Annotated in this window: 59 protein-coding genes and 1 tRNA gene (2 of these 60 running past the window's edge); 48 read left to right on the plus strand and 12 right to left on the minus strand. The window is 48.8% G+C overall.

The window, feature by feature from the left end; all coding sequences use genetic code 11:
* Both CAFE_RS11225 and CAFE_RS11230 read right to left on the minus strand, forming a co-directional pair.
* On the minus strand, positions 1-685 hold the 5' portion of the coding sequence (locus tag CAFE_RS11225) for a galactose ABC transporter substrate-binding protein (RefSeq protein ID WP_156990702.1). 419 nt of this gene lie to the left of the window's left edge; 685 of the gene's 1104 nt are visible here — the first part of the coding sequence; the start codon lies at positions 683-685; its stop codon lies beyond the left edge, outside the window.
* A gap of 477 nt (positions 686-1162) precedes the next feature.
* Entirely contained in the window at positions 1163-2155 is a 993-nt protein-coding gene (locus tag CAFE_RS11230) for a LacI family DNA-binding transcriptional regulator (RefSeq protein WP_066643831.1), read from the minus strand.
* 477 nt (positions 2156-2632) lie between these two features.
* Between CAFE_RS11230 and CAFE_RS11235 the strand changes: the two genes are divergently transcribed.
* The 6 genes from CAFE_RS11235 (at position 2633) to rpiB (ending at position 8549) form a co-directional block, all read left to right on the plus strand.
* Positions 2633-4153, plus strand: a complete 1521-nt coding sequence (locus CAFE_RS11235; protein WP_066643832.1) for a sugar ABC transporter ATP-binding protein — start codon at positions 2633-2635, stop codon at positions 4151-4153.
* Between the two features lie 14 nt (positions 4154-4167).
* Complete coding sequence (gene alsC, locus CAFE_RS11240) at positions 4168-5148, plus strand: D-allose ABC transporter permease (RefSeq protein ID WP_156990703.1); 981 nt, start codon at positions 4168-4170, stop codon at positions 5146-5148.
* 30 nt (positions 5149-5178) lie between these two features.
* On the plus strand, positions 5179-5886 hold the full coding sequence (alsE, locus tag CAFE_RS11245) for a D-allulose 6-phosphate 3-epimerase (protein WP_066643833.1): 708 nt from the start codon (positions 5179-5181) through the stop codon (positions 5884-5886).
* Positions 5879-6799 carry an allose kinase gene (gene alsK / locus CAFE_RS11250; RefSeq protein WP_066643834.1) on the plus strand — a complete coding sequence of 307 codons (921 nt, stop codon included), beginning with the start codon at positions 5879-5881 and terminating at the stop codon, positions 6797-6799. The genes alsE and alsK overlap by 8 nt, the downstream gene beginning before the upstream one ends.
* A 155-nt stretch (positions 6800-6954) precedes the next feature.
* Complete coding sequence (locus CAFE_RS11255) at positions 6955-7959, plus strand: substrate-binding domain-containing protein (RefSeq protein WP_330593947.1); 1005 nt, start codon at positions 6955-6957, stop codon at positions 7957-7959.
* Positions 7960-8069: 110 nt separating this feature from the next.
* Positions 8070-8549 (plus strand): ribose 5-phosphate isomerase B, encoded by a 480-nt coding sequence (gene rpiB, locus CAFE_RS11260; protein WP_066643836.1) that lies wholly within the window; start codon positions 8070-8072, stop codon positions 8547-8549.
* Positions 8550-9373: 824 nt separating this feature from the next.
* Here rpiB and CAFE_RS11265 read toward each other — a convergent pair.
* Positions 9374-9517, minus strand: coding sequence for a hypothetical protein (locus tag CAFE_RS11265; RefSeq protein WP_156990704.1), 144 nt, complete (start codon positions 9515-9517; stop codon positions 9374-9376).
* 364 nt (positions 9518-9881) lie between these two features.
* Here CAFE_RS11265 and CAFE_RS11270 point away from each other — a divergent pair, with 364 nt between their 5' ends.
* The 5 genes from CAFE_RS11270 (at position 9882) to CAFE_RS11290 (ending at position 14913) form a co-directional block, all read left to right on the plus strand.
* Entirely contained in the window at positions 9882-10661 is a 780-nt protein-coding gene (locus tag CAFE_RS11270) for a DeoR/GlpR family DNA-binding transcription regulator (RefSeq protein ID WP_066643837.1), read from the plus strand.
* A 3-nt stretch (positions 10662-10664) separates the two neighbouring features.
* The gene (locus CAFE_RS11275) at positions 10665-11972 is read left to right on the plus strand and encodes a four-carbon acid sugar kinase family protein (protein ID WP_066643838.1); all 1308 of its coding nucleotides are present in this window, start codon (positions 10665-10667) and stop codon (positions 11970-11972) included.
* A 23-nt stretch (positions 11973-11995) separates the two neighbouring features.
* Complete coding sequence (gene pdxA, locus CAFE_RS11280) at positions 11996-13000, plus strand: 4-hydroxythreonine-4-phosphate dehydrogenase PdxA (RefSeq protein ID WP_066643839.1); 1005 nt, start codon at positions 11996-11998, stop codon at positions 12998-13000.
* Between the two features lie 28 nt (positions 13001-13028).
* Complete coding sequence (locus CAFE_RS11285) at positions 13029-14405, plus strand: GntP family permease (RefSeq protein WP_066643840.1); 1377 nt, start codon at positions 13029-13031, stop codon at positions 14403-14405.
* Positions 14406-14733: 328 nt separating this feature from the next.
* Entirely contained in the window at positions 14734-14913 is a 180-nt protein-coding gene (locus CAFE_RS11290) for a hypothetical protein (RefSeq protein WP_156990705.1), read from the plus strand.
* 1 nt (position 14914) lies between these two features.
* On the opposite strand, the gene CAFE_RS11295 is transcribed toward CAFE_RS11290, so the two are convergent.
* Positions 14915-14990, minus strand: a tRNA-Trp gene (locus CAFE_RS11295).
* Between the two features lie 453 nt (positions 14991-15443).
* Here CAFE_RS11295 and rpsU point away from each other — a divergent pair.
* The 11 genes from rpsU (at position 15444) to CAFE_RS11350 (ending at position 24071) form a co-directional block, all read left to right on the plus strand.
* Positions 15444-15620 (plus strand): 30S ribosomal protein S21, encoded by a 177-nt coding sequence (gene rpsU, locus CAFE_RS11300; protein ID WP_066643841.1) that lies wholly within the window; start codon positions 15444-15446, stop codon positions 15618-15620.
* A 91-nt stretch (positions 15621-15711) separates the two neighbouring features.
* Positions 15712-16227 (plus strand): YqeG family HAD IIIA-type phosphatase, encoded by a 516-nt coding sequence (locus tag CAFE_RS11305; protein ID WP_066643842.1) that lies wholly within the window; start codon positions 15712-15714, stop codon positions 16225-16227.
* Positions 16228-16240: 13 nt separating this feature from the next.
* Complete coding sequence (aroQ, locus tag CAFE_RS11310) at positions 16241-16678, plus strand: type II 3-dehydroquinate dehydratase (RefSeq protein ID WP_156990706.1); 438 nt, start codon at positions 16241-16243, stop codon at positions 16676-16678.
* Positions 16679-16787: 109 nt separating this feature from the next.
* On the plus strand, positions 16788-17345 hold the full coding sequence (gene efp / locus CAFE_RS11315) for an elongation factor P (RefSeq protein ID WP_066643843.1): 558 nt from the start codon (positions 16788-16790) through the stop codon (positions 17343-17345).
* Positions 17346-17394: 49 nt separating this feature from the next.
* Entirely contained in the window at positions 17395-17865 is a 471-nt protein-coding gene (locus tag CAFE_RS11320) for a CD1247 N-terminal domain-containing protein (RefSeq protein WP_066643844.1), read from the plus strand.
* Positions 17866-18018: 153 nt separating this feature from the next.
* The gene (locus CAFE_RS11325) at positions 18019-18705 is read left to right on the plus strand and encodes a Crp/Fnr family transcriptional regulator (protein ID WP_066643845.1); all 687 of its coding nucleotides are present in this window, start codon (positions 18019-18021) and stop codon (positions 18703-18705) included.
* A gap of 34 nt (positions 18706-18739) precedes the next feature.
* The gene (locus CAFE_RS11330) at positions 18740-19786 is read left to right on the plus strand and encodes an ABC transporter substrate-binding protein (protein ID WP_156990707.1); all 1047 of its coding nucleotides are present in this window, start codon (positions 18740-18742) and stop codon (positions 19784-19786) included.
* On the plus strand, positions 19764-20564 hold the full coding sequence (locus tag CAFE_RS11335) for an ABC transporter permease (RefSeq protein ID WP_156990708.1): 801 nt from the start codon (positions 19764-19766) through the stop codon (positions 20562-20564). The genes CAFE_RS11330 and CAFE_RS11335 overlap by 23 nt, the downstream gene beginning before the upstream one ends.
* Positions 20554-21183 carry an ABC transporter ATP-binding protein gene (locus CAFE_RS11340; protein WP_066643848.1) on the plus strand — a complete coding sequence of 210 codons (630 nt, stop codon included), beginning with the start codon at positions 20554-20556 and terminating at the stop codon, positions 21181-21183. The genes CAFE_RS11335 and CAFE_RS11340 overlap by 11 nt, the downstream gene beginning before the upstream one ends.
* Before the next feature lie 102 nt (positions 21184-21285).
* Positions 21286-23196, plus strand: a complete 1911-nt coding sequence (locus CAFE_RS11345; RefSeq protein WP_066643849.1) for a nucleoside-diphosphate sugar epimerase/dehydratase — start codon at positions 21286-21288, stop codon at positions 23194-23196.
* A 110-nt stretch (positions 23197-23306) separates the two neighbouring features.
* A complete protein-coding gene (locus CAFE_RS11350; RefSeq protein WP_066643850.1) occupies positions 23307-24071 on the plus strand; it encodes an NYN domain-containing protein in 765 nt (254 codons plus the stop codon).
* Positions 24072-24134: 63 nt separating this feature from the next.
* Here CAFE_RS11350 and CAFE_RS11355 read toward each other — a convergent pair whose 3' ends face one another.
* The 4 genes from CAFE_RS11355 to CAFE_RS11370 are packed head-to-tail and all read right to left on the minus strand — an operon-like array spanning position 24135 to position 28467.
* Entirely contained in the window at positions 24135-25178 is a 1044-nt protein-coding gene (locus CAFE_RS11355; RefSeq protein ID WP_156990709.1) for a glycosyltransferase, read from the minus strand.
* The gene (locus tag CAFE_RS11360) at positions 25175-26338 is read right to left on the minus strand and encodes a glycosyltransferase family 4 protein (protein WP_066643852.1); all 1164 of its coding nucleotides are present in this window, start codon (positions 26336-26338) and stop codon (positions 25175-25177) included. The genes CAFE_RS11355 and CAFE_RS11360 overlap by 4 nt, the downstream gene beginning before the upstream one ends.
* A gap of 32 nt (positions 26339-26370) precedes the next feature.
* Positions 26371-27411 (minus strand): nucleotidyltransferase family protein, encoded by a 1041-nt coding sequence (locus CAFE_RS11365; RefSeq protein ID WP_066643853.1) that lies wholly within the window; start codon positions 27409-27411, stop codon positions 26371-26373.
* A 48-nt stretch (positions 27412-27459) separates the two neighbouring features.
* Entirely contained in the window at positions 27460-28467 is a 1008-nt protein-coding gene (locus tag CAFE_RS11370) for a glycoside hydrolase family 130 protein (protein WP_066643854.1), read from the minus strand.
* A gap of 717 nt (positions 28468-29184) precedes the next feature.
* On the opposite strand from CAFE_RS11370, the gene CAFE_RS11375 reads away from it, so the two are divergent.
* The 5 genes from CAFE_RS11375 to CAFE_RS11395 all read left to right on the plus strand — a co-directional run bounded on the left by CAFE_RS11375 (position 29185) and on the right by CAFE_RS11395 (position 34876).
* Entirely contained in the window at positions 29185-30774 is a 1590-nt protein-coding gene (locus CAFE_RS11375; RefSeq protein ID WP_156990720.1) for an ABC transporter substrate-binding protein, read from the plus strand.
* A 166-nt stretch (positions 30775-30940) separates the two neighbouring features.
* Positions 30941-31957, plus strand: a complete 1017-nt coding sequence (locus tag CAFE_RS11380; protein WP_156990721.1) for an ABC transporter permease — start codon at positions 30941-30943, stop codon at positions 31955-31957.
* Positions 31958-31962: 5 nt separating this feature from the next.
* On the plus strand, positions 31963-32886 hold the full coding sequence (locus tag CAFE_RS11385; RefSeq protein WP_066643856.1) for an ABC transporter permease: 924 nt from the start codon (positions 31963-31965) through the stop codon (positions 32884-32886).
* Positions 32887-32900: 14 nt separating this feature from the next.
* A complete protein-coding gene (locus tag CAFE_RS11390; protein WP_066643857.1) occupies positions 32901-33887 on the plus strand; it encodes an ABC transporter ATP-binding protein in 987 nt (328 codons plus the stop codon).
* On the plus strand, positions 33884-34876 hold the full coding sequence (locus tag CAFE_RS11395; protein ID WP_330593951.1) for an ABC transporter ATP-binding protein: 993 nt from the start codon (positions 33884-33886) through the stop codon (positions 34874-34876). The genes CAFE_RS11390 and CAFE_RS11395 overlap by 4 nt, the downstream gene beginning before the upstream one ends.
* A 99-nt stretch (positions 34877-34975) precedes the next feature.
* Here the strand turns inward: CAFE_RS11395 and CAFE_RS11400 are convergent, their stop codons facing one another.
* Entirely contained in the window at positions 34976-36352 is a 1377-nt protein-coding gene (locus tag CAFE_RS11400) for an MDR family MFS transporter (RefSeq protein ID WP_156990710.1), read from the minus strand.
* A 56-nt stretch (positions 36353-36408) separates the two neighbouring features.
* Entirely contained in the window at positions 36409-36936 is a 528-nt protein-coding gene (locus tag CAFE_RS11405; RefSeq protein WP_066643860.1) for a PadR family transcriptional regulator, read from the minus strand.
* A 225-nt stretch (positions 36937-37161) separates the two neighbouring features.
* Between CAFE_RS11405 and pstB the strand changes: the two genes are divergently transcribed.
* Genes pstB through CAFE_RS11425 form a run of 4 tightly spaced genes read left to right on the plus strand, consistent with a single transcriptional unit; the run spans position 37162 to position 41107 of the window.
* Entirely contained in the window at positions 37162-37917 is a 756-nt protein-coding gene (pstB, locus tag CAFE_RS11410) for a phosphate ABC transporter ATP-binding protein PstB (protein WP_156990711.1), read from the plus strand.
* A gap of 45 nt (positions 37918-37962) precedes the next feature.
* Entirely contained in the window at positions 37963-38628 is a 666-nt protein-coding gene (gene phoU, locus CAFE_RS11415; RefSeq protein WP_066643862.1) for a phosphate signaling complex protein PhoU, read from the plus strand.
* A gap of 13 nt (positions 38629-38641) precedes the next feature.
* Positions 38642-39334: a response regulator transcription factor gene (locus CAFE_RS11420; RefSeq protein WP_066643863.1), complete on the plus strand. Its 693-nt coding sequence runs from the start codon at positions 38642-38644 to the stop codon at positions 39332-39334.
* An 18-nt stretch (positions 39335-39352) separates the two neighbouring features.
* The gene (locus CAFE_RS11425) at positions 39353-41107 is read left to right on the plus strand and encodes a HAMP domain-containing sensor histidine kinase (RefSeq protein ID WP_066643864.1); all 1755 of its coding nucleotides are present in this window, start codon (positions 39353-39355) and stop codon (positions 41105-41107) included.
* A 55-nt stretch (positions 41108-41162) separates the two neighbouring features.
* Here the strand turns inward: CAFE_RS11425 and CAFE_RS11430 are convergent, their stop codons facing one another.
* Entirely contained in the window at positions 41163-43103 is a 1941-nt protein-coding gene (locus CAFE_RS11430) for a fructose-1,6-bisphosphatase (protein WP_156990712.1), read from the minus strand.
* Between the two features lie 138 nt (positions 43104-43241).
* Here CAFE_RS11430 and CAFE_RS11435 point away from each other — a divergent pair, with 138 nt between their 5' ends.
* The 14 genes from CAFE_RS11435 to CAFE_RS11500 all read left to right on the plus strand — a co-directional run bounded on the left by CAFE_RS11435 (position 43242) and on the right by CAFE_RS11500 (position 54775).
* Positions 43242-43829: a hydrolase gene (locus CAFE_RS11435; protein ID WP_066643866.1), complete on the plus strand. Its 588-nt coding sequence runs from the start codon at positions 43242-43244 to the stop codon at positions 43827-43829.
* Positions 43830-44000: 171 nt separating this feature from the next.
* Positions 44001-44924: an ABC transporter ATP-binding protein gene (locus CAFE_RS11440; protein ID WP_066643867.1), complete on the plus strand. Its 924-nt coding sequence runs from the start codon at positions 44001-44003 to the stop codon at positions 44922-44924.
* Positions 44917-45642, plus strand: a complete 726-nt coding sequence (locus CAFE_RS11445) for an ABC transporter permease (protein ID WP_066643868.1) — start codon at positions 44917-44919, stop codon at positions 45640-45642. Before CAFE_RS11440 ends, CAFE_RS11445 begins: the two co-directional genes overlap by 8 nt.
* Positions 45643-45730: 88 nt before the next feature.
* Positions 45731-46108 carry a GntR family transcriptional regulator gene (locus CAFE_RS11450; protein ID WP_066643869.1) on the plus strand — a complete coding sequence of 126 codons (378 nt, stop codon included), beginning with the start codon at positions 45731-45733 and terminating at the stop codon, positions 46106-46108.
* On the plus strand, positions 46101-46799 hold the full coding sequence (locus CAFE_RS11455) for an ABC transporter ATP-binding protein (protein WP_066643870.1): 699 nt from the start codon (positions 46101-46103) through the stop codon (positions 46797-46799). The genes CAFE_RS11450 and CAFE_RS11455 overlap by 8 nt, the downstream gene beginning before the upstream one ends.
* Entirely contained in the window at positions 46793-47593 is an 801-nt protein-coding gene (locus CAFE_RS11460) for a hypothetical protein (RefSeq protein WP_066643871.1), read from the plus strand. The genes CAFE_RS11455 and CAFE_RS11460 overlap by 7 nt, the downstream gene beginning before the upstream one ends.
* Positions 47594-47895: 302 nt before the next feature.
* On the plus strand, positions 47896-49338 hold the full coding sequence (locus CAFE_RS11465) for a 4Fe-4S dicluster domain-containing protein (protein ID WP_066643872.1): 1443 nt from the start codon (positions 47896-47898) through the stop codon (positions 49336-49338).
* A 40-nt stretch (positions 49339-49378) separates the two neighbouring features.
* Complete coding sequence (locus CAFE_RS11470) at positions 49379-50296, plus strand: ABC transporter ATP-binding protein (protein WP_066643873.1); 918 nt, start codon at positions 49379-49381, stop codon at positions 50294-50296.
* Positions 50293-51090, plus strand: coding sequence for an ABC transporter permease subunit (locus CAFE_RS11475; protein ID WP_330593953.1), 798 nt, complete (start codon positions 50293-50295; stop codon positions 51088-51090). Before CAFE_RS11470 ends, CAFE_RS11475 begins: the two co-directional genes overlap by 4 nt.
* 68 nt (positions 51091-51158) lie before the next feature.
* The gene (locus tag CAFE_RS11480; RefSeq protein WP_066643875.1) at positions 51159-51992 is read left to right on the plus strand and encodes a PHP domain-containing protein; all 834 of its coding nucleotides are present in this window, start codon (positions 51159-51161) and stop codon (positions 51990-51992) included.
* A gap of 25 nt (positions 51993-52017) precedes the next feature.
* Entirely contained in the window at positions 52018-52278 is a 261-nt protein-coding gene (locus tag CAFE_RS11485; RefSeq protein ID WP_066643876.1) for a TIGR03905 family TSCPD domain-containing protein, read from the plus strand.
* Positions 52279-52587: 309 nt separating this feature from the next.
* Positions 52588-53082, plus strand: a complete 495-nt coding sequence (locus CAFE_RS11490) for a UvrB/UvrC motif-containing protein (RefSeq protein WP_066643877.1) — start codon at positions 52588-52590, stop codon at positions 53080-53082.
* Positions 53079-54116: a hypothetical protein gene (locus CAFE_RS11495; RefSeq protein WP_066643878.1), complete on the plus strand. Its 1038-nt coding sequence runs from the start codon at positions 53079-53081 to the stop codon at positions 54114-54116. The genes CAFE_RS11490 and CAFE_RS11495 overlap by 4 nt, the downstream gene beginning before the upstream one ends.
* Positions 54116-54775, plus strand: coding sequence for a hypothetical protein (locus CAFE_RS11500; protein WP_066643879.1), 660 nt, complete (start codon positions 54116-54118; stop codon positions 54773-54775). The genes CAFE_RS11495 and CAFE_RS11500 overlap by 1 nt, the downstream gene beginning before the upstream one ends.
* A gap of 47 nt (positions 54776-54822) precedes the next feature.
* On the opposite strand, the gene CAFE_RS11505 is transcribed toward CAFE_RS11500, so the two are convergent.
* Entirely contained in the window at positions 54823-55758 is a 936-nt protein-coding gene (locus CAFE_RS11505; RefSeq protein WP_066643880.1) for a S1 RNA-binding domain-containing protein, read from the minus strand.
* A gap of 164 nt (positions 55759-55922) precedes the next feature.
* Here CAFE_RS11505 and CAFE_RS11510 point away from each other — a divergent pair, with 164 nt between their 5' ends.
* The 3 genes from CAFE_RS11510 to CAFE_RS11520 form a co-directional block, all read left to right on the plus strand.
* Positions 55923-56726 (plus strand): peptidylprolyl isomerase, encoded by an 804-nt coding sequence (locus CAFE_RS11510; protein ID WP_066643881.1) that lies wholly within the window; start codon positions 55923-55925, stop codon positions 56724-56726.
* An 11-nt stretch (positions 56727-56737) separates the two neighbouring features.
* The gene (locus CAFE_RS11515; RefSeq protein WP_066643882.1) at positions 56738-57286 is read left to right on the plus strand and encodes a hypothetical protein; all 549 of its coding nucleotides are present in this window, start codon (positions 56738-56740) and stop codon (positions 57284-57286) included.
* A gap of 109 nt (positions 57287-57395) precedes the next feature.
* Positions 57396-57671 carry the start of a CTP synthase gene (locus CAFE_RS11520; RefSeq protein WP_066643883.1) on the plus strand. It continues 1356 nt past the right edge of the window, so 276 of the gene's 1632 nt are visible here — the first part of the coding sequence; the start codon lies at positions 57396-57398; the stop codon falls past the right edge of the window.

Raw genomic sequence — 57671 nt, forward strand, 5'->3', positions numbered from 1 at the left:
CGGCGGCCAGTTTTTCTGTTTCAAAGCCGCCGTCGTTGATCGCCTGAATCGAATACTTTGTGCGCAGAGTGGCATCCTGATGGCCCGGCTCGCCCTGAAGCATTACATACTGGATCTTTCCGTCACCGTTTTTATCTGCATCTTTGTTTTTCTTGAAGTAGTCTACGATCAGCTGGCCGGAAAGCGTACCGGATTGCTCCGCTTTTGCTCCGACGTACCATGTTTTATCATAGCTTTTCAGAATGTCGGCCTCCGGTTCGCGGTTCAGGAAGATAATCGGTATGTTCTTGTCCTTTGCCTTTTTCACAAGGGACTCGGCGGCGGTGCGGTCGACGGGGTTGACGCACAGTGCCGAAACGCCCTTTGTAATAAATGTATCCACCTGTTCGTTCTGAGTGGCCTGTTTGTTCTGCGAATCAACGATATTCAGAGTGACGCCGAACTTCTGGGCCTCTTTCGTCATCTGATCGCGAACGCCCGTCATAAAGGTATCGTCAAATTTGTAGATGCAGACGCCGATCGTCACATCGGACGGGTCAACTGCGGCGGTTTCGCTGGATGTGGGCTCCGTGCTGGCTGCCGACGATGCCCCTCCGGCCGATGAAGCCGGTGTCGAACTGGAACACCCAACTGTTACGGCGCCCATCATCAGAGCAGCCATAACCATTGCCAAGGTCTTTTTCATATAACTTCCTCCTTAGAATTAATTCGGACCGGAAAGCAAACCATTTGTGCGTGTTGACCAATTTGACGCTCGCAAGCCGGCCTTTCTTATTAATTAAATATAAGTATACGGTTCCGATAAGGAAAAATCTATATAAAATTCTTCTATCTTATATTAAAATTCTTAACTGATTGACATGATTTTGTCTATAATTGTGCAAGCGGATGTCCACGTGTCATTGATTGCGGGAGGACATCAACCGTGGAATTTGAACGGAATTATGGGTATTCCTATCTAAATTGGGAAGAGGCTTTTGAAATATTCCCCGGCAAGGAAGGGGACATGGCCTGAAAAAGCAAGCCCGGGCAGCGTAATCGCCGCCCGGGCTTTGTCCCGGATGACCGTCGAAGAACCCATCCGAAGCGCTGAGCGAGAAGGGTTCTTTTCGATGATCTGACCACGCATTCGCTGCGCAGTATTTGTAAATTCAGCCCCTGTTTAAGTGGTACCGCGTTCTATGACGGATACCGGCAGCACAATATGCTCGGAGCCGCCGCTTGCAGCGTCTTCAATCCGATTCATCAAAATTTCCACCGCCTTTTTTGCCATCTGGTTGCAGTCCTGATGGACGGTAGTCAGTGCCGGATAGCAGCGCTGACTGACCGCGCTGTCATCATAGCCGATGATTTTTACCTTCCCCGGTACGTCGATGCCGTTTTGCTGCAGCGCCTGCAGCGCGCCGTAAGCGCGCAGATCATTGGTAGCGAAAACGCCGTCGAAATTCAGACTTTTATTCGCTAGGTAGGAAACGAGATGCCTCGCTCCCTCGTAATGGTCGCTTTCGTCGCTCAGTTCCACCATAAGCTCTTTGTCAACGGCGATATTGTGGTCCTTTAAAGCATCGAGGTAGCCCTGCTGCCGTTCCAGATTTACGGAAAGCGGCCGTTCCCAGCCGAGAAGCATGATTCGCTTGCAGCCCTTGTGGATCAGCAGTTCGGTTGCCATATATCCGCCCAGATAATTGTCGGATTCCAAACAGATAAACTGTTCCGTATCAATCGGGACCCGGTCGATGAAAACAACGGGAAAATTTGCGCCGGCGGCGAGGGTTCCGAGCGCTTTGCTTCCTACAAAGCAGATCATGGCAGCAACCTTGCAATTGTTAAATTCCATAAAATAAAAATTTTCCCTCTTGCTGTCCTCGTTCGCATTACAAATAAACGCGGAATAGCCGTATTCGAACAGATATTTTTCCAATGCAACACAAAGTTGTGCGAACCACTCATTCGACAAATCCGGCACCAGAATGCCGATCCGTTTGCTGGTATTTGAGCCGGTGCTATAGCCGGTCTTCTGAATCGCTTCATGAACGGCTTTCTTTGTCGCTTCGGAATAACCTCCTTGGTTATTGATCACACGCGAAACAGTCGCGGTAGAATATCCGGCCTTTTTTGCAATATCCCGGATGGATAGCGGTTTCTTTTTTTTCATAACAGCTCTCACTCGATTTCCTTTTTTTAAAAAGGTTCCGTCGCCTGGGACAACAGAACGTCTGGTTTTCTTTACGCTGAAATAACGTAACGTTCCGTTCGCAGGTCCGCGAGACGGAAGCCTGTTTTAAATCAGCTCTTTGTCGGATTCCATTCCTCTTTTTATCTACTATATTACAGGTTCGCTCTTCTGTTGTAAAGTGAAAATAGAAATTTCGTCCGGGATTTTAAAAACTGCGTTACTCAATTTTAACGTAACATTAACACGATCACAAGTGAATATTAACAAATTTAATAAAATGCATTGACTACTCAAATCATATTTGCTACACTATAAACACTTTAATGAAATGTTACTTTAAATTATTTAGAAATGTTACTAGATTCAGGCTTTAATATGGCTTTAATGATCTGTTTCTAAAAAAGGATTTTTATCCCCAAGAGCGATCGAAAAGCATGTTTCAGAAAGAAGGATTTTATGGAACCTTTGATAAAGATGGTCGGCATAACGAAGGTTTTTCCCGGCGTAAAAGCATTGAATAACATTTCGCTAGACATTATGCCGGGCGAAGTCCACATATTGCTGGGAGAAAACGGCGCGGGCAAATCCACCCTGATGAAAATACTCAGCGGGGTCTATCAGCCAACCTTAGGCAAAATCATCATAGGCGGCAAAGAGTATAAAAGCCTGACCACAAAAGATTCCTATGATGAGGGCGTTGCAATTATTTATCAGGAACTGAGCGTCATCAATGAACTTTCCATCCTTGAGAATCTCTTCGTCGGTAAGCTACCCACCGTAAAGAAGTGCGGCATTTCCGTTGTGGATTACAAGACCATGGAAGAAAAAGCCGCCGCGATGCTTCAGAAGGTCGGCGTTCACCGCCCGCTGAAAACCTTTGTGGAGGATCTGACCATGCCGGAAAAGCAACAGGTCGAGATCGCTAAGGCATTGGTCTCCGACGCTAAGATCATCATCATGGATGAACCGACTACATCGCTGACCACTGCGGAAACCGACAATCTTTTCGCTTTAATCCGCAAGCTGAAAAGCGAAAACAAAGGCATCGTCTACATCTCGCACAAAATGGATGAGATCAAGAAAATAGGAGACCGTGTTACGGTGCTAAAGGACGGCACGTACGTAGGTACCCGACGTGTGGATGAGGTCACGGTTGACGAATTGGTCACCATGATGGTTGGGCGAGAAATCAAAGGAACCTATTTTGGCAACCCGGACGTCGATCTTACAAAACAGCCCATTCTATTTGAAGCGAAAAACATCACACGCTCCGACGGCAGATGCAGAAACATATCCTTTCAGCTTCATAAGGGCGAAATACTGGGATTTGCCGGTCTGGTGGGAGCGGGACGCACAGAAACGATGGAAGCTATCTTCGGCGCGCATCCGAAAATCAAGGGGCAGGTTTTTTTGAACGGGCGGGAGCTGCATATCACCAGCCCCTATTCCGCCATTAAGCAGGGCCTCGGCATGGTGACCGAGAACCGCCGTGAAACGGGTATCATCGACAATTTTAATGTCAAGCAGAACATCTCGATGGTCCCGTATCTTAAGCAGTCAAGCGCTGGCGGGATCGGAGGCTTTCTCGACGGAAGACAGGAGGTTCGGTGGGCTGAAGAGCAGAAGGCGAATCTGCACATCAAATGCACCGGTATCAATCAAATGGTCGTCGATCTTTCCGGAGGCAACCAGCAAAAAGTTATACTCGGAAAATGGCTGGCGGCGAATACCGAGGTTATTATTTTTGACGAACCGACAAAGGGCATTGATATAGGAAGCAAAAGCGAAATTTATCAGCTGATGCGAAAGCTTGCCAACGAAGGCAAGGGCGTTTTAATGATTTCTTCGGAACTGACCGAACTTCTGAGCGTCTGCGACCGAATCGCGGTGTTTCGCGAGGGAGAAATCCGCATGATTTTTAACAGCGCGGAGGCCAGTGAAGAGAAGATCGTCAAGACCAGCACCGGTGAATATTGAGGAGGAAACGAATCATGAGCGAGACAGGCATAAAGAAAAATTCACAAAATTTTGGAATATTATGGCAGAGATACGGTACCTTCGGCATTTTGTTTCTTCTGCTGGTGGTGCTGGCCATTGCCCAGCCGGGCGCAATCTTTAATTCCTCGGCCGTTCCTCAGATGCTCAAGCAGTCCGCCGTTAATATCCTACTGGCGTGTGGCGAATTCTTTGCCATTCTGATCGCGGGCATCGACCTGAGCGTCGGCGCGGTCTGCGGCCTTTCCGGCATGGTGGCCGCCGAACTGATGGTTTCCGCGCATATGCCATGGGTCCCGGCCTGTATCATTGGCGTTCTGTGCGGCACGTTTTTCGGGTTTCTAAACGGTCTGTTGGTTAACAGGACGGGCCTTCACCCCTTTATCATCACCTTGGGTACCCAGTCTATTTTTTTCGGCGTCATGCTGGTTGTTTCTCATTCCGCGAACATCTACGGTTTTCCCGCATCGTTCTCCAGCATGATAAATGCCAGTTTATTCGACTTCTTTCCAATCTCCGCGATTATTGCGTTGCTTGTCGCCGTCGTACTGTGGTTCTTCACCACGAAGACCAAGGCGGGCCGCAACACGTATGCTTTGGGCGGGAATAAAGAGGCTGCATGGTACTCCGGAATCAATGTTCCCTTACATACGCTGATCGTCTTTATCATTTCCGGCACCTGCGCGGGCATTGCCGGGATCGTACTGATGGGCCGTTTGAATTGTGCGGACCCCGTTGCGGGTACCGGATATGATACCTATGCGATCGCGGCCGCCATCATCGGTGGCACCAGCTTCATGGGTGGCAAAGGTAAAATCCCGGGCGTCGTCATCGGCGGCTTTATCATCGGCATTATCAATTACGGCATGACAGCACTCATGATTGACAGCTCGTACCAGAAAATCATGATGGGTGCCCTGATCATCATATCTGTCGCTATCGACCACTTTGTCTCGGTATCCACCAACGAAAAATAATTCTATCTATCCAAAGCGAGGTTATTCCAAATGAAACCACTTTTTAACCCCTCCCTGATGTGCATGAACTTTCTTGACATTAAAAAGCAGATCGAAACGTTGAACACACGCGCCGATATGCTCCATTTTGATTTGATGGACGGGCATTTCGTTAAGAATATCACCCTGTCCCCCGATCTTGCCAAAACGATTGCGCCGCTCTGTGCCATTCCGATGGATTTTCATCTGATGTGTACTGATCCCGCCGATTATCTTTCTCCTCTCGCGGAGGCGGTAGCGTCGATGAACAAAAAAGGGATTCAAAGCTATTTCAGCCCCCATGCCGAAGTGATCAACGGTCGGGGCTTCCGGCTGATGGAAGCAATCCGCGCCGCCGGATTTAAGACCGGCATCGCCGTCAATCCGGAGACGCCCCTTTCGATGATTCAGTCCTATCTGCACAAGCTGGACAAAATCACCTTCATGAGCGTAGACCCCGGTTTCGCGGGGCAGCCCTTTATTCCGGAAGTGCTGGATAAAATCCGCGAGGCAAAAAGGATCAAGGAGTCCGACGCTCAAAAATACCATTATATTCTTGAAATCGACGGGTCCTGCAATAAAAACACCTTTAAAACGCTGGCCGACGCAGGCGTCGAATCTTTTATCGTCGGTTCTTCGGGACTTTTTCGGAACGATCCGGACTTAACAAAAGCCTGGGACATCCTGACTGAGCAGTTTGATGGTGCCGTCAATGGATGAATATGTATTGGGAATCGATATCGGGGGAACCAATCTCCGAATGGGTACCGTCACAAAGAACGGCGTCCTGTCCAACTTTGAGCGCAAGTCCAGCGCATCTTTGCTGAAAGGAAATGCGTCCGGAAATCTTATGAAAGAAATTAACGCCTACATAGACCGCTACCGTCTGCGCGAGCAAGTGATCGGAATTTGCATCGGCGTTCCAGCAACCGTTAATAAGGATAAAAGCTTTATCTTTTCTGCCCCCAACCTCCACGGTCTTCAAAATATCGATCTGGGGCGCCTGATCAAGGAATCGACCGGGATTCCGACCATAGTTGACCGCGATGTGTATTATCTTCTGATGTACGATATTATGACCATGAATCTGGATCCGAATCACGACAAAACCATACTGGGGATTTATATCGGAACGGGGATCGGTAACGCAATTTATATCAACGGCAAGGTATATGTCGGCAAAAACGGCGTCGCCGGAGAGTTGGGGCATATTCCCATGTATCATAACAGCGAGGCCTGCATGTGCGGCAACCGCGGATGCGCGGAGGTGGTGTGTTCGGGGCTGAAGCTGGAAAAGCTGGCGAAGGAAAAATTTCCCGACTGCCGTGTCCGAGATATTTTTTTGAAGCATGGGGACAGCCCTGAAATAAAGGAGTTCATCGATACGCTTTCGCTGCCGGCCGCGACTGAAATCACTTTACTGGACCCCGATTTTGTGATTATTGGCGGTGGAGTGACTATGATGAAGGATTTTCCGTTCGACGATTTTCTGGATGCGATCCGCGCACATACGCGCCACCCGATGCCAGCGGAGAGCATCTGCTTCCTGAAGTCGAAGAAATCCCAAACCAACGGCGTGATCGGCGGATCCTATGCAACGTTCGACACTTTGAAACGGTATTATAATAGCTGAATAACAGCTTATTATAAAAAAAGAACCGGTTTTCATCAGGGAGAAGAAGGGCGTGGAACTTTTATGCCGGACACATCAAATACGGTGTAAAATGTACCGTATCAGTGATCTTTAATCTAATGAGAACGGGATCTAAAGAAAGGTAGTATTGAAAAGTGAAAAAATTGTTGTGTCTGATTCTGTCAATTGCTGCGGCACTGCCGCTGGCAGCCTGTGCTTCCGGCGGCGCCGCTTCCTCCGCCGCAGCGCCCGCCGCAGATTCCGCTAACGCGGATGTCAAAAAATATGCCGTGATCCTGAAAACCAAGAATACGGACTTATGGAGCAAAATGTACACAGGCATCGAAGCCGAGGGCAAAGCAAAAGGATGGCAGGTTGACCTGTACACCGCGAAGTCGGACGACGATACGGAAGGTCAGCTCGCAATTCTGGAATCCTGCCTGACCAAGGACTATGCGGGCATTGCAATCGCTCCTTGCTCTGCGGTGAATATGATAACCGGCGTGAAGGAGGCCAACGGCAAGGGCATCACCATTGTCAACATCGATGAAGAATTTGACCCGAAGCAGATGGAAAGCCAAGGCGCTACCTGTTCCGCCTACATAGCAACCGATAACAAAGCGGTCGGTAAAAAGGGCGCGGAATTTCTTTGCAGTCAGATTGATCCGAACAGTCAGGTCGGCGTTATTGAAGGCAAATCAGGCAACGTTTCCTCCGAAGACCGCGCAGGCGGCGCCAAGGAAGCGTTCAAGGCAAAGGGGATGAAAATCGTAGGCGACCAGTGCGCCGACTGGGATATGCAGAAGGCTCTTGACACCGCAGCTACATGGATTCAGCAGTATCCGGATATAAAGGCGATTTACTGCTGTAACGATACGATGGCAATGGGTGCTATGCAGGCGATTATAAATGCGAATAAAGTTGGGAAAATCAAGATCTGCGGAACCGACGGCGACACGGACGCCATTAAATCGGTTTCCGAAAACAAGCTGACCGCAACCATTGCTCAGGATTCCGCCGCCATCGGATCCATTTCCCTCGACAAGCTGGTTGATGCCGTCGAGAACCCAAGCAAATATAAGGCTTCCTGCGAGCCGGAAAAAACACCGATCAATTCGGTGCTCATTACGGCCGAAAACGCAGCCCAGTACCTGAAATAAAGCTTATCCCTGTTTTTTCCGTTGCTATAGAAAAAAACCCGCGGCCAAAAGTGAAAGGCCAGCTTTGCCCCGGCCCTTCACTTTTGGACTTTTGTTAGGAGTGATCTATGATGAAGCTCGCCATCGGCAACGATCACGTCGCCGTCGAAATGAAAAACCAGATCAAAGAGTACGTGGAATCGAAGGGCATTGAAGTAATCGACGTCGGTACCAACAGCACGGAGCGGTTCAACTATCCGATCAGCGGGTACAAGGTTGGCAAACTGGTGGCTTCCGGCCGGGTGGACGGGGGGATACTGATCTGCGGAACCGGCATTGGGATCAGTCTTGCCGCCAACAAAGTAAAAGGAATCCGCGCTTGTGCCTGCAGCGAACCTTATTCCGCAAAGCTGAGTAAGCAGCACAACAACTCCAATATCATCGCTTTCGGCGCCCGGGTCATCGGTGTCGAGACGGCAAAAATGATTGTGGATGAATGGCTGAATGCTAGCTATGAGGGCGGGCGGCATCAGGTCCGGATCGATATGATTTCTGAAATTGAAAATACGGACAGACTGAGCGCGGCAGACGGGGAGCAGATGGAGTTTTAAGTCTTGCGCGCCCGCAGTTTAAGTATCCCCTTCCGGGGTTATCTTTTGGACGGTTTAGGTCGGAATCTGCTGCGTACAGAGTCTTGTCTTCGACGGGGTTGCGTACGCGTCGGCGACAAGACCGCTTTCGCGGGAAAAGCGTCGTGCTGTTTCCGGGCAGGTGTCCCGCGTTGTGAAAAGAAGAATAAGGATGACTTCTTTCCGGATTGAGACCATGTCGGAAGGAAGTATTTTATTGGTCGGCTCTGGAAGCGGAAATATGCTTTTTCAGCGTCTTAAATATGATTTCGATATGTGGGGTTTTATTTCAAACAGCCCGTGGACAAGTACGATTCGTTCGTAGGGGAAGTTGTTGTACTTTCCGTTTTCGCACCCGCAGGAGAGGAAAGACCGAAAGCAAGTAAAAACAAAAGCATAAAAGAGATTATTTTATTTTCCAGTTTCATCTTCGACTGCCTTTCTAATTTTATTTAATTTGTCCATATAATACTATTGTTTGATGATTTTGCAATAAACAATTTTGCAATTTTGTCATAAGAAGCGCCCGACAGACCGACAGGACTGTGGCACCGGGGTGAAATATGCAACCGTCTCAAAGCCCAAACTCTTACCCGGACTTCGGTTCGCATAGCACCCATTGGAGCGATATTTGGCCGGGCGCCCTTATTTTAGTCACCGGTGAGAATCAACAGAACCAATATCCTTTGCCAACTGCAAAGCTGTGGCTATTGCCACCAAGAGTTCATTGGACGAAATACGTCATCCATATTCATGAATTTTTGTCGACATTTTTGGAACGAAATTTGCCGAAAATAACGCTTCAGTTAACTCAGAATTGCAATTTTCGCTGTAGGTTTTCTTCCTTGTGAAGAATAGGCGCGATACAGTTCCCCATAATCCAGTTCCTCAAGTTGGGCGCTGGCAAGCCGTACCGGATCATCCTGCGGTATTGTAATTTCCATATCCATTGGGAGCGTTACCTGTTGAAATTTCCGATCGAATCTGTTATGCTCTATAGATTTTAAATTTTTTCCATAACATATAAAGCAAAAAGTCGGAACAGCCATCCCCTTTATGGACGGTTGCTCTTATTTTTTCGGGTGTTTTGCAGCAGCCCCTTCTTTTGTCTTACAGCGATGCTACATTAAAATGTTCGATTTTGTTTGATTAACAAGGAATGATTCATGAATATAGATAATTTAGCTTTTTAAAATCTGTGAAAATCAATAAATTTGTACTATATCTATTGACTTGTTTCATATATAAAGTATAATAAAATTACATAAACAAACATTTTCAATCATTATAGAACAATTTGGTGGTGATTTTAAAATGCTTTCTCAAGAACGTGTTGCTCAGATTCTGGAATTCATTAATGAACATGGGTCCGCTCGTGTAGAGGAGCTTGCAAGCACGCTGAACGTCAGTGAAATGACAATCCGGCGCGACCTTGAAAAGTGCCAGAAGAAAGGGCTGATTCAGCGCTGCCATGGCGGGGCTGTTTTAAAAAGGCCAAACGAACGGGAACAGCCTTATGAAGATAAGCAGTGCATTCATCAGGATCAAAAACGAAAAATAGCGGAAATCTGCGCCTCGATGATTCCCGACGGTGCAACCGTATATCTTGACGCCGGGACGACAAATTATCAGATCGCGGAGAGAATTTTCCGCATTCCCGACCTGACCGTTGTTACAAACGACGTAATGATCGCGGCCATGTTGCACCAGCGGGACATACGCCTTCTAGTCGTCGGCGGCGAAGTGCAAAACTCAACGGGAAGCACGCTGGGCCCGTTCGCGGAGCAGATGCTCCGCAGTATCCGAATTGATCTTTCCTTTATGGGAGCCGCGTCTATCGACCCTGACTACAATGTCATGACACCGACGATCGAAAAAGCCTTTTTAAAAAGGCTGGTGACCGAAATATCGAATAAAAGCTACCTGGCCGCCGATGCCTCTAAATTTGACCGGCAGTCTATGGTTTTAATCAACAACCTGAAGGATTACGCCGGAGTCGTCACGGACAGGGCTTTTACGGACGCCGAAGAAAAACAGATTCATGACATGCAGATCAATATCATACCGGCTGGAACTGCCGGGGAGGAGCGATGAGACATGCTTCAATGCGCCGTAATCGCGGATGATTTGACCGGAGCAAACGCCAGCGGTGTTTTGCTGACGAAAATCAATTTAAAAACGTATACGGTTATGAACCGGGAACGGCTGTCCCTTGACAACCTTTCGTCCTGCGACTGTGTGGTTTATCCGACTGACAGCCGGAGCGTGGACAAAAAAATTGCCTATAACCGCGTTTACAATGTTGCCAACCTGTTGAAGAGCCCCCGGATTAAGCTATATTCCAAACGAATCGACAGCACTCTGCGGGGCAACTTGGGAAGTGAGACGGACGCGCTGCTGGACGCTCTGGGCGACTCAAAGCGGGTTGCCATGGTGGTTCCCTGTTACCCCACTTCCGGGCGCGTCCTGGTCGGAGGGTATTTGCTGGTAAACGGGCTTCCGCTCAGCAGAACCGAAGCTGCGGTGGACCCCAAAAACCCAATCGGCACGTCGGAAGCCGCCGCTCTGTTTCGAGAACAGTCCCGATATCCCATCGGCTCCATCCTAATTGCAGATCTTGCAAAAGGCTGGCCGCATGTGACGCAAAAAATTTGCCAGCTGCAGGAGAAAGGAATCCGTATCATTCTATTTGATGCTGTTACGCAGGAAGATATTGAATTGATTTCAGAAGCGGTTTTAAAAAGCGAAGTCCCGTTTATCGCGGTTGACCCGGGGGTTTTCACCGCGACACTCTCCAGAAAAATGATTCAGCCCCAGACCGCCGGAAAAAAGCAGCGGATTCTCGTCGCAATCGGCAGTGTAAACGCGGTTGCCAAAGTCCAGGTGGAACAGTTCCTTCTGTCCCGGAACGTGTACAACTGCTATATTAACACAAAAGAACTGCTGGAAGGAGAAGAACGGCGGGAACGGGAAATTGTACGCGTTACGGAGGATGTTTTATCAAACTGCGAAAGCTATGATGTTTGCAGTATCATCGGTTCCGGGATTCTCCCTGAAAAAAGAGTCTCTTTCGAGCCCTATATGGAGCGTTTGGGGTGCACCGCGAACGAGCTTTCCGCCAAAATCAATCAATCTATCGCGCAAATGACGGAAAACATTTTATGCTCCGACCAGAATTTTAAAGGCCTCTACTCCTGCGGCGGGGATATCACGGTGGCAGTCTGCCGCCGCCTTGAAGCAGTTGGACTGCGCCTGCTCGGCGAAGTCATCCCGCTTGCTGCATACAGCGAGCTGATGGGAAGCCGCTGCGAACATCTGAAGATTATTACAAAAGGCGGCATGGTTGGGGACAAAAACGCCATCGTGACCTGTATACAATATTTAAAGGAAAAATTAATGATTTAATTGCCTGAAAGGGGAAAATCAACATGAAAAAACCAATCATTGCCATACCAATCGGAGACCCTGCTGGAATCGGGCCTGAAATCACCGTCCGTGCCGTTTCGGATCCCGTCGTGAAGAACGCAGCCCGCTGCGTAGTGGTGGGTGACCGAAACGTGGTGGAAAACACCTATCAAATCACCGGAATTCCTTTACACACAAATGTTATCGAAAATCCGGAAGACGGGGATTATTCGGACGGAGTTCTCAATTTGGTCAACGTTGAAAACATCGAACTGCCAAAGCTTGTGATTGGTCAGATCAGTGGCATGTGCGGCAAAGCCGCTTACGAATACATTGCAAAGAGCATCGAGATCGCAAACGCCGGGAAAGCGGACGCAGTTGCCACAACGCCGATCAATAAAGAATCTTTGAAAAAAGGAGGGGTACCCTACATCGGTCATACGGAAATCTTCGGCGCGCTCACGCACACCGAAGACCCGTTGACAATGTTCGAAGTCCGCGGCCTGCGTGTTTTCTTCCTGTCAAGGCATGTGTCTCTTCAAAAAGCGTGTTCCATGGTAACGAAAGAGCGCATTATGGATTACGTAAAACGCTGCACGCAGGCGCTCGCAAAACTCGGCGTTACGGAAGGAACTATGGCGGTTGCGGGCCTGAATCCGCACAGCGGGGAGCACGGCCTGTTCGGAGACGAGGAAGTCCGTGAAGTCATACCGGCCGTTGAGGAATTAAAGCGGCTGGGCTACCGTGTTGAAGGGCCAATCGGCGCCGATTCCGTGTTCCACCTTGCGCTGCTGGGCCGTTACAACAGCGTCCTGTCCCTGTACCACGATCAGGGGCACATCGCTACAAAGACACTGGACTTCGAACGGACCATTTCCATCACGTCAGGCATGCCGATCCTGCGGACTTCAGTGGATCACGGCACCGCTATGGACATTGCGGGGAGCGGTACCGCAAGCTCTGTCAGCATGGTTGAGGCTATCCTGCTGGCTGCAAAGTATTCCCCCGCATTTACAGGCAAAGGGTAAAATGTGATTAGGGAAGGAAGTTGTATTGATGCAAGCTCCTGTATCCGGAACTCAAATGCTGTTTGCTTTATTCATCGGTCTTGTTCTGCTGGTTTTGTTGATTCTAAAAACAAAAGTACATGCGTTTGTTGCTCTGATTATTACCGCTATTACAATTGGACTCATCGGAGGAATGAGCACGCAAGATACGGTCGGCGCAATTTCAGAGGGATTTGGCGGCACTCTCGGCAACATTGGAATCATTATTGGGTTCGGCGTCATGATGGGTGAAATTTTCGAAATGTCCGGCGCCGCCGAAAAAATGGCGAAAACCTTTTTAAAATTATTCGGTAAAAATCATGAGGGAATCGCCCTTGCGTTGACCGGATTTCTGGTTGCCATCCCAATTTACTGCGATTCCGGTTTCGTCATTCTCGCGCCTTTGGCCAAGGCAATCTCCAAAAACACGAAGAAATCCATTGTGGCGCTCGGAGTTCCTCTGGCCGCCGGACTGGTTATCACCCATACGCTGGTTCCACCGACTCCGGGGCCGCTGGGTGTAGCCGGCACGTTTAATGTCGATGTCGGGCAGTTTATTCTCCTCGGAATTGTCATTTCTCTGCCGATGGCGGCCGTTTGCCTGAGCTATGGAAGCTGGCTTGGAAAAAAGATTTATCAGCTTCCCTCCGAAGACGGGGAAAGTTGGGTGCGCCTTCCCTATTCGGGTCCGAATTATGACTTATCCATGGAAAACGACGGCAAAAAGCTTCCCTCCGCCTTTGTGTCGTTCCTGCCGATTCTGTCGCCGATCGTCTTGATTCTGCTTAACACGGTTTCCTCGGCCCTCGGCCTGAAAGGCGGAGTATTCTCCGTTTTGATCTTTCTGGGCACACCGATCATAGCGGTTGCGATCGGGCTTTTGCTTGCCATTTACACCCTTGCCCGTCAGGTGGACAGAAAAACAGTTCTGGACAGGATGGAACAGGGAATCAAATCTGCTGGCATTATTATCCTTGTCACAGGCGGAGGCGGAGCGCTCGGCAAAGTTTTGCAGGTCAGCGGTGTCGGCAATTTCATCGCGGAGCAAATTTCAAAAACATCCATCCCGGTTATCCTGCTTCCTTTCCTGATTGCAACACTTGTCCGCTTCACACAGGGGTCCGGAACCGTGGCGATGATTACCGCGGCAGGAATCACTGCCCCCATCGTGCAGGCTGCCGGCGGAAACATGCTTCTCGGCGCGTTTGCCGCATGTGTCGGCTCCCTGTTTTTCTCCTACTTTAACGATAGCTTCTACTGGGTTACGACCCGGCTGATGGGAATCAATGAAACAAAGGAGCAAGTGCGTGTCTGGTCGGTTACAACAACCATTGCCTGGGCAGTCGGCTTTGCCGAACTTCTGATTCTCAATATCTTTATGCACTGATACCGCTGTAACATAATATCAAGTGGCTGTTGTAAACTGATATGCTTCCTCTATGAAAGACAGTGAAAAGAAAAACTGTCAACGATAGGGGGAGCATTGTTATGAACGAAAGATCTGTCCGGAAGAAAAATATTGAGCAGCGCAAGAAACAATTAGCTATGAGACTGAGATAACGGAATATACAATAAATTTATTATATGAATTATATTATACGAGAAAGTTCTGGTTCGAATCAATGATAATGTAAATATTTGGATTCCTTTGGTCAAATGTATAAATTACATAATAAAGAGTTTTTAGACGTACTAGTTCAAATGGAATTTTCTAAATGAATTTCATTTATAGCTTGAAACTGCTACCAAGAGGAGAGAATGGCTTAGAATATGTAACAAAGAAGCCGCCATCCCGGTTTCCCGGAACAGCGGCTTCTTTCACCGTTTCTTTGGTAGCCAAAAATCAAGAATTAAAACCCCACTGGGACAAATCAACAGGTTATTTTTGGCTGTGAGTGGCAGGGGCAGAAGGATTTGAACCCTCGGCACGTGGTTTTGGAGACCACTGCTCTACCAACTGAGCTATACCCCTATCTGGACGTTTCCTGTGACGCGGATATTATTTTATCATCTTTCAGGTTGTATGTCAAGGGCAGAGGGAGATTTAAGTCATGTATTCAAACATTTATTGCATGTCCAAAGTTAATTTGTACGAAGGAGGAACCTGTAGGATCGCGAGAAAAGCGATCGGCCGGGTGTCAGGCCCCTGTCAAAGGTGATGAACGTTTACTCCACCAATTCAGTCCCATTGCATTTTCACGTTTCAGTAAATGATTTTATGATAAAATATATTACAAAAAATATTATATAATAGATAAAGGATAAAGAAAGAAATCGATTTAGTATTCTAAAGTTGACCGGCTTAATTTATGGTTTCTTTTAACTGCCACATTTGACTTGACAGATTCAGGTAATACCTATATAATTATTCTATGTAATATGACTTACAAAACCCCTGCCTTTCGGCGGATGGGAGGGAAGATAAATGGCTGAAATCCGAGTAAAAGAGAATGAATCTCTGGACAGTGCTCTTAGACGGTTTAAAAAGCAGTGCGCCAGATCTGGAGTGATCGCGGAAGTTCGCAAAAGAGAAGCTTATGAAAAGCCCTCTGTTAGGCGGAAGAAAAAATCTGAAGCGGCACGCAAACGCAAGTTTAAGTAAGTTGCTGCTTGCTGCCAAACGATAGTAAAAAAGCGGGCATTATGCCCGCTTTTTTAAACGAATTTCACGATCGTGTACAGGGGGTGCTTTTTTGTCTTTGTTTCTGCCGACAGTTTCCGTTGGGAAAGCGACGGATATCACTCCGGAATTGATCCGTGCCATGGACGCGAATGCAATTCTGCTTGATGTTGACAATACGCTTGCTCTTCATGGTTCGCAAACGCCTTTTCCGGGTACGGTCGAATGGGCAAAGCATATGCGCAAGGCAGGAATCCGCCTTGTATTGGTCTCAAATAATTTCAAAAAGCGTGTTGAGCCGTTCGCTGCAAAATATGGTCTTCCATTTCTTTCGCTTTCGCTGAAACCTTTTCCGGCGGCGTATCATCGCGCCGTCAGGCGCCTTGGCGTTGAACCGGGGGAGGCCGTGGTGGTCGGCGACCAGATTTTCACGGACGTTTTCGGTGCGAATTGGGCCGGCATCAAATCCATTCTGCTGGTCCCCGCGGGTATGGAGCAATCCCTTTCTTTCAGACTGCGGCGCGCTTTGGAAAAGCCAATCAGAAGAAAAATCAAGGAAAAAGGCTGCGGAAGCCAATTTACAAAATAAAGGATGATGGATTTTGGGCCATAAAAAAATTCTGATCCTTCTCGGACCTAATCTGAATATGGTCGGGGTCCGCGAAAAGGGAGTTTACGGCGATGAAACTGCGGAAAGCATCAACCGTCAGATTGAGGAGCATGCGAAGAGTCTGGGATACGAATGTGAGATTTTTCAATCCAATCATGAGGGGGAACTGATTGACCGGATTCACGCCGCAAGAAACGTTTATGACGGCGTTGTAATAAACGCGGGGGCGCTGACGCATTATAGTTATGCGCTTCGCGACGCAATCGCGTCCGTAAGGATTCCTTTTATCGAGGTGCACATGAGCAACATTTACGCTAGAGAGGAATTCCGCCATAAAAGCGTTATTTCCTGCGTTTGCGCGGGACAAATCGCCGGCTTTGGGAAGAACAGTTACTTTTTGGCGCTTCAGGCTCTTCATGATCTGATTTAAAAGATTCTTTTCGTTGTTTACCGTGCAGATTTGTTAAAATTCGCTTGAAAAAGCGTCTTAAATATTATACACTATCTTTACAGGAAAAAGTAAACGGAGGATTAAACCAATGATATCAGCAGGCGATTTCAGGAATGGCGCAACATTTGAGATGGACGGAAACGTCTATTCTATTATTGAATTTCAGCATGTAAAACCGGGTAAGGGCGCGGCGTTTGTCCGCACGAAAATCCGCAACGTCATTTCCGGGGCGGTCACCGAAAGAACCTTCAACCCTAATGATAAATTTCCAACCGCATTTATTGAGCGCAAGGATATGCAGTATCTTTATAACGACGGTGATCTGTATTACTTTATGGATCCGGAGTCGTTTGAACAGATTCCGATCAGCGCAGGCGTGCTGGGCGACAGTTTTAAATTTGTAAAAGAGAATATGGAGTGCAAAATCCTTTCTTACAAGGGAAACGTCTTCGGCGTTGAGCCGCCTAATTTTGTAGAGCTTGAGATTATCAAGACAGATCCCGGCTTTAAGGGAGACACCGCAACGAACGCAACAAAACCTGCAACGGTGGAAACCGGCGCTGAAATTAGGGTCCCGCTGTTTATCAATGAAGGTGAAAAAATCCGTATTGACACCCGAACCGGTGAATATATGGAACGCGCTTAACTGATACTATTCTTTGGAGATCGGATTGAAATAAAAAGGGGGCACTGTAATGAAAAACACAGAACGAGTATCCTATATCAGGGGTCTGGCGGAAGGCTTGGAGCTTGATGAAAACAAAAAGGAAGTTAAAGTTCTGAATGCGATCATTGATCTTCTGGACGACATGGCTTTGACCATGAAGGAAATGGAAGACAATATGAACGACATGGCTGACCAGCTGGATGCTGTGGACGAGGATCTTGGTTCCCTTGAAGACGACTTTTATGACGACGGGGACGAAGAGGACGGTTTTGGCGACGAAGAAGATGTCGTAGACGATGACGACGACGACGGAATTGATGAAGCTGAATGCTATTATGAGGTCACCTGCCCGAACTGTCATGAAACGGTCTGCCTCTCGGAAGATCTTGTCAAGGACGGGCAGATTGACTGCCCAAACTGTGGGGAAACGCTGGAATTTGATTTGGACGACGCTGAGGATGCGCCCTGCACTTGCGAATCCTGCAAAAGGGACGAGTAGAAACACCTTTTTCCTGCAATTTTCCGGCACCGCTTTTAGCGGTGCCTTTTTTCGTTGTGAGATCGTATCGGCGCTTTCCATTAGTTGACAGATGGATGGCGATCAATTATAATTATCACAAACCTGTATCATATGATACGTTTCGGAGGAGTTATGAAAGAAATCAGAAAAACAAAAAAGTATGGTCAGGTATTATCCAAAATATTTTTATTCCATGGTGTCGGTCCGGAATTGTCTGAATCGGCATATGAGTCTTCTCAGTGCACCTGCGCGGAGTTTGAACAGGGAGAAGATATTTATACCAGAACGGATTTTCAAAGAAGTATCGGCATTGTGTTGTCCGGCGGGCTGAAGGCAATCAAGGGCGGCGGTCAGGGCATTGTTTTGAATACATTTGAAAGCGGCGGCATATTCGGGGTTGCGGGGCTGTTCAACAGCTCCTGCCATTATGTATCCGAAATCGTTGCGACGCGCCGCAGCCGAGTTCTGTTTTTGCCGCAGGCTTTACTCAAAGACCTGATTTACCGCGAACCGCGTGTTGCGGAAAATTATATCACGTTTCTCTCCGGCAGAATTCGCTTTTTAAACATCTGCATTGATCATTTTACAGGCGGTTCTGCGGAAGCGAGGATCGCTCATTTCCTGGTGGCGCTGGGAGAGGGCAAGCACGGTCCCTTTGAGCTGCCTTGCTCGCTGACTCAGCTTTCGGACACGCTCGGAATCGGACGCGCTTCCCTGTATCGGGCGCTGGGTACGCTGGTCGGCAGCGGGCTGATCAAGCGCAGCGGCAGATGGGTGGAAATTTTGGATCCGGAAGGCTTAAAGAACGCAAGGTTCTGAAAGATAAATTGAAACGAAAGAGGTATTTCTTGGAATGAAACGATCGAAACGAATCGGAGCGCTGACTCTGGCGGCAGCACTGCTTTTTACCATCACTGCGTGTTCTTCATCCGGTCAGGAGAGTTCAAAGGGTTTACAAGCAGCTTCCACAATTTCTTCTTCCAATAGCAGCAGTGATTCGGCTAAGACGGTGGTTCGCGTTGCCGGACTGAAGGGGCCCACGGGCCTGAGTATGGTCAAGCTGATGAGTGACAGCAGGAACGGGGACGCGTCGGAAGACGATCAGTTTACGGTGGTATCATCTCCGGATGAAATCGTGGCGAAGATCAGCAGCGGAGAAGTTGACGTTGCAGCTGCTCCGACCAATCTCGCAGCTGCCCTTTACAATAAGACGAACGGCGGGGTCCAGCTGGCGGCGGTTACGACTTTGGGCGTTTTATATGTTCTGACCGCCAACGGCGAAACCATCAAAAGCCTTTCGGACCTGAAAGGGAAAACGGTCTACTCTTCCGGGCAGGGCGCAACCCCGGAATACGCTTTGAATTTTATCCTTCGACAGAATGGACTTGAGCCGGGAAAGGACGTCACTGTGGAGTATGAGGCGGAACACGCGGAGCTTGCCTCCATGATGATCGCGGGAAAGGTGAAAATCGCCGTGCTGCCCGAGCCGTTTGTAACACAGGTTTTGTCAAAAAACAGTACGGCAAAAATCGCGCTGAATCTGACGGACGAGTGGAATAAGGCGGCAAAAAAGCAGAGCGTACTGACCATGGGCTGTCTGATTGTAAGAAAGAAATTTGCACAGGAAAACAAATCCGCGCTGGACTCTTTTTTAGCTGATTATAAGTCGTCAGCGGATTATGTCAATTCCAATCCCGGCAAAGCGGCCGTACTTTCCCAGCAGTTTGGAATGATGGACAGCGCCGTTGCGGAAAAGGCGATACCGAACTGTGCGATTGTTTATATGGACGGAACGGAAATGAAGGAAAAAATCCCTGAATTTTTAAATGTCTTGTATCAGGCAAACCCGAAATCGGTTGGAGGAAAACTGCCGGCAGATGATTTCTATTATCAAAAGTAAGAAGATTCTCCGCCGCTTTTTCGTCGGCTGTATTTCCATCACCTTCTGGATTTGCGTCTGGCAATGGGCTTATTTGGCGGTGGGGGAGGAGATTCTTGTCGTTTCTCCCCTGGAAGTCCTGAATCGGCTTGGTGTTTTGCTCCGCCATTGGAGCTTTTGGATGACTGTGATTCTTTCCATGTTCAGAATTTTGGAAGGATTTCTTCTGGGGATTTTTCTGGGGACCGGCTTCGCGATTCTGACGGAGGTCTCCCGTGTCGGAAGTGCTTTACTGCGCCCGGTCATTGGAATCATGAAGGCTACGCCGGTTGCTTCCTTTATTATCCTTGCCCTTGTATGGATGAAATCGTCCCAGGTTCCGGTGTTTGCCTCCGTTTTGATCGTTCTGCCGATTCTGTGGGCGAATGTATCGGAGGGAATCAGAAAAACGGACCGCAGCCTGCTGCAAATGGCGGAAATGTATCGCTTTGGCAGAGTCGGAACGGTTAAAAAGGTTTATCTGCCTTCCGTCCTTCCGTATTTTACCGCCGCCTGTACAACGGGAATGGGGATGGCGTGGAAAGGCGGAGTTGCCGCTGAGGTCCTGTCTTCTTTACCGCTTTCACTGGGCGGAGAAATCTACCGCTCAAAAATATATCTGGAAACTACGGATCTGTTTGCCTGGACCGCCGTCGTAATTTTGCTCAGCGTATTGCTGGAGCGTGCGATGCTGTGTGCCGTAAAAGCCGCGGGGGTAAGGTTCGGATTTTATTCCGGGGAGGGATACGATGAGCATTGAAATCCGCAGTGCGTCCAAATCGTATCATGGCGCTGCCGTCTTAAACAACTTTTCCCTGTCCCTTCCTTCAACGGGAACAGTGTGCCTGTTTGGCCCTTCCGGCTGCGGCAAAACGACGATTCTGAACTGCATTGCCGGCTTGGAATCCCTTGACTCCGGCCGGATCATCGGAACCGAAAATCTAAAAATATCTTATTTGTTTCAGGAGGATCGGCTTCTTCCCTGGAATACCGCGCTGAAAAATATAGAGGCGGTGCTCCCGCGGAAAAACAGTAGGGCTCTCGCGGCGGAATGGCTGCGCCTTGTGGGACTGGAAGCGGCCGCGGACAAATATCCATGCCAGCTCAGCGGTGGCATGAGAAGGCGCGTCGCAATCGCAAGGGCTCTTGCCTATGGAGGCGATCTGCTTCTTCTGGATGAACCGTTTCAGCGTTTGGACGCGGGCAGCAAAGACAGGATGATGGAGCTAATCGAAAAAAAAACAGAGGGAAAACTGAAAATACTTGTCACACATGACAAGAAAGCAGCGGACCATCTCTCTGATATTATTTATCATTTTGACGGGAAAATGATTAAAATATTGGATAATATAAACAGTGAAAGACAACATTATACCTGAGTAATGAATGATTCACTCCAAAATTAAGAAATTGCTTGTTTATTTTGTCGGGAGTTTGTGCTATACTATTCCGGTTAAAAACTTAAGTATTGGAGTAATTTGATGATAAATAAAAGGGATGGGTTCAAGAAACTGATTCCACAGATCATGATTGACGCGGTATGTATTTTTTTCAGCTATTGGATTGCTTTTGTCCTTCGTTTTGTCGACGAGGGTGGAATTCCGTTCTTCTATGTCGATTCCTTCCGCCTCTGCATTCCGTGGATGACGCTAATCTGTCTTGCGGTTTTCGCGCTTTTTCGCTTTTACAGTACAATGTGGCAATTTGCCAGCTTGGACGAGCTGCTGCAGATTTTCTTCGGAACCACGGCGGCCTGTCTGCTCATTACGATTCTGGGCTATGTCTTGTTTCCTCATCTTATCAAGGATTCCTACGGCTATTCCATTCAGCGCTTTCCGATAACCGTGTATGTGATGGGATGGGTATTGACCCTGTTTTTTATCGGTGCGTCCCGCTTTGGATTCCGGTTGGCGCACAGAAGGAAAAAGAAAGTCCTTCGCGGCGATTCCGGCCTGTTCAGCAGGGTCATGGTGATCGGCGCGGGGGAAATGGGCTCCATGATCATCAAGGATCTGAAATCTTCGCCCCAGTCCCAGGGAACGCCCGTCATCGCGGTTGACGACGATAAAAAGAAGCGCGGTACCCGCATTAACGGCGTCAAAGTCGCCGGTGGAAGAGAGAGCATTCAAAAGCTGGTTGACCGCTACCGGGTCGATCAGATTATTTTGGCAATCGCGACCGCTTCCAACAGGGACAAGCATGAAATTTTGAGAATCTGCGCGGCAACGGGCTGCAAGCTGAAGACGGTGCCCGCGCTTTATGAAATTTTGGAAGGCAACGCGGATCCGCATAAGGTCCGGGACGTGAATATCGTCGATCTTCTGGGCAGGGATGAAATTAACCTGGATGTGGAAAAAATCAGCGGCTATCTGAAAAACAAAACGATTCTCGTTACAGGCGGAGGCGGCTCCATCGGAAGCGAGCTATGCCGTCAGATCGCGATTTTCCATCCAAAGAGACTGATTGTTTTCGATATTTATGAAAATAACGCTTATGAGCTGCAAAACGAGCTGCACCGCCGGTATCCAAAGCTCGATATGGATGTGGTGATCGGTTCGGTGCGTGACAAAAACCGCCTCCGCGGCGTATTCGACGCGTTCCGGCCCGATGTCGTTTTTCACGCGGCGGCCCACAAGCATGTTCCGCTGATGGAACTGAGCCCGGGCGAAGCGGTAAAAAACAATGTGTTCGGAACGCTGAATGTTGCGCAGACCTGTGATGAGTTTCAGGTGAAGCGCATGGTTTTGATTTCAACGGATAAGGCGGTCAACCCGACGAATATCATGGGCGCGACCAAAAGAATCTGTGAACTGATCGTTCAGTATTTCAGCCGTCACAGCAAAACCGGTTTTGTAGCAGTGCGGTTCGGCAACGTTTTGGGCAGCAGCGGCAGCGTGATTCCTCTTTTTATGCGCCAGATTGAGGAAGGCGGGCCCGTTACGGTGACGGATCCTGAGATTGTCCGATTCTTTATGACAATCCCCGAAGCCGCGCGCCTTGTGATTCAAGCGGGCGGTATGGCCAAGGGCGGTGAAATCTTTGTTCTGGACATGGGGCAGCCGGTCAAAATCGCGGATCTGGCGAGGAATCTGATCCGCCTTTCCGGATTAAGACCGGATGAAGACATCAAAATACAGTATACGGGGCTGCGGCCGGGTGAAAAGCTGTACGAAGAGCTTTTGCTTGACTGCGAAGGCGGATGTCAGAAAACATCTCACGAATTGATTTACATTGGGTCACCGATCCCGTTTGACGAAAATACTTTTCTGTCACAGTTGGAAAACCTTCGAAAGGTTGCCGGCGTCAATAACCCCAAAATGCTTGAGCTGGTACATGAGCTGGTTCCAACTTACTCGGGACATGCTGAGAAAACGGACCTTCTTGCAAAGTAGAGAAAGACATTTTTTTAGCGGACTGGACGGTTGTCTTAAATTCTGGTACAATGGAACTGGAAGGAATAGCCTTTCTCCATTGGGGAAGAATTATATATTGAGGTGCGTATATGGCTGATGAAAAACGGTTTGCCGTTCTGATCGACGCTGATAATGTTTCTGAGAAATATGTTAAATTTATACTGGATGAAATATCAAACGATGGAATCGCGACAATTAAGCGGATTTACGGGGACTGGACCAAGCCTACCATGAGCTCCTGGAAAAACGTTTTGCTGGATAATTCCATTACTCCAATTCAGCAGTATGGGTATACGACGGGCAAAAACGCGACGGATTCCGCAATGATTATCGACGCGATGGATATATTATACGCGGGTAACATTGAAGGCTTTTCCATCGTTTCCAGCGACAGCGATTTCACCCGTCTTGCATCCAGGTTAAGAGAGTCCGGGATGTATGTGGTCGGCATGGGTGAAAAGAAGACGCCAAACGCTTTTATTGCCGCATGCAACAAGTTTAAATATCTGGAAATTCTGGCACAGACTCCGATTCTTACGGATGATCAGCCGTCGGAGGCTGCGGTCGAACAGGTCAGCGGTCTGGATCACACGTCGTTGAACGAAGTCCGCAATACCATACGGACGATCGTGGATGAAACATCGGATGACGATGGATGGGCGGCCCTCGGGGATGTGGGGAACATTCTGAATAAGCGTTACCCGGACTTTGATGTACGAAACTACGGATTTAAAAAACTGACTCCGTTTATCAATTCCCTGAAAGTGTTTGAGATACGCTGCAGCCGCAGCAAGGACGGGCATGTTCGTCTGATTTTTGTCCGCGAAAAGGGACGGCGCGGTTCAAAGTCTTAAAAAAAGAACATGCAACGGGAAAGGCCTTTCAAAAGACTTTTCCCGTTGTTTTTTGAAGAATCCTCAGGACGGAATCGCCGTAAGATTTTCATCGGTCAGCTTTTCTCTTTTTGCCGTAAGCGCGGAGATCATCCAGCAGACAATGCTCTCCGCTCCTTCGTTCCGGTTTATTCCGATTTTGGTCAGTCCGTCGCGGCAGCCGCCGGTTTCCCGGTCAATTAGCGATTTTTTCAGTGAATTGTCGCCTAAATACCAGCGATAGCATCGTAGTGCGGACTCACGGTACCCGGGTTCACCGGTTAGGCGATACGCGGCAAGGCAGGCGAGCATGGTGCAGCAGGCCTCCACGGGCTGCTCATCAAATTCGGCGGGAGAGCCGCCTCTTTGATACCATCCTTTGCACCCGATCGGATGAAAGATTCCATCTTTTATGGTCGCTGAAAGCAGAAAGTCGAGACTTTCGAGCGCAACGCTTGCGGCTTTTTTCAGATGAGCCTTTTCGTTGGCGCATAACAGCGAAAGCGGGAGTATCCCGCTGCAATACGTCATCTGATCTTCAAACCATCGCCAATCCTCTCTGCGGCTCTGCGCATATGTATCGACGATGGATTCGCACAGCGCTTCTGCTCCGGGAAGTCCGGCTGGCTCACCCCACAGCAGCAGGCCCGTCAGCGCATAGGCTTTTCCTTTCAAATACGAAAGGCTGGAACAGCTTCGATACGTTTTTAAGAGCAGCTTTTGTGAGGCCTGTAAAATGGAAGACGGGAGGTCCTTGCGGCCGGCGGTGAACCCCAACGAACAGATACAGCGCCCAAAGGAATCTTCTGAACCGCGTTTTTCCAGAAACCTTCGGTCATAGCCCATAAAGTTTCGGAACCAGCCTCTTTTTTGCGCAAACAATAAAAAGGAAGTATAGCGGTAAAGAAGGTCTTCATATTTCTTTTCAGGGGACAGCTCGTACAGCAGGTCCGCCATAATCAAAGCCCGTGCGTTGTCGTCCAGCGTGTAGCCTTCCGTTGGGTCCGGCACACCAGAAACGGCATGCTGAAGCATGCCGGTATCGTCGGTGATGCGAAAAACATACCTGTCGTCGATCAGTTCATTCATGCCGGTGGTTCCTTTCCTCTCTGAAGTTCCGCTTGAAAGAGATGCAAATAATGAAGAGATACCTCTCCCCAATACATGGTTTTACCAAGTTCCTGTGTTCGTCTTTCCATTTCTTCCTGCTGTTCCGGGTGTGTCATAACTTCTTCAATCCGTTCTGCAAGTGTCGCGGGGCTGCGGAAGTCAGCCAGAAGGCCCCTTCCGTCTTTCAGCATTTCTTCGGCGTACAGGTAAGGAGTGGAAATGATTACTCTGCCGTATCCCGCCGCATAGGCGAGAGTTCCGCTGACAGCCTGATCCTTGCCAAGGTACGGCGTCATATACACATCGGATAATTGAAGATACCGGATGATTTCTTCTATTTTTAAATAGCGGTTTACAAAACGGACTTTTTCTTCAAGACCGAAATTCTTTACGGTGCGTTCCAGCTTCTCGCGGTATTTTTCACCGTCTTTTCGTTTTACGACGGGATGTGTCTGGCCTAGAATAAAATATAGAATATCCGGATGCTTTTTGGCCACTCTCGCGATTGCTTCTATCCCGTACTCCAATCCTTTTCCCGGACTGATGAGTCCAAAGGTGCTGACAATAAAGCGACCGGTCAGACCCAGCTCTTTTTTCAAAGTATCCCGTTCGGTTGAGGGATATTCGGGAACCCCGTGGTGAACCACTTCTATTTTTGTTCTCTCGATTCCATAAGTGTTTTGCAGAATATCCACGGTGTTGCTTGCCATGGTTATGATCTTTCGGCTTTTGGCAGCCAGAGTACTCATGATTTCTTTCTGCGATTCTGCCGGATTCGGCAGGACCGTATGGAGTGTGACAAAGTAGGGGATTTTCAGCCTGCTGGTCAAATTCAAAAGAAATTTTCCCCATTTTCCCCCGAAAATCCCGTACTCATGCTCAACCATTAAAAGATCAAAGCCGGAGCTGTTGATTTTTTCCGCGGCTTCGGCATATGCTTCTTCATTTTGCTGTTCAATTGTAAATTTGACTCTGGGAGGATAGGAATACTCCGAATCGCTGACCGCGGCGACCGATGTGTCTACCTGCCCGGTCTTTTCAAGTTCGCAGATCAAATCCTGTGTGAAGGTTGCAATTCCGCAGGCGCGCGGAGGATAGGTGCTTAAAAACAGGATTTTGATTTTTTTATCTTGACTCAATTTGTGACAATCCTTTCTTCCATAAGTGCTGATTATATGACCAGATGCCGTTTGCTTTCCTGGGAGTAGATGGTATTTGCGCACTGAATACCGCTTCCGATTCTGCACCCCGCGGTAACAACGGATTTGGTGATGCTTACCCCGCTGCCGACCGAAACGTTGTTCCAAAGAATACTGTCGCTGATGACGCACCCCCTTCCGCTTTCAAACCCGCTGCCGACAACGACATTCGGCCCGACAGTAACATTGGCTCCTATCCGGACATCGTCACCAAACCATACGGGTCCGATGACCCTCGCGGTGTCGTGAATCTGAATTCTCTCCAGACCGTAGATGCGATTCGTCAGAAAATTGTTCTCCGGTATTTTACACAGCCCGCTGAAAATATCGGCGTGGACACGCATGTATTTTTCAGGCGTTCCGATGTCGATCCAGTAGGTGCCGCCGCGGTAGACCGCGATTTTATACCCATTCTGTAAAAGAGCCGGGAACGTTTCCTTTTCAACGGAAACAACCCGGTTAGAGGGAATCAGGTCCAGTACCTTCGGATTGAAAACGTAAACACCGGCATTGATAAAATCGGATTTTTCTTCCCCCGGTTTCGGCTTTTCGGTAAATGTGGTTGCAAAGCCGAATTCGTCATATTCAATCACGCCGTAACTGGAAGGGTTTTGAACCCGTGTGGCCGCAATGGTGACATCCGCACGTTTCTTTTTGTGAAACGCGACCATGTCGTTCAAATCTATATTGCTGACAATATCGGAGTTGAAAATGATAAATGTGTCGTTAAAATAGTCGGCGCAGTTTTTGATCGCGCCGCCGGTCCCCAAGGGAATATCTTCACAGACATAATGAATGTTTACGCCAAATTCACTGCTGGAAAAATATTTTTCAATATCATCGGCCCGGTAGCCGGTGCTGAATACAACTTTATTTACGCCGCATTCTTTCAGCGCTTCAATACTGCGCTCCAGAAGCGGCCGGCCCATAACGGGGACCATCGGTTTCGGAAGATGGTCCGTCAAAGGCCTGAGACGAGTCCCTTTTCCCCCTGCGAGAAAAAGTGCTTTCATACGATTTCCCCCTTGTTTTATAATCAGAATGATTGAGCTGCTTCGCTTTCATTGATCCTTCGGCGCCGGGCAGCTCTTTATATATTCCAGTAGATCGCTGACGGATGCGGTTGCCAGCGCGATGCAGGTATCGGCTCCGCCATAGTACATTTTCACTTTTCCGGACGGTTTATCCAGTACCCACCCGCACGGGAAAACAACATCCCGTACATCGCCCTCGCGTTCATAGCTTTCCTCAGGCCCGAAAATCCATTCATCGCCGCGATGCAGTACTTTCCACGGGTTTTCAAGGTCAAGAAGAGCAAGCCCCAGCCGGTAGATGGAACCGGATGCGGTTCGCTTCACCCCATGGTACAGAATCAGCCAGCCTTCCGGCGTCTCCAGCGGCTGAGAGCATAGTCCGACTTTATTGGCATCCCACCAGCCGCCGCTTCTCGCATTGATCAAAATGCTGTGGTCGCCCCAGTATTTCAAATCGCTGGAACAGGAAACCCAGATGTGGGCGCCCGGCCCGAGGCGAGCGACGTTCCCAATGTGAGTTCCGATGGGCCGGTGGATTAGAATCCATTTGTTTTTAAATTTTTTGGGGAAGAGCGCGGCGTCCTTATCTTCAGGCGGCATAATGGAACCCATTTTTTCAAAATTGACAAAATCCTTTGTCAGCGCCAGCGAGACTGTCGGGCCGGAGCGCGAAAACGAAGTATAAACCACAGCCCAGCGATTCAGTTCATCAATCCGCGAAATCCGCGGATCTTCAATACCCCATGCTTCTTCCGGGTAATCCGGATTTGCTTCCAGCGTGGGACATTTATCTATCTGCCAGTTGGTTACGCCGTCATCGCTTACGGCTTTTGTAAAATGAGAAAAGCCCCGCCGGTCTTCGACCCTCGCAAGAAGAAGTATTTTATCGTTAAAAACAGTTGCTGCCGGATTAAATACGCTGTTGACCGCGTACGGCCAGTCTTTTGCGGTCAGAATCGGATTGTTCGGGTAACGGAGAAACAATTCTTTATAGGTGTTATCGTTGCTTTTCAGCCTTGTTTCAAAATGTCTCATGATGTGCCTCTTTCATGCTCTCTTGAGAGAAATAAAAAGTAAGCCGACCGTAATTGAAAAGCCGATGAAAGCGGCGGCCGGTAATGCAGGCTTTTGATTCAGACGTTTACATCCTTAATTAGTATTAATCCAAAGTAATAAATCATTCCTCAAAATTATAATTGTATTAAACTAAAAAAACGGAAAACGCCTTCAGATTCTGAAGGCGTTTTCCGTTTTGTGAAAAGAAGTATGTGTCCAAATGCTACTCTTGTAATCAATTTTAAGTGAAAATGATGGATCATTAATTCAACTTCCAAAACAACATTTTACAGGCTTTCCATAAAATTGTCAATATAAAACAAAAAATCTTTTTTAATTTTATGTTAAATTGTAAGATTCAATAATAATTTCCTTCTTTTTTTGTAATAATCATTTATTTTCTTATATTTTTAATAAATTATTTCAGTTGTGTTACATTGCAGAGAATTTTTATGCTACATTGAAATTATAGCCCGCGAAAATGAATAAATCTGTTTTAATATTGCAGATGATGAAAGAAATAATGTATGAATTTCTTAATTTTTTTAATTTTGCTCTAGCTGACTATTGATTGAAAAGGTGGAACATGATAAAATGATTTCCAAGGATGCAGAAGGCGTTTGACAAAGATCCGTCAGGCGCCTTCTACTCATAATCTATTATGAAAAATGTTGGGAGTGTTATGAATTGAAGAAAATGAACAAATTGATTGCGTTTGTGCTTGCAGGTGCAATCTCGTTCGCGTCACTTGCAGGATGTGCAGGAAACGGAGCGAGCTCCGCCACAGCTTCCGGCTCAGCGTCCGGGGCGGCGTCAAGCCGGAAATCCGAAGCGAGCGATACCCTGACCTATGCGCAGGGCGCCGAACCGAGAGGATTGGATCCCGCGCTTGTCGACGATGGCGAATCCGCCAAAGTTACATGCAACATTTATGAAGGTCTTCTGAAATACGACAAGGATTCCACAAAAGTCGAACCCTGTCTAGCAAAAACCTGGGATATCAGCGACGATGGGCTTACATACACGTTTCATCTTCAGGAAGGCGTAAAATTCCAGGACGGCACTGATTTCAACGCGGACGCGGTTGTCTATAACATTGACCGACAGCTTCCGCCTAAAGTGACAAAAGACATGTCCTATGCTTCTTTTGTTTACAGCTCAGTGAAAAGTGCCGAGGCGGTAGACGAAAATACGGTAAAAATCACATTGAATTCGCCCTGCACTCCGCTGCTGAAAAATCTGGCCATGGTTTTCGGCGCACCGGTCGTGAGCCCGAAAGCCTTGAAGGACAATAATAATAATGTTAACCAGGCTCCCTGCGGCACGGGTCCTTATAAATTCGTTCGCTGGGATAAGGGCGAAGACATCGTTCTGATCCGGAATGATAATTACTGGGGCGACAAAGCCAAATGTAAAAATGTCGTTTTCAAATTCATTGCAGATAACTCCGCGCGTGTTGTTGCTTTGAATAACGGCGAAGCGGATATGATCGACGGAATCGACGCGACGGTCGTCAGCCAGATCCAGAGCGCAGGCAACAAGCTGTATCAGGCAAAGGGCATGAATACCAACTATATGGCGTATAACGCCAGCAAGGCTCCGTTTAACGATGCAAAACTCCGCAAAGCAATTTCACAGGCCGTTAATGTTCCGGAACTCGTCACGAGTCTGTATCAGGGCTATTCCGAGCCGGCAACCTCCGTCCTTCCGACATTTATTGGCGGCTACGACAAGAGCATTACCCAGACTGCCTATGATGCTGACGCCGCTGCGGCAGTATTAAAGGCCGCCGGGCTGACCCAGGTTCATATGATTACGTATACAAACCCAAGACCGTACAACACCGTAAACGGGCAGGCACTCGCGGAAGCGATTCAGGGTTATCTGTCCAAGGTTGGCGTGACCTGCAAAATTGATTCTTATGACTGGACGACATATAAATCAAAGGTAACCGAGGGCGACTACGACATCTGCTTCTACGGCTGGAACGGCGACAACGGCGACCCGGACAACTTCATGAGCCTGATGTCCGTGGATGACCCCAGCCAGAACGTTGCCCGTTACAAAAATCCTGAATTCAACAAATTAATTGCACAGGGCCTTTCCACTCCCGAAGGCGACGCGCGCAACGCGATTTACACACAGCTTGAGAAAATCGCCGCCGAGGATAATGTATGGCTGACGATTTCCCACGCGCAGAACCTCTGCGGCTATCGTCCGAATATCCATGATTTCTATTATCATGTAACCGGCGATGTTCCGCTTGCAGGTGTTTCGAAAGATTGAAAGAAAGCCTAAATGACACGGCAGCGCCGGGCATTTGCATTGATGCGGTGCCCGGCACAAGCTGTTTGCAGAGAGTACACCTTACCTGAGTTGCCGCAGGGCGTTCGATTTTAAACAGCGGTTTACTGTTCAAAATCGAGTGCCTAAGGCGGAAAGGCTGATGCAAATGATAAAATATATGATCAAAAGAATCTTGATGCTGATCCCTGTATTAATCGGCGTCTCCATCATTGTGTTCCTGATTATGCGCGTGTTTTCTCCAGACCCGGCGCCGATTGTTCTGGGCGAACATGCGACGCAGCAATCCATGCAGGAATGGAGACTGGCAAACGGCCTGAATGATCCGATCTGGCTTCAGTATGTCAATTACATAAAGGATGCGATGACCGGAAATCTGGGAACCTCTTATTATACAAAAGCGCCGGTTACCCAGGAGATTTTTTCACGTTTTCCTGCTACAATAGAACTGGCAATCGCGGCGATCATTTTTGCTTCACTATTAGGTATTTTTCTTGGAGTTGTATCTGCTGTTAAAAAGAATTCTATTTTTGACAACGGCGGAAGGATCCTTGCGCTGATCGGTGTTTCCATGCCGATTTTCTGGCTCGGCATCCTGCTGATCATTCTGTTTTCGGGAACACTGCATTGGCTGCCGTCAACAGGCCGATTAAACCCGCTGTACCAGCCAACGCAGATTACGGGATTCTATCTGATCGACTCCCTCCTGACAGGAAATATGAATGCTTTGGTCGACGCGCTGAGACATTTGGTTCTTCCCGCGCTCGCGCTCGGCATGTATTCCATGGCAATTATTACGAGAATGACGCGTTCCAGCATGTTGGAAAGCATGAGCCAGGATTATATCCGAACCGCCAGGGCAAAGGGGATAACCAATCGGCGGGTGATTCGTAAACATGCTCTTCGCAACGCGCTGATCCCGATTGTAACGGTCATCGGCCTTCAGTTCGGCAGTCTTCTTGGCGGAGCGGTTCTGACTGAAACCGTCTTTTCCTGGCCGGGGATCGGGGCGTATACGGTCAACTGCATTCTGAAATCCGATTTTCCAGTTGTGCAGGGCGTAGTTTTGCTGGTTGCGGTTGTTTATGTTCTGGTAAATCTTGCGGTGGATATTATTTATGCGTTCCTTGATCCCCGTATTAAATACGCTAAGAAGGAGGGGTAGCCTGTATGAACCAGGTGAAAGAAGCAAAAAAGCCGTTACAGGCGGAACGGAACGCGGATAAGCCCGAGTCACAGGTCAAAGCCATGTGGGAAGCTTTAAAAACGAACAAGGCTGCGATTGCGGGAATGTATCTCATCCTGATTCTTACCGTTGTCGCGGTTGTTGTCTGGGCCAGCGAACTGATGGGAATGCGGATTCTGCCGTACGACCCGAATGATTCCGATTTATCCCAGAGCTTTGTCGCGCCCAACAGCCAACACTGGTTCGGAACAGACCAATTAGGCCGCGACATTTTCAGCCGTGTACTTGACGGAACCAAAATCTCGCTGTTCGTCGGAATTGCGGCGGTTGCGATTTCCATGACCATAGGCGTCGTTTTTGGTTCCATAGCGGGATACCGCGGCGGGAAGACGGACACGATTATTATGCGCTTTATGGATATGATGCTTGCGATTCCTTCCATTCTGCTTGCCATTGCCTTTATGGCGGCGTTGGGAAAGGGAATCGACAAGGCGATTATCGCGATCGGCCTGGTTTCAATTCCGGAGTATGCCCGTATCATCCGCGGCAGTATTCTTTCCGCGAAAGAAAACGATTATGTTCAGGCGGCTCGGGTCATCGGCAACAATGATTACAGCATTATATTTAAACATATTCTGCCTAATGTTGTGTCTTCCATCGTGGTTCGCGCGACGCTTGGGGTTTCCTCCGCCATTCTGGATACGGCCGCCCTTGGTTTTCTGGGGCTGGGCGTTCAGCCGCCCTACGCCGAATGGGGCGATATGCTGGGCAGGGCGCGTGGATTTATTTTTTCCGCTCCTTACACACTGGTCTTTCCCGGTGTGGCAATTACGATTACGGTTCTGGCGTTTAACTTGTTCGGCGACGGACTTCGTGATGCGCTTGATCCAAAGTCCAGATTAAGATAAGGCGGTACGGAATCATGTTGCTTGAAGTGAACCATTTAAAAACGGATTTTAAACTGAAAAAGGGAATTGTGCACGCTGTGAACGACGTCAGTTTCGGCATTGAAAAAGGAGAAATCCTTGCGATTGTAGGAGAATCCGGTTCCGGAAAAAGCGTAACCTCGCTTTCCGTCATGGGACTTTTGCAGGAGCCCGGCAAAGTCGTGGACGGCGAGATTTTGTATAAAGGCGAAGATCTTTTGAAAAAGAGCGAAAAGGAACTTCAAAAGATCCGCGGGGATCAGATTTCGATGATCTTTCAGGAGCCGATGACCTCGTTGAATCCGGTCTATCGAATCAAGGACCAGATTATTGAAAGTATTATGACCCATATGAAGCTGTCCCGGAAAGAAGCGCTTGCCCGTACGGTTGAAATGCTGAAAACGGTCGGCATTCCTTCCCCCGGGCAGCGCGCCAATGATTATCCGCACCAGATGAGCGGAGGCATGCGCCAGCGTGTTATGATTGCAATGGCGCTGGCCTGCAATCCGGAGTTGCTGATTGCCGACGAGCCGACAACCGCCCTGGACGTTACGATTCAGGCTCAGATTCTTGAGCTGTTATATTCATTGCGTGAGAGATTTAATATGGCCGTTCTGCTGATTACACACGATCTCGGTGTTGTTGCAGAGGCTGCGGATCGCGTTATTGTCATGTACTGCGGCCAGATTATGGAAGAAGCGGATGTAAAAAGCCTGTTCTCGAATCCGATGCATCCGTATACGCTTGGGCTTCTTAACTCGATTCCGCGAATTGAGGACGAAAGCGGGGAACGGCTTTATATGATCAAAGGCATGGTTCCAAACCCGCTGCATATGCCTCAGGGCTGTCCGTTTTCCGATCGCTGTGACCGCTGCATGGAACGGTGTACCCTTGAAATGCCAGAACTGAAAGAAGTGGGCGGGCATAAGGTGCGCTGTTTCCTCTACAATCAGGAAGCCGGAAAGGAGGCGGATGACCGGTGAGCGATACTCTAGTGGAGATTCAGAATCTGTCAAAGCATTTTACTGTGGAAACCAATTTCTTTGGCAAGCCGACCTCCGTACTGAAGGCGGTGGAGGATGTTTCCTTCACAATTCAAAAGGGCGAGGCGTTCGGCCTTGTCGGGGAATCGGGGTGCGGAAAAACCACGCTTGGAAAAATGCTGGTAAACCTTTACCGGCCGAGTTCCGGGAAGATTTTGTATGACGAAACGGACCTGACTGCGCTGAACGAGAAAGAACGCAGAAAATACTGCAAGGATATCCAGCTGATTTTTCAGGATCCCTATGCTTCCCTGAATCCAAGAATGACGGTCGGTGACATTATTGCGGAACCGATCCGGATTAATCATCTGCTGCCGGAGGGCAAAGTGGAAGACCGTGTGATCGAACTGCTTAACTGCGTCGGTCTTGCACAGCATCAGCGCAACCGCTTTCCCTATGAGTTTTCCGGCGGTCAGCGCCAGCGCGTCGGAATTGCGAGAGCGCTTGCCGCAAATCCAAAGCTGATTGTATGCGACGAACCTGTTTCGGCGCTGGATGTATCCATTCAGGCACAGGTGCTGAACCTGCTGGACGATCTGAAAGATGAGTTTGGGCTGACTTATCTGTTCATTGCACACGGCCTAAACGTGGTCAAACATATCAGCGACCGGGTCGGTGTCATGTACTTGGGAAAAATGATGGAAATCGCCCCCAAAAAGGAGCTGTATTCCAACGCGCTTCATCCTTATACCAAAGCGCTTCTTTCGGCAATTCCACTCATTGATCCTACAAAGAAGAAAGAGCGCATCATTTTGCAGGGAGAGGTCCCAAGCCCGATCAATCCTCCGTCCGGGTGTCGTTTTTGTACCCGGTGCAGTCGGGTAATGGATATTTGCCATCAAGTAACACCAGAGCTGAAAGAGATTATGCCGGGACATTATACGGCATGCCATCTGTACGACGAGCAAAACACATCGGGGCAACAATAAATAAGAACAGCGTCCGCTTAGTTCGGACGCTGTTCTTATTTTATATAATTGGTGAGGAATAAAGGTTTTTGATTTTGGGCGCAGCTGCAATAAAACTTATTAGGATTCCGGAAGCTTTGCGTCGCGCAGGAAAGAAGAAGAGAGTATCCCCAACAGCGCCACTGCGATTCCCACTTGAAATACACGGCTGACTCCGGAAATTTCCCATCCGATCACATTTCGTGCTGTCAGGACTGTTCCAAAAAATGCGCTCCCGGTTGCCGTCCCGATATTTCGAAAAAGGGTTACGGCGGATGTCACTGAGCCGATCCGACATTTGGAGACTGAATTCTGCGCGTTGACATTTCCTACAGGCATATTCATTCCAACGCCCCAACCCATGAGAACGGCATTCAAGATCAAAACGGAGTAACCGGTTGATTTGTCCATGACGGAAAATCGCCACATGCTGAAACCGATTAAGCAAAAACCGATCAATGACCAGATGCGATACTGGTTGGTCCGGGAAATCAAACGCCCAACGATGTTTGCGGCAAGGACCAGGCTGACCATCATCGGCGCCAGCACCAGACCAGAACCGGTTGCGCTCATCTTAAGAATATTCTGTTCAAAATAAGGCAAATAAACGACTGCGCCGATTAAACTCATCTGGTTGAAGAACGATAAAGCCAGAGCCATGTTGATTCTGCGGTCGGTAAAATATTCTGAGGGAAAAATTGGGCTTTTTACCCGGTGCTGCAAAAGAATGAAGATTAGAAGCATCAGGAAGGCAAAAACCGCCATTCCAACGATCCACGGAGAGTTCCAGGGCAGCACGGTTCCGGCAAGGCTGAGGGAAGTCAGAACCGGGAATAAAATCAGAGCAAGGACAATCATGCCGGAAAGATCGGTCTTTTGTTTGATAATCTGCCGATCGTCCGGCAGTGTGAAAAACAAAGCGATAAAAGCAAAGACACCAATCGGAAGATTCAGATAAAAAATCCATCTCCAGCCGAAACGATCCGAAAGGAAGCCGCCGGTCACCGGGCCGATCAGATTAGCGAGATCGTACATGGAGGACACGATTCCCGTATATTTTCCGCGCTCTGCCGGCGGAAACAGGTCCGCGATGATCGTAAAGACTCCCGCTACGATGACGCCGCCGCCTGTTCCCTGCAAAGCACGGAATAAAATCAGTTCCGGCATGTTTCCGGACAATCCGCACAGAGAAGAGCCTGCCAGAAACAGAGCGATGCCGCATAGAAAAACCGGTTTATGTCCGCGTAGATCTGAAATAGTGCCTGAAATTGGAATTGCAATGGTTGAACACAGAAGATAAGACGTGAAAGGCCAGGCGTAATACGCTTTTCCGCCGAGATCACTCACAATATTTTTCATGGCGGTACTAAAAATGGTGGAATCCATGGCATAGATCAGCAGGCTCGCCATTAAGCCGGTAAAAATCGGACTCAGACGTTTGATCCTTGTTTGACTCAATAATTTCACTCCTATATAAGATATTAGTGTAGAGTATACTATGTGGGCATAAAAAATCAGGAATTAGACTCCTTGATTTTTTGAAGATAGGCTTCGGTCCAACGGCAGAACAGCCGATACATATCCTGATATAGCCCGATAATAGCAGCCGCTTCCGGGAGATCTTCATTATGCCGGAGAGAATCATTCAGATTCGTCAGCGAATTGTTCAGGTTTTCAATCAATTCTTCCATCAGGCGTGCTGCGTCGGAGCGGTTCAGCTTATTCAGGTGAGCTACAAGGGTGGTGAAATCAATGTAGACAGTACCGGGGTTTTGAGCCAGACGTTCCATTAAGTTAAAAAAGTATTTGCGGCCTTTTTCATTGACCGTATAAATGGTTTTTTCAGGCATTTCGCCGTCCCGTACGACTTCGGCGTCAAGATATCCCCGCCGATGCAGATTGATGAGATTTTTATAGATGGCGGGTGTGCTGATTTTAGTCCAGCGACGAATATTCATGGATTCCATTTTCTTCTTCATCTCATAAGCGTTCATCGGCTCTTTGATCAGAATGCCGAGAAGCATAATATTAACGGTTGACATCTGGGCCTCTCCTTTCTACTGGTATACTTTACACTAACAGTATAAATCTTTTTGCAGAGAAGATCAACACTTTTTTGAATCATTTGATTTAAACCCTCTGTAATCCTAATTTAACGTAAATTTAACATGATTCAAATAAAATAATAATGCACTTTTATGCCCGGTTCTCATTTGGAATCGAACAATTCGGAATAAATCATCCGAAGAAAGGGTACATAAATCAGTATGGAAATAAAATTGGTTTTAAAGGATCTTAATCTGTACTACGGAGATTTTCAAGCGCTAAAAAATATTTCGCTGGAAATTCCCAAAAATCAGGTCACCGCTTTCATCGGCCCCTCCGGCTGCGGAAAATCCACCTGCCTTAAAACGATCAATCGTATGAACGATCTGGTGGAGAACTGTCGGATTGAAGGATTAGCCGCGATCGACGGCGAAGATATTTACAGTCCGCAAATGGATGTCACTTTACTTAGAAAGAGGGTTGGAATGGTATTTCAAACCCCGAACCCGTTTCCAATGACGCTGTATGACAATATTGCCTACGGCCCGAAAATTCATGGAATACGATCGAAAAGGCAGCTGGATGAAATCGTGGAACAGTCCCTTCGCAGCGCCGCGTTGTGGGATGAGGTGAAGGACCGGCTGAAAAAGTCCGCGCTGGGCCTGTCGGGCGGGCAGCAGCAGCGGCTTTGCATTGCAAGGGCCCTTGCGGTGGAGCCGGAAGTGATTTTGATGGATGAACCGACCAGCGCGCTCGACCCGATTTCAACGCTGAAAATTGAGGACCTGATGGATGATCTGAGAAAAAAATATACGGTGATTATTGTTACTCACAATATGCAGCAGGCCGCCAGAATCGCGGACAGAACCGCGTTTTTCCTGCTTGGAGAGATTGTGGAATACACCGACACGGTCGAAATGTTTAACCGGCCGAAGGATGAGCGGACGGAACGGTATATTACCGGCCGCTTCGGCTGACTTGCTTTTTTGCGGCTTTCAGTGATACTATAAGGAGGATGAACCATGCCGAGAAAAATATTTGACAGGGAATTGGAAGATCTGATCTCCAGAATGACGGAAATGGGCAATGCGGTAGACCGGAAAATAGAACAGACAATTTCCGCGTTAAAGACGATGGACCTTGAGCTTGCCGCTGAAGTTGCTGGTTCCGACAATGAAATTGACCGAATGGAGCACAGCATTGAAAAAAACTGCATGGAATTGATTGCGTTGCAGCAGCCGATCGCCGGCGACCTTCGCATTATTGCCGCCTGTCTCAAAATCTTAACGGATATTGAGCGCGAAGCCGATCAGTGCGCGGATATTTGCGAGATTCTTACAGTCGGGGAACTGAACACGAACAGCCTTGCAACTGCGCATGTGGTTCAGATGCTGGAGACGGCCAGAAAAATGTTTCGCCGGTCGATGGATGTGTTTCTCAGCCGGGAAGTTGAAGAAGCGAGAGCTGTCTGCAGGGCTGATGATGAAGTTGATTCGATGTTTTCAAAGATTATTCTTGAGGTCTGTACAATTATCACGGAGAATCCGCAGAATGTCATGCGGGAAGTCGATCTTCTTTTCATCTCAAAATACGCGGAGCGTATGGGCGACCACGCAACCAACATTGCCGAATGGGTTATTTTTATGGAAACCGGAGTCCATCCCGATCTGAATGAGGGCGAATTATAAGCGGGAGGGTACTATGTCGCTGATTTATGTTGCCGACGATGAACCAAATATCAGAAACATTGTTTCAATCGGCCTGAAGGACAGCGGATTTGAAACGGAAGAGTTTGCGGACGGGACCTCCCTACTGAACGAGGTAAGGAGAAAACGTCCGGATGCGATTGTTCTGGATTGGATGATGCCGCAGCCGGACGGATTGACGGTTTGCCGCATTTTGCGGGAAAACGAGGAAACTCATTCCGTTCCGATTTTAATGCTGACGGCAAGAGGAGAGGAAATCGACCGGGTGCTCGGCCTTGAAATCGGGGCGGATGATTATATCGTGAAACCGTTCAGTATAAAAGAACTCTGCGCTCGCGTCAAGGCGGTTTTGCGCCGAACCGGCCGCAGGGAAGAACCGCGGGATGAAGTCTTTCGCCACGGTTCTCTTGTTGTGGACGTTCTGCGTCATCAGGTTTCACGCGACGGCAGGCCGATCGACCTGACCGCGAAGGAATTTGACCTTTTGGTCATGCTGATGAAAAATCGGGGCAGAGTGATGACGCGCGATTCCCTTCTGGACAAGGTCTGGGGCGTGGAATATTTCGGGGATACCCGAACGGTCGATGTTCATGTGCGCTATCTGCGCCAGAAAATAGAGGAAGACCCGGACTCTCCCGTTTGTATTCAGACAGTCCGGGGAGTCGGGTACCGATTTTCCGAGGATTGACCGGAAGGGGGCCGCAAATTGAAAAAAAGGCTGATTGCAATTAACGCGGTCATCGTGATTATCGGATTCACGGTAGCATTTGCCATTGCGGGTATGAAGATACAAGCGCAGTACCGTATGGAATTTACAAACCGTCTGGACACCGCCCTTGCAATTCTTCAGACGCGGAAAGAAGATATTTTGCAAAACCCAAAAACTGTTGCGGAGAATGTCGGCAAAGAGCTTTCTCAGTCCGGACAGCAGATTCGGATCAGCATTATCGATCCGTCGGGGAAAGTAGTAGGAGACAGTGCAAAGGAAGAAATTGACCAGAACCACTTAACAAGGCCGGAAATCCAAGCGGCTCTGCACAGTGGCAGGGGATACGATACCAGAATGAGCGCAAGTGTTCAGCAGCGGTATTATTATGAGGCAATTTATCTTCCGGGCGACTTTTATCTGCGGGCGGCGCTGCCGACGGCCGAGCTGGATGCCGCACTGAAACGCCTGTGGATGACGGCGCTGCTCAGCATGCTGCTGGGAATCGCGGTGGTTTGCGCTCTGACGGGATATTTGGTATACCGGGTGACGGAACCGCTTCAAAAGCTTTCGGCGGCTGCAAAACAGATTTCCGGCGGGGACTACTCCTGCCGGGTGGACGGCAGTTTCCGGGATGAGGTGGGGGAACTCGCCCTCTCCTTTAACCGGATGGCGGAGAGTACGGAGAACGCGGTCGCACAGCTGAAAAGCCAGCAAAAACAGCTGGAAGGCGTGCTTCAGGGAATGAACGACGGGGTGATCGCCGCCTCGAAAGACGGTACGATCCTGTTCCTGAACCAGAGCGCGGGCCGTTTGCTTAAAAATCCCTCCATATCCGCGGGAAGAAAGCTGGAGGGCAGCTTGCTGATTAACCGGATCGCCGAAAGAATGAAAGCGGCCCTTCGGGGGGACTCCTTCGACAAGCAGAATATTGAGACCGAGGACGGAAAACAGTATTCCATTTATACGGCGGTGATTCCGGGACAGAGAGACGCCGCCGCGCTGGCGGTAATTACGGATGAAACCAGAATCCGTAAGCTGGAGCGCCTGAGGAGCGAATTCGTCGCAAATGTCACGCACGAACTGAAAACTCCGCTGACTTCGATCCGCGGCAGCATCGAGCTCTTGAAAAGTACAAACCGGGATGAAAAAACGCGTCTTTACTTTTATGACGTTCTGGATATTGAAGCGGAACGGCTGCAGCACCTGATTGACGATATGCTGGTTTTATCACAGATTGAAAACGCGAAGGAAGATCCGTCGGCCCGCCCGTGCGTGGTGGCGAACGCAGTTGAAAAATGTGTTTCACGATTAAGGCCGGTCGCGGAGAAATCCGGAATTGCAGTTCAGATTCAGGTGGATCCTTCTCTGATTGTATCCTGTTCACCGACCAGACTGGAGCAGCTCATCGGCAATTTGATCGAAAACGCCATTAAATATAATCGCCCGGACGGACGGGTCGATATTATTGGTGTGCGGCAGAGAAAAACAGCGGTCATTCGCGTGAAAGACACCGGAATCGGAATTGCGCCGGAGCATTTTGGAAGGCTGTTTGAACGCTTTTACCGTGTGGATGCCAGCAGATCCCGGGAAATTGGCGGAACAGGCCTCGGCCTTTCCATTGTGAAGCACCTGGCCGTTTTGTATGGCGGAGAAGTGGGCGTGGAAAGTCAGGCGGGAAAAGGAAGCACCTTTACCGTCAGACTTCCTCTTGCGCAGGATGGGTCGGAGAAAAGCGCTTTAAAGACGATATGAGACTGAAATCTAAAAAAGGGAGGGAACAGCGGCCGGCCGCTGTTCCCTCCCTTTTCTATGTATTTTCTTTGATGACACCGTTGCGATACGATTGAAGAAGCGCGGAAAGCTCCTGAATCTGAGAATTCAATTCGACTCCCGTGTCGGTATCCGCGACCGTGACGCGCTGTTTAATAGCTTCCACAACCATCACCTTCGGCGAATCCTCCCCGTAAAGAGTACCCGGTTTTAAGGGCTGATGCTCGGCAAGAGCCAAATAACGGGAATTCGCAATAAAAGTATAACCGCCGATCCCCGTCTGCTTCTGGTAGGACTTCGAAATGCCGCCGTCGATCATAAACAATCGCCCTCCGCCCTTGACCGGATTTTCGCCCTGCTTCAGTTTTACCGGTACATGGCCGTTTATAATATGCGAGTCGGCAGGATCGAGACCAAATTCCCGCAGTATTTTTTCACATGGTTCGCGCTGCTCGATAAAATGATAATACGGATTCATTTTTTCCTCATGGGTTGCCGGGGCCTCAATAAAGTATCTTTCAAAAGTGGACATTTTACTCTTTCCAAACAACGGGGATTTGACTCCACACCACAGGTACCACATCATATCCTGCGCGTTTTCTCGTTCAGGGGTGCCATCCGGGGCAAAATAGGCCTCTCTGACCACGGAGTCGAGATATTCCAGAAGCTCCCGGCCTTTTCTTTTTCGGCCGCCAAGTCCTACCGTGTCAAATTCGCCGTCTTGAGTCATGGGGATGCAACCGTGATAGAGGAGGTTTGAATTCATGCGCAGATACATGCTGCCGTGCGAATAAAGAAAGCGAATGTGCTTTTGAAGGCGCTCGCTGTGACGAAACGAATAGGTGATCGCCTTCATCAGTTCTTTTTCCTCTTTGGTCAATTCCAATGGTTTTTTGGGGTCGACCGTGGGGAACGATTTATCCCGAAGCGGGTAAACGGTTCCGTCGAGATGGATCATGCCGTTTTCAAAATCAATCTGCTTTAAAAGAAGACGGCTGATCATTTTATATTCCGGATGCTTTTCAATCAGCTGCCCCTCCAGTTTAAACTGGATGACGGCGATTGCCTTGTGCATTTTGGCCGCAAGAGGAAGATCGACGGGATCGTAGAGATTTTCGTCCAGAATATGCGGGGTAAAATATTCGCACGGGTCGTCTCGGTAAACACGTTCTGCGAAAGCGGAGAGAGGTCTCAGATTAATCCCGTATCCATCCTCCAGAAGGTCAAACGTATTGTAGCTGATTCCCAGCCGGACAACGTTCGCCATCAGCGCTCGGTTGCCGGAGGCGGCTCCCATCCACGAGATATCGTGATTGCCCCACTGAATGTCAATGTCGCGAAAATCTCCGAGCGCGTCCAGAATGGAATCAGGACGGGGACCGCGGTCATAAATATCGCCGATGATATGCAGCCTGTCGATCAAAAGCTGCTGGATGAGATTGCATAAAGCGGTAATAAACTCCACACTCATGCCCGTCTGCACAATCGACTTGATGATTTCACTGTAATAATGCGGCTTGTTTTTGCCGCCGTCCGCGTGCAGAAGCTCGTCAATAATATAGGCAAAGTGTTCCGGAAGCTTTTTTCGAACCTTGGAACGCGTGTATTTTGACGCCGCTTCTTTGCAGACTTCCACCAGCCGGTAGATCGTGATGCGGCACCAGTCGTCAAATCCTGATTCGCGTCTCGCGGCGCGGGCAAGTTCCGGTTCCGGATAATAAATCAGCTTGGCAAGCGCCGTGCGTTCCTCCTCGGAAATTGACTGCTCAAATAATTCGTCAATTTTTTTTCTGACGACGCCGGAAGCGCTTTTTAATTGAAACAGGAATGCCGCGTGTTCACCGTGCAGGTCGCTGAAAAAATATTCGGTTCCTTTCGGAAGGCTCATGATCGCGCGAAGATTGATAATTTCAGAAGCGGCCGCTTCGGCGTCCGGGTATTTTTTGGCAAGCAGCTTTAAATAATGTTCATCAGTCATCTGATTCTCTCCCATTCATTTTTCTCGGCTTCTTTATTCCGTACTGGAAAAGAAACATTACGGGCACTGTTTTGCACTGTGAAAACAAAGGAAAGTATGCTATACTTGAGATAATACAAACCGGGAGGCGCTAATGATTTGGGATATAAAGAAGAATTCGAAGCGATTTATTTAGAAAAAATTAAGAGGGACGGTGCGGCGGAGCTTCTTTCCTGGCTGAATTCCACGGATTTTTTCACGGCACCTGCCAGCACGAAGTTCCATTGCGCCTGTCTGGGCGGCCTTGTGCAGCACAGCGTAAGCGTTTACCGCGTGATGATGGAAAAGCATTTTGACCCCGCGGCGGACAACGAAGAAAGCTTTGCGATCTGCGCTCTGCTTCATGACGTATGCAAGGCCCAGTTTTATAAAAAAGGTACCAGAAACGTGAAAAACGAGGAAACCGGGGCATGGGAAAAACGTCCCTATTACTCAATAGAAGACAGCTACCCCTATGGGCACGGGGAAAAATCAGTCTTCTTAATCGAACGTTTTTTACGGCTGAAAACCTCCGAGGCCATCGCGATTCGCTGGCATATGGGCGGATTTGACGATTCGGCGAAAGGCGGAAGCTTTGCAATCAGTCAGGCCTATGAAAAATATCCGATTGCCGTCAAGCTTCACTTGTCCGATCTTGAGAGTACATATCTGCGGGAGAAGGGTACTTCCGCAATTCACCGCAAATGACTGCTTCGTCCGTATTTTTCAGCCGCCGATTTTTCGGCGGCTTTTTTATCTTTTCTATGCTGATTAACGGTACTATTATAACATGAAAAGATAAAAAATGTATTGACAAATCGAAAATATGCTGTATTATTGTACTATACACTTAATACAATAATACAAGGAGAAGAAAGCATGAAAGAAATTGTATTTCAGTCACGGTCGCTTGTACGGCGGTTTGGCGCTTTTACAGCTGTCGACGACATGAACGTTGAATTAAAAAAAGGCGATATCTTTGCACTGGTAGGACAGAACGGAGCGGGTAAGACAACGCTGCTCAAAATGATCTGCGGCCTTACCCCGCCGACCTCAGGCTCGATGGAGCTGTTCGGATACTCCGGTACGAAAGAGCTGGGACGCGCGCGCAGGCGCATCGGCAGCATTATTGAAACACCCGGATTTTACCCCTATCTTTCGGCATGTCAAAACCTGGAGTATTACAGAATTCAGCGGGGTATCGGCAAAAAAAACTGCGTGGAAGAGGCTTTGCATTTCGTAGGACTGGACACGGTCGGCAATAAGAAATTCAAGAGCTTTTCCCTTGGAATGAAACAGCGTTTAGGTCTTGCACTCGCAATTTTAAACGACCCTGACTTTTTAGTATTGGATGAACCGATCAACGGCTTGGATCCGGTGGGAATCCGCGAATTCCGTGAAATTTTATTGAAGCTGAATCATGAAAAAGAAACGACCATCCTGGTTTCCAGTCATATTTTGGGAGAACTGTCTCAGATCGCGACACGGTACGGGTTTATCAGCGGCGGACGTTTGGTGGAATGCCTGACCGCAGAAGAGCTTGAAATGAAATGCCGCGTTACTCTGAAGCTGGAAGTGGATAATTCCGCAAAAGCGGCGGCTGTTCTGACGGATCGTTTCTCCATGAAGCAAATCGAGATTTTGGATGAGACCACTCTCCTGCTTTCTGAAGGCCTGGATCGGCCGGAGTTTGTGGTAAAAGCTTTGGTGGAATCCGGAATTTTGGTGTCACAGGCTTATCGTACCGGAGCCAATCTGGAAAACTATTTTATTGATTTGATTGGAGGAAAACAAATTGCTTAAACAGATGCGCGCGGATCTTTACAAAGTGTTTCACCGTCCGTTCTTTTACCTTTTACTGGCCGGCATGGCTGTCCTCGCTTTTTTTGTAAATTTTTCGCTGTCAAAGGTTTCTTCCACGAATTCGGTTTATGATTCATGGATGATCGTTTTATTGTATTTTTTATCCTGGCCTGTCCTTTTGATGCCGATCCTGATCGATCTGGTCAGTGCAGAGGACTATAAAGAGCATACGCTTAAAAATACAATTTCCTATGGAATGAACCGCACCAAACTGTATTGCTCCCAAATTGCCGTGTCGACGATTCTTGGCGTTTTGGTCGGAATCGTCGCTCTCGGCACATATTGCGGAAGCTCCCTGATTTTTTTAAAAATCGATCCTTCTTTCACAACGGCGTTCACGGCTGATTTTTTCAGCAGGGTAGGCGTTAGCTGCATCGGGTACGCAGCTGCGATTCCAATCGCTGCGTTTTTTGCGATGATACTTCAAAAAAATTCGCTGTTTGTATTTGCCTTTTACGCGGTTATCTTTCTGCCACAGCTTCTTTTGAAGCTTGTTCACCTTTCCAACCTGAGCAAATATTTGCTGATGCCGCAGTTCAGTATGCTTGCGGCGGGAACCAATCGGCAAATGCTGGATTCTTCCCTGGTTTTTATTATTACAGCAATTTTCTTTATCATTTTGGGCGCGGTGTTTTTCAGAAAAAAAGATATTTGCTAAAACCCGCGATTTGCTCTTGACAGAAGCGGAAAAGTATTGTATAACTGTATTAATGTATTAGTACAATGGTTCATTCGGAGGTGAGAAAATGGCATGGGATTTAAAATCCGACAGACCGATTTATTCCCAACTGGTTGAACAAATTCAATTAATGGTGGTTTCAGGTATCTATGCGGCCGGATGCAAACTACCGTCCGTTCGCGACATGGCTGCCGAAGCTTCGGTAAATCCGAATACGATGCAGAGAGCGCTCTCAAAGCTGGAAAGCGACGGGCTTCTATATTCGCAGCGCACAAGCGGACGTTTTGTAACGGAGGATGTTCAAAGAATTATGCAGACGAAAAATGATCTTGCGGCGGATCTGATCAATGACTTTATACAGAAGATGAATCGTCTTGGGTTCGACAGAGAACAGACCGTAAGCCTGTTGAACCGAATGATTAAGGAGGAAGGGCAGAATGGATAGCATACTCGAGTGTCGCAGCCTGGTAAAATATTTTCCGGGGTGCCTTGCGCTCAATTCCGTTAACCTGACGGTTCCGAAGGGGAGAATCGTCGGCCTGCTTGGCCCGAACGGAAGCGGAAAGAGCACGTTGATTAAACTTGCCAACGGACTGTTAACCCCAAATGCCGGGCAGATTTTGGTTGGGGGTATGGCCCCCGGCGTTGAGACGAAAAAAATTGTATCTTACTTGCCGGAGCGCACTTATCTCAATGACTGGATGAGCGTTCAGACCATGATCGATTATTTCGGCGATTTTTATGAAAATTTTAACAAGTCAAAAGCTTACGATATGCTGCAAAGGCTTCACATCAATCCGGGTGACCGTTTGAAGACGATGTCGAAGGGAACCAAAGAGAAGGTTCAGCTGATTCTTGTGATGAGCCGGGAAGCCCAGCTTTATATTCTCGATGAACCGATCGGCGGCGTCGACCCCGCCGCGCGTGATTATATTCTTGACACGATAATCGGCAATTACAGTGAAAACGCCACGGTCCTCATTTCGACCCACCTGATTACCGATGTGGAGAAGGTTCTGGATGATGTTATCTTCATCAATATGGGCAACATTGTTCTGACTTCCACCGTTGACGATATCAGGGAGAAAGAGGGAAAGAGTGTCGATTCGCTTTTCAGGGAGGTGTTCAAATGTTAGGCAAACTTCTGAAATATGAATTTAAAGCGACCGCACGAACATTTCTCCCGATTTATGGATTGATTCTTGTTCTGGCCATTATTAACAAGTTGTTCTGGAATCAGAGCATTGACAATTTTGAAATTCCCCGCATGATTTCAATGTCCGTTTATATTATGCTGATTGTGGCGGCTTTTGTCATTACGCTGGTTGTCACGATCCAGCGTTTCAATAAAAATCTTCTCGGGGACGAAGGGTACCTGTCGTTCACTTTGCCTGTGAAGGCCCATTACCATATCGACTCGAAAATGATTGTCACATTAATCTGGTCTGCTCTGAGCATTATCGTTTCCGCTGTCTCCGTTTTTATTATGGTGGTAAACCCGGAGGTGCTGACCCAGTTCAGCCGCATGTGCGCCGACCTTGCGGAAGTCTATCGGCAATACGGTCTGTCCGCGCATCTGATCGCAATTGAAATAATTATACTGATCATTCTCGGCTTTCTGTCAAACATCGTCGAGATTTACGCGGCGATCGTCGTGGGAAACCTTGCGGGGCGCCATAAATTGCTTGCCGGCATCGGCGCATACCTTGGATTTGGCATTGTTGAGCAGATCGTCACATCTTTGCTTTTCAGCGGGTTTAACCGTCAGATTGAAGAATACTTTCAGTCGTTCCATTATTCAAATAACCTGTTTCCGGCGGAACCCGCTGAGGTTGCCTTATTGGTCATGATTCTGTATACGGCGGTTTTCGGCGTAGCCTTTTATTTCTTTACAAACTGGATGCTGACCAGAAAGCTGAATCTGGAGTAACAAGTGCCGCATCACCGAAATTAACGTTAATAGCTGCGAACGGATGGTCCGGCTTAGGCCGGGCCATTTTTAACGTGATTTGAAAGGAAAAGATCCGACGATGCGAAGTGCTTTCCGGCATATAAAATCAAAATGTTCCACATCCGGATACTTCCGGAATAATCCATAAAAAACCTGATCATTCGGACTTCGATTTCACAAAGTGAACACTTGTAAAAAAAGCGGTGGGATGTTATAATAAAAAAAATAAATGTTAAAATTTTAACACTGTATGCCGATTACAAATTTGAATGAGGGAATCTATGAAATTCGAGTACGATAATGAAGCCAAACAGCTGAAATTCGAGGTCTTGACAAGAGTTGCCCGATACACCTATGAAGGTACTCTGGAAGATCATCTGGAGGAGATGCCGTACGATATTATTCCGGGACCTCTTCCGACATTCCGCTGCTGTGTTTACCGGGAAAGGGAAATTATCAGGGAACGCATGGTTTCAGCCCGGGGCGGCAATCTGCCGGGCCAGGGGGAACTGAACATTATCGGCATTCTGCCGGCTGCTTGTGAAGGATGCCCGATCAGCAGGTTCCGCGTTACGGATAACTGCCAGCACTGCCTGGCTCAGAAATGCCGCGAAGCCTGTCCCTTCGGCGCAATTTCCATCACCCCGAAAGGAGCGTATATTGATCCTCAAAAATGCAGGGAATGCGGGCGTTGTGCCGCGGCATGCCCCTATAACGCCATTTCGGACACCATGCGCCCCTGCGTTCGCTCCTGCCCGGTCAGCGCGATCGGCAAGGATCAGTATAAAAGGTCCGTCATTGATTACTCCCGCTGCATCAGCTGCGGGGCTTGCATGAAGAACTGCCCTTTCGGCGCCATTACCGACAGGTCCCAGATTGTTCAGATCATCGAGGCAATAAAAAGCGGCGTGAAGGTCGTAGCCTGTTTCGCGCCGGCCGCGGAAGGCCATTTCGGCACGGCAACCGCGGGTATGCTGAAAAGCGCCCTGAGAAAACTGGGCTTTGCGGACGCGCTGGAGGTTTCCCTTGGCGCCGACGCCGTCGCGGAACACGAAGCCCGGGAATTGAAAGAGGCTTTGGAAGCGGGAAGAAAAATGACCACGTCTTGCTGCCCCGCGTTTGTCGAGCTGATTGAGAAGCATTATCCCAAGCTGAAGGGAGTCGTTTCTCATACCATATCGCCCATGACGGCTGCCGCCCGCTATCTGCGGCTTCAGGATCCGCAGACGAAAGTTGTGTTTGTCGGGCCGTGCGTCGCAAAGAAAAATGAAATACAAAAGGTTCCAGATACGGCGGACTATGTCCTCACGTTTGAAGAATTGGCAGCTATGTTTACGGCCCGCGACATCGATGTGGAATCGGAGCAGGAATCGGAGCAGGACGGCAGCCGCGCGGGAAAAGGGTTCGCACAAAGCGGCGGAGTGTCCGGCGCCGTCGGCCAGGTCTTTCAGGAAGAAGGAATCGATTTACCGTTTTCCTGCGTAACATGCAACGGCATTCAGGAATGCAAAAAAACTCTCGCAATTTTGAACGCGGGCCGCCTTCCGGAAAATTTCGTGGAGGGAATGGCCTGTGAAGGAGGTTGTATTGCGGGTCCCGCCGGGATTGAAGCCCCAATGAAGATCCGGAAAAACCGGACGGCGATCCTGGCGAAGGCGGACAGCCGCTCGATTTCGGAAAATATTAAGGTAAAACATGATTTCTCACGGATTAAAATGGAATAATTGCTGTAAATGTGATATCCTCATACTGAGGTGATTCCGGATGAGTGAGATTGCGATTCATACGCAAAAACTGGGTAAATCCTACGACGGCGCCGTTTATGCACTCCATGATCTTTCACTGGAGATTCCAACCGGTGCCGTCTTTGGCTTTCTCGGCCCAAACGGGGCGGGTAAAACCACAACGATAAAACTTCTGTCGGGACTTTTGAAGCCAACGGAAGGGTCTTGTACCGTGCTTGGAATTCAGCCGGAAAAGAAACCTTCGGAGCTGCACCGCGTCTGCGGAATCGTAACCGAGACCGCCAGAATGTACGGCCGGCTGACCGGTATGGAAAACATGATGTTTTTCGGACAGGCTCAGGGGTTGGAACGAAGAGAAAGCAGGCAGCGGGCGGAAATATTATTGAAAAGTCTGGATTTGTGGGATTCGCGCGACAAAAAACTTGCGGATGATTCCACGGGAATGGTTCAGCGCCTGTCGCTGGCCCGAGCCATGATTGCCAAACCGAAACTGCTCCTTCTGGATGAACCGACAAACGGACTCGACCGCGAATCGGTGCTTCATGTTAACTCGATGATACTGGACCTTGCCCGTCGGGAGGGCGTAACGGTTTTTCTTTGTACGCATCAGCTTCGCGATGCGCAGGAGCTGTGCGACAGCTTTGGAATTGTCAGCCGGGGTAAAATGCTTGCATGCGGCGATCTGGAGTCCCTCAGCCGCGAAGTCGGGCTTTCTCTTCAGGTACGATTTCGGCTGCGCGAGGGCAAGATCCCGGACGAGCTGCAACGGCTGGACGATGAATCGTGGGGCAGGGACATTGCCGATGAGGAAGAAATGCCGAAGCTAATAAGCGGCCTGGTTTCTTCCGGCAATGAGATCTTTGAAGCGAAGCTGGTTCGTCCGTCCCTGGAGGACATCTATTCCAGATTCGTGGAGCTGAGGGGGAACGGAAAGTGAAAATTTTGTCTCCTGCCGAAAAAGCGCTGGCCTTTAGAGATTTTGAAGATATCTGGGATAATAAAACGTCGCGGAGCATCCTCATCCTTGTTCCGCTGGTTATGGTTTTACTGTTGCCAGTCGTCTTTCTGATCTTCTTTCTGAATGTCCCGATGACCAGAATGAACGGGGTAGAACAAATGCTTCTGCTTCTGCACGCACAGGCATCCGGAATGGACGAACGCCAGGGCATGTTTTATTTGATGACGAATATGATCTGCCCGATGTTTTTTTTGATGATTCCTCTGATATCGTCCAGCGTGTCCGCGGCGTACAGCTTTGTTGGTGAAAAGGAGCACGGCACTTTGGAAACTCTTCTGCTTACCCCGCTGGGCATCCGGAAAATATTGAAAGCGAAAGTGCTTGGGTGCGTTCTTCTTTCCGCCGTTGGAACCTGCGCCTCGTTTGTCCTTTTTTCCATTGTCATTGCCGTTGGAGACCTTATGCTATCCATGCCGTTCTATTTCAACTGGAACTGGCTCGTCCTTGTTTTTCTGCTTTCTCCGGCGGTTATGATTTTCGGCGTTGTGTTTATGGTCCTGACATCTGCGAAAAGTAAAAGTTATACGGAATCGGTTCAGACCTCCGCCTATCTTGTTCTTCCCATCGTGCTGCTGTTTACGGGGCAGTTTACCGGTTTGTATCAGGTCGGCGCGGAGCTGCTGCTTTTGATATCCTGCGTCCTGCTTGCGGTTGATTTTTTGATCTGGTTCCTTACGGCCCGCCTGTTTACTCCTGAAAAACTGCTGCGTTAGTTGCCTGAATCAAAATTTCGGATTATAATAAAGGTATCTTTAGGAAATTCGAAAGGGAGTAAAGAAGGTTGGCTGCGGATTTGCACTGTCACACAAAAATGTCCGATGGTTCGGCGGGAATCGACGAGATTGTATTAATGGCGGAAAGAAGCGGGATTCCGGTGATTTCCGTAACGGATCACGACACCTTTTCCGGTTCGGTTCGGGCCGGCGTGATCGGAAAGCGTCATGGGGTTACGGTGATTCCGGGAGCGGAATTTTCTTCGACGGATCCTTCCACAGGCCGCAGGGCGCATATTCTTTGTTACTTTTGCAAGCGTCCGGACCGCCTGGAATGCCTGTGCAAGCAGATGAGGGAGGAGCGCGGCCGCGCGGCCGCGGCCATGCTGCGCCGGGTCACAGAAATTTACCCCATTTCACAGGAAATGGTGATGCGCCGCGCAAAAGGGAGCACGGCGGTTTACAAGCAGCATATTATGCATGCGCTGATGGATGCCGGTTTTGCGGGTGAAATTTACGGTGCGGTTTACAGCCGTTTGTTCAGTCCGCAAAATGGTCTTGCCTATGTACCGGTTCGTTACCCGGAAGTGCACGATGTCATCAAAAGGATTCACGAGGCGGAGGGAATCGCTGTTCTGGCCCATCCTGGCGAGTACGACAGCTACGAGCTTTTGGAACAGCTTGCCCGGGATCACGAAATTGATGGGGTGGAAGTCTGGCACCCCGGAAACAGGAAGGGCGACGAACAGCTGTTCATGGAAATCGCGCGCAAATACGATTTGATTATGACCGGCGGAACCGATTTTCACGGGATGTACAAAAAAGAAGCACAGCCGCTCGGCACCTGCGTGACTCCGGACGACCAGCTTGAAAAGCTGATGAAAATCGGGGCAAGCTTGTAAGTTAACCATGTAAGGAGAGAAAACGTTGCAATACAGATATAAAACAAGAGGAACCTGTTCCACCGAAATGATGATCGATCTGGACGGAGATACGATCCGTTCCGTTAAAATAACCGGAGGCTGCAGCGGAAACCTGCAGGGAATCTGTGCTTTGGTTCAGGGCCAAAAGGCCGAGGACGTTATTCGACTCCTTCAGGGAATCCGCTGCGGTCTGAAACCGACTTCCTGCCCCGATCAGCTGGCAAAAGCCCTCACGCTGGCCAGAGAGAAAAATCCGGAAACATAAGCTGAGGGCTGCGGATCAATGATCGCAGCCCTTTTTTGTACTTAGCAACCGCAGCCGCCGCAATTGTCGCCACAGCCGCATCCGCCGCAGCTTCCACCGCCGGCACAGCAGACCCAGATGATGAGCAGGATGATAACCCAGGTGCAACTATTGTTACCGCAGCCAAAGAAACCATTGTTACACATTATTAATTTCCTCCTTTCGGTTTACAGTATATAATATTGCAACCGAACAAATCGTGTTACAAGTTTTCTTGCGATGGACATTTAAAAAATTGGGGCCGGAATAAGGCAGTGGGGGTGATTAATCATGTTGTGTGAGTCCTGCGGGCGAAATCCGTCCGTGATTCGAGTCAAAGCGATTGTCGACGGGGAACCGGTGGAATGCGCGCTCTGCGCGGAATGTGCCCGCGAATTGGGCTATGCCAACCTGCTGTTTGTCTTGGGCTTTGAAAATGACGGCGTTTTAAACGATTTTTTCCCCGGCGAGCCAAACGAAAGCGAAGCGCTGCGATGCCGCTGCTGCGGCGCGTCTTTTCAAGATATATTACGCAGCGGAAAAGTCGGCTGTGCTCAATGTTACAGAACGTTCGCCGCCCGGCTTGCGCCTTTTATCCGAAGAATTCACGGCAGCGTTTCCCATCGGGGTAAGACGGCGGGAGGGGGAGATTTGCCGCAGGTAGCGCCCAAAGCGCAGCTTAGCGTGATGCACCAACGTCTTCGCGAAGCAATTCAAAGCGAGGATTTTGAACAGGCGGCGGTTCTGCGCGACCGGATTCACGAAATGGAGGAAGGCGAAAAATGAAAAAGTGGTATGAAGCGGCAGCGCAGGACGCCGACGTTTCATCGGGGACTTTTATCAGTCTTGCGCGTAATCTGGAGGGTGTGCCGTTTCCGTCTAGAATGAGCATGTCCGACCGCCGTTTTGTCTGGGATAAAGTTCGGGAGACGCTGCTGAAAGCGGATGGTACGGAATACGGACGCTTTACAAAAATTTCTCTTGAGACTGTTCCCAGTGTGCACGCGGTTTCTTTGGCGGAAGCCGGCTTAATCAATGCGGAGACAGTAACGGACCGGGTTGGCTGCGGTTTAATTACAGCGCAGGATGAATCTCTTTCCGCCGCTGTCAACGGAGACGACCATCTGACGATTCTGTCGAAAGCAGCAGGTTTACAGCTTCAGGAAGCCTACTCTAAAGCGGATGGGCTGGACACGTTTCTCGACAGGAATTTGTCCTTTGCCTTTGACCGCCAGCTTGGGTATTTAACGCAGAATCCGTTTCACCTTGGAACTGGAATGATCGCATCCCTGCGGCTTCATCTTCCCGCTTTGCTGGAATCCGGATCAGTGGGAAGAATCGCCCAAAATCTTGCGAAACTGGGGCTGACCCTTCGCAGCGTTTACGGTTCGGAATCAAATCCCCGCGGGGCTTTTTTTCGCCTTTCCAATCAGGTTACAATGGGCATTTCGGAGCAGGAGGCCCTTACAAATCTTTCCAGTATGGCGAATCAAATCATCTCCCGCGAACGAAAAATGAGGGAGGACCTGATTCATCAGGTTTCCGTACAGGACACGGTGCTGCGAAATCTGGGCGTCCTTCAAAACGCTAGACTTTTGTCATTTGACGAATTTCTGGAGCGGGCCAGCGCGGTTCGGTTTGGGATTACATCCGGACTGGTCGGAGGTATTTCCGTCTGCGATATGGATACATTGATTTATAGAGTCCAGCCGGCGACTTTGACTTTTGAAAGCGGCGGGGCAATGACCGAGGAAGAACGTCAAAAGCATCGCGCATGTAAAGTGCGCGATGCGCTGAAACAAGGAATGGAGGATTCCTAATGGGGTTTGGTGATACTGTAAATCCGGAACTCGCGGCCGCATTGTTTTATTTGTTGGGTGAGTCTGTTCCCCATGATCCGAAACTTGAAAAGGAGGCCGGCAGCATCTGGGATTCCTTGAACGACAGGCAGCAGCTTCTTCTTAAAATTATTGAGTTGTGCGGAGAGCCGGTTGAGCCGCGTGAGCTGTATCTGTGCGAGAAGGCATACAGCTGGCTTGGCGGAAGCTATTGCAGGCAGACAATTCAATTTGCAACTCGGTATCTGGACAGCGAAGGATGGGACGCCCTTTCCGGAAGAGCTGAAATAGTGGAAGGAATCCAGGTGGATTACGGGGAGTCAAGAAGAGCCGGTGTGCTGATTGACCTGGCCAAGGCTTTGGAGGAAACAGGCCGGTTGGAAGAGGCGTATTCAAAATATTTGGATGCGTATGATCTGGCCCCATACAACGCGATGATCGCCGTAAAGGCTGCAGAGGTGCTGTCAATCAGCAGAGGACGGAAAGAGGCTTTGAATTTTCTGCTTCAGCAACGAAGCAGCCTTTATTATGAACCGGTTAAATACAAAGACTCTGCGGGCAATGTTCACAGAAACAAAGTCTTTCAGGAACTGATTGAATCCCAGATTATTAAAATGCGGGGAAAAAGTGCCGGAATATAAGAAGCAGGCTGCCCGGTTATCGGGCAGCCTGCTTGGCTGTGTCAGCCTCAAGGGCTGTGCGTGTTAAAATCCGTTGCGATTTCCTTTTCACTGTCAGGTGGTGAATAGACAAAACGATCCAAATGATTTCCGCTGAAAAAATATTTTGGCGCGGTCGGTCGGTAAGAAAAATCGAACGTATCGATAATCACCAATTTTACTTTCATCCGTGCGGGAAGAATGCTCTTTATGTACACACTCGCCTGCTGCCCTGAAAAAACATCCTCTTTTGTCTCCGCAAGACCGGCAAGGTTGGGTGACAGCTCAACGAAAATCCCGTAGGGCTCCACAGAACGGACGATTCCGGCGACCGTCTCGCCGGCTGAGAACATCGCCACGTTTTCCTCCCAGGTTCCCAACAGCTCCTTGTGGCTTAAGGTGATACGGTTGCTTTCTGCGGATTTGATCACGGTACGGATATCCATGCCCACCGTAAAGCGTTCTCTAGGATGGTCGATGCGCGAAACGGAGATAGCATCAATCGGAAGCAGCGCGACGATTCCGCAGCCGATATCGGCAAAGGCGCCAAAGTTTTCAAGGTGGGTGATGCGGGCGTCGATGACGTCTCCGGGAATCAGATTTGATATATGTTCCTTCATGCATTTTTCCTGTGCGGCACGGCGTGAGAGAATCGCAGTAATGGTGCCGTCGGTTTTTTTTTCAAAACCCGTCACAAGAAAGCAGACAGGGCGGTTTACCCTGGAAATAATAGCAATATCTCGCGTTGTGCCCTCGCGGATTCCGAGGGCTCCCTCTTCGCGCGGAATCATTCCCTTCATACATCCCAAATCCACCAGCAGATTGTGCGAGCTGTCGCAGACCAGCGCGCGTCCTTCCAAAATCTGTCCATCCCGGCAGGCGTCGTTAACCGCGGAAATACTTTGGGTTGCCGCGCGGTTTTCGGGTGTGTCGATCAACCAACCTTCCGGATAGTACTCAAACATTTTCTTCCCTCCTTTTGATCTTCGTTTATCTATATGCGATATTTTTATGGGTAATACGTAATGAAAAAATTATTAAAATGTAAAAAGTTCATTCTGCGCTTGATTCTGCGCCGGTTCTATTATAAAATAGACAAGATAGTGATTTTCGGAAGGATTTCATAATAATGAGAAATAAGAACGGAATTTTATGTTTTGGCCTGAGCGCCGTCCTGCTTTTTTTGACCGCATGCTCCGGGGCTTCCGCGGGTTCCGACGGAAGAATCCGGCCCGACGATGGGAAAAAAATCGGGTATCAGATGGAACTCCCGCAAAAGGGAGAAGAAATCGCAGTTCTTACAACCAGCAAGGGAACAGTCAAAATCAGGCTGTTTCCGGACGCCGCGCCAAAGGCGGTCGAGAATTTCAAAGGACTGATTCAGAAGGGGTATTACAACAATCTTACGTTTCACCGTGTCATAAAGGACTTTATGATACAGACCGGAGATCCGAAGGGGGATGGCACCGGAGGAGAGAGTCTTTGGGGCAAGGAATTTGCGGATGAATTTAACGGGAACCTGTTGAATCTTCGCGGGGCGCTGGCGATGGCAAACTCTGGCGAAGACACAAATGGCAGCCAGTTTTTTATTGATCAGGCGCCCGCGTCATTGTTTTCCGGATGGGACAATTATCAGAAGGCCTATGAACTTTATCAGCAGAATCCGGAAGCGTTCATTTTGAAATACAAATCGAATTGGATCGATATGAGTAAAGTGACGCAGGAGTATAAAGCCGCATACGAGAAATACGGCGGCAATCCTTATCTGGATGGATATTATAATATCGTAAAAAAGGGTCATACAGTGTTTGGGCAGGTCTTTGACGGTATGGATACGGTCGATAAAATTGCCGCGGTTTCCACGGACAGCGAGGGCAAGCCTACGGAAGCCGTTACCATTCAAAAAGCGGAAATCGTTAAATATGAGGGGTAGGGGGTTCCGACATGGATGAAAAGGATAAAAACGAACAGAATTGCCCATATTCCGGACAGGGACAGCGCCCCGCGCCGCCGTCCGGTTATGGCAGGCGTTTTACCGGCGCTGATTGGGGGAATGCCTATCGGGATCCTTATTCCGGGGCCCCGCAGAATTGGCAGCGCAGAAATCCTGTGACCGGGCCGGCGCCTTCCAATGACGAAAAGGCGTTTTCCATTCTGGCCTACATCGGAATTCTCTGGCTTGTGGGATTACTTGCCGACCGGGAGAACAAAAACGTCATGTTTCATGTCAATCAAGGGATCATCCTCAGCATTTTTGAATTTGCGCTGACTTTTTCCCTGTCGATCATAAAAGCGATCATCCAGTCGGGATTCGGCCTCGCCTTTTCAGGAATCGGAATTTTGTCCTGGACGGGTACCGCTGTCAGCGGGCTGCTGTCGTTTACGGCATGGTGTCTTGTGGTTTCATACATTATCATCGGTGTGGTTCGCGCGGCGCAGGGAAAGAATGAGCCTTTGCCGCTGATCGGAAGCCTTTTTACCGTTGTACATTAATTTTATAAGCTTATCGCCCGTTGAATGATAAAATATGGGCGATATCATTTTTTTATTGATAAATGCGGCTAATATAGTGAAATAATATAGATAGATGATGGAGGGCAATATGGCAGCAAAGTATGTATTTGTAACAGGCGGTGTGGTTTCAGGACTTGGGAAAGGAATCACGGCGGCGTCTTTGGGGCGTCTTCTGAAATCCAGAGGACTCAGGATCACAATGCAGAAATTTGATCCTTATCTAAATGTTGACCCAGGTACGATGAATCCGTTTCAGCACGGTGAAGTTTTTGTCACCGACGACGGAGCGGAAACCGACCTTGATTTGGGCCATTACGAGCGTTTTATCGACGAAAATCTGACGCAGAACAGCAATGTGACGTCC

This window comes from Caproicibacter fermentans (genome assembly GCF_009746625.1).
Lineage (GTDB): Bacteria > Bacillota > Clostridia > Oscillospirales > Acutalibacteraceae > Caproicibacter > Caproicibacter fermentans.

Excerpts from the sequence above, each read along its gene's own strand:
- CAFE_RS11230 (WP_066643831.1), bottom strand. The coding sequence starts at position 2,155 with ATGAAAAAAAAGAAACCGCTATCCATCCGGGATATTGCAAAAAAGGCC.
- CAFE_RS11235 (WP_066643832.1), top strand. The coding sequence starts at position 2,633 with ATGGAACCTTTGATAAAGATGGTCGGCATAACGAAGGTTTTTCCCGGC.
- alsC (WP_156990703.1), top strand. The coding sequence starts at position 4,168 with ATGAGCGAGACAGGCATAAAGAAAAATTCACAAAATTTTGGAATATTA.
- alsE (WP_066643833.1), top strand. The coding sequence starts at position 5,179 with ATGAAACCACTTTTTAACCCCTCCCTGATGTGCATGAACTTTCTTGAC.
- alsK (WP_066643834.1), top strand. The coding sequence starts at position 5,879 with ATGGATGAATATGTATTGGGAATCGATATCGGGGGAACCAATCTCCGA.
- rpiB (WP_066643836.1), top strand. The coding sequence starts at position 8,070 with ATGAAGCTCGCCATCGGCAACGATCACGTCGCCGTCGAAATGAAAAAC.
- CAFE_RS11265 (WP_156990704.1), bottom strand. The coding sequence starts at position 9,517 with ATGGATATGGAAATTACAATACCGCAGGATGATCCGGTACGGCTTGCC.
- CAFE_RS11270 (WP_066643837.1), top strand. The coding sequence starts at position 9,882 with ATGCTTTCTCAAGAACGTGTTGCTCAGATTCTGGAATTCATTAATGAA.
- CAFE_RS11275 (WP_066643838.1), top strand. The coding sequence starts at position 10,665 with ATGCTTCAATGCGCCGTAATCGCGGATGATTTGACCGGAGCAAACGCC.
- pdxA (WP_066643839.1), top strand. The coding sequence starts at position 11,996 with ATGAAAAAACCAATCATTGCCATACCAATCGGAGACCCTGCTGGAATC.
- CAFE_RS11285 (WP_066643840.1), top strand. The coding sequence starts at position 13,029 with ATGCAAGCTCCTGTATCCGGAACTCAAATGCTGTTTGCTTTATTCATC.
- CAFE_RS11290 (WP_156990705.1), top strand. The coding sequence starts at position 14,734 with ATGAATTTCATTTATAGCTTGAAACTGCTACCAAGAGGAGAGAATGGC.
- rpsU (WP_066643841.1), top strand. The coding sequence starts at position 15,444 with ATGGCTGAAATCCGAGTAAAAGAGAATGAATCTCTGGACAGTGCTCTT.
- efp (WP_066643843.1), top strand. The coding sequence starts at position 16,788 with ATGATATCAGCAGGCGATTTCAGGAATGGCGCAACATTTGAGATGGAC.
- CAFE_RS11320 (WP_066643844.1), top strand. The coding sequence starts at position 17,395 with ATGAAAAACACAGAACGAGTATCCTATATCAGGGGTCTGGCGGAAGGC.
- CAFE_RS11325 (WP_066643845.1), top strand. The coding sequence starts at position 18,019 with ATGAAAGAAATCAGAAAAACAAAAAAGTATGGTCAGGTATTATCCAAA.
- CAFE_RS11330 (WP_156990707.1), top strand. The coding sequence starts at position 18,740 with ATGAAACGATCGAAACGAATCGGAGCGCTGACTCTGGCGGCAGCACTG.
- CAFE_RS11335 (WP_156990708.1), top strand. The coding sequence starts at position 19,764 with ATGATTTCTATTATCAAAAGTAAGAAGATTCTCCGCCGCTTTTTCGTC.
- CAFE_RS11340 (WP_066643848.1), top strand. The coding sequence starts at position 20,554 with ATGAGCATTGAAATCCGCAGTGCGTCCAAATCGTATCATGGCGCTGCC.
- CAFE_RS11345 (WP_066643849.1), top strand. The coding sequence starts at position 21,286 with ATGATAAATAAAAGGGATGGGTTCAAGAAACTGATTCCACAGATCATG.
- CAFE_RS11350 (WP_066643850.1), top strand. The coding sequence starts at position 23,307 with ATGGCTGATGAAAAACGGTTTGCCGTTCTGATCGACGCTGATAATGTT.
- CAFE_RS11355 (WP_156990709.1), bottom strand. The coding sequence starts at position 25,178 with ATGAATGAACTGATCGACGACAGGTATGTTTTTCGCATCACCGACGAT.
- CAFE_RS11365 (WP_066643853.1), bottom strand. The coding sequence starts at position 27,411 with ATGAAAGCACTTTTTCTCGCAGGGGGAAAAGGGACTCGTCTCAGGCCT.
- CAFE_RS11370 (WP_066643854.1), bottom strand. The coding sequence starts at position 28,467 with ATGAGACATTTTGAAACAAGGCTGAAAAGCAACGATAACACCTATAAA.
- CAFE_RS11375 (WP_156990720.1), top strand. The coding sequence starts at position 29,185 with ATGAACAAATTGATTGCGTTTGTGCTTGCAGGTGCAATCTCGTTCGCG.
- CAFE_RS11380 (WP_156990721.1), top strand. The coding sequence starts at position 30,941 with ATGATAAAATATATGATCAAAAGAATCTTGATGCTGATCCCTGTATTA.
- CAFE_RS11385 (WP_066643856.1), top strand. The coding sequence starts at position 31,963 with ATGAACCAGGTGAAAGAAGCAAAAAAGCCGTTACAGGCGGAACGGAAC.
- CAFE_RS11390 (WP_066643857.1), top strand. The coding sequence starts at position 32,901 with ATGTTGCTTGAAGTGAACCATTTAAAAACGGATTTTAAACTGAAAAAG.
- CAFE_RS11405 (WP_066643860.1), bottom strand. The coding sequence starts at position 36,936 with ATGTCAACCGTTAATATTATGCTTCTCGGCATTCTGATCAAAGAGCCG.
- pstB (WP_156990711.1), top strand. The coding sequence starts at position 37,162 with ATGGAAATAAAATTGGTTTTAAAGGATCTTAATCTGTACTACGGAGAT.
- phoU (WP_066643862.1), top strand. The coding sequence starts at position 37,963 with ATGCCGAGAAAAATATTTGACAGGGAATTGGAAGATCTGATCTCCAGA.
- CAFE_RS11420 (WP_066643863.1), top strand. The coding sequence starts at position 38,642 with ATGTCGCTGATTTATGTTGCCGACGATGAACCAAATATCAGAAACATT.
- CAFE_RS11430 (WP_156990712.1), bottom strand. The coding sequence starts at position 43,103 with ATGACTGATGAACATTATTTAAAGCTGCTTGCCAAAAAATACCCGGAC.
- CAFE_RS11440 (WP_066643867.1), top strand. The coding sequence starts at position 44,001 with ATGAAAGAAATTGTATTTCAGTCACGGTCGCTTGTACGGCGGTTTGGC.
- CAFE_RS11450 (WP_066643869.1), top strand. The coding sequence starts at position 45,731 with ATGGCATGGGATTTAAAATCCGACAGACCGATTTATTCCCAACTGGTT.
- CAFE_RS11455 (WP_066643870.1), top strand. The coding sequence starts at position 46,101 with ATGGATAGCATACTCGAGTGTCGCAGCCTGGTAAAATATTTTCCGGGG.
- CAFE_RS11460 (WP_066643871.1), top strand. The coding sequence starts at position 46,793 with ATGTTAGGCAAACTTCTGAAATATGAATTTAAAGCGACCGCACGAACA.
- CAFE_RS11465 (WP_066643872.1), top strand. The coding sequence starts at position 47,896 with ATGAAATTCGAGTACGATAATGAAGCCAAACAGCTGAAATTCGAGGTC.
- CAFE_RS11470 (WP_066643873.1), top strand. The coding sequence starts at position 49,379 with ATGAGTGAGATTGCGATTCATACGCAAAAACTGGGTAAATCCTACGAC.
- CAFE_RS11490 (WP_066643877.1), top strand. The coding sequence starts at position 52,588 with ATGTTGTGTGAGTCCTGCGGGCGAAATCCGTCCGTGATTCGAGTCAAA.
- CAFE_RS11495 (WP_066643878.1), top strand. The coding sequence starts at position 53,079 with ATGAAAAAGTGGTATGAAGCGGCAGCGCAGGACGCCGACGTTTCATCG.
- CAFE_RS11500 (WP_066643879.1), top strand. The coding sequence starts at position 54,116 with ATGGGGTTTGGTGATACTGTAAATCCGGAACTCGCGGCCGCATTGTTT.
- CAFE_RS11505 (WP_066643880.1), bottom strand. The coding sequence starts at position 55,758 with ATGTTTGAGTACTATCCGGAAGGTTGGTTGATCGACACACCCGAAAAC.
- CAFE_RS11510 (WP_066643881.1), top strand. The coding sequence starts at position 55,923 with ATGAGAAATAAGAACGGAATTTTATGTTTTGGCCTGAGCGCCGTCCTG.
- CAFE_RS11515 (WP_066643882.1), top strand. The coding sequence starts at position 56,738 with ATGGATGAAAAGGATAAAAACGAACAGAATTGCCCATATTCCGGACAG.